At 52.3% G+C, this 57,671-nt stretch carries 48 protein-coding genes and 3 pseudogenes (2 of these 51 cut by a window edge); 11 read left to right on the forward strand and 40 right to left on the reverse strand.

Annotated elements, in window-relative coordinates; translation table 11 throughout:
• The 3 genes in view from R50912_RS33440 to R50912_RS20495 are tightly spaced (at most 48 nt apart) and all read right to left on the reverse strand, a layout consistent with a single transcriptional unit that may run on beyond the window.
• A protein-coding gene (locus R50912_RS33440; protein WP_052416568.1) for an ATP-binding protein crosses the window boundary here: on the reverse strand, window positions 1-2,186 show its 5' portion. Its footprint begins 1,072 nt before the window's first position; the window shows 2,186 of its 3,258 coding nt (coding positions 1-2,186); the start codon lies at window positions 2,184-2,186; the stop codon falls past the left edge of the window.
• Window positions 2,173-2,544 carry a response regulator gene (locus R50912_RS20490; protein WP_042237470.1) on the reverse strand — a complete coding sequence of 124 codons (372 nt, stop codon included), beginning with the start codon at window positions 2,542-2,544 and terminating at the stop codon, window positions 2,173-2,175. The genes R50912_RS33440 and R50912_RS20490 overlap by 14 nt, the downstream gene beginning before the upstream one ends.
• Before the next feature lie 48 nt (window positions 2,545-2,592).
• Window positions 2,593-4,227: a GGDEF domain-containing response regulator gene (locus R50912_RS20495; RefSeq protein ID WP_042237471.1), complete on the reverse strand. Its 1,635-nt coding sequence runs from the start codon at window positions 4,225-4,227 to the stop codon at window positions 2,593-2,595.
• Window positions 4,228-4,474: 247 nt separating this feature from the next.
• On the opposite strand from R50912_RS20495, the gene R50912_RS20500 reads away from it, so the two are divergent.
• Both R50912_RS20500 and R50912_RS20505 read left to right on the forward strand, forming a co-directional pair.
• Window positions 4,475-4,744 carry an ACT domain-containing protein gene (locus R50912_RS20500; RefSeq protein ID WP_042237473.1) on the forward strand — a complete coding sequence of 90 codons (270 nt, stop codon included), beginning with the start codon at window positions 4,475-4,477 and terminating at the stop codon, window positions 4,742-4,744.
• 33 nt (window positions 4,745-4,777) lie between these two features.
• On the forward strand, window positions 4,778-6,133 hold the full coding sequence (locus R50912_RS20505) for a PFL family protein (protein WP_269322117.1): 1,356 nt from the start codon (window positions 4,778-4,780) through the stop codon (window positions 6,131-6,133).
• Window positions 6,134-6,243: 110 nt separating this feature from the next.
• On the opposite strand, the gene R50912_RS20510 is transcribed toward R50912_RS20505, so the two are convergent.
• The 3 genes from R50912_RS20510 to R50912_RS20520 form a co-directional block, all read right to left on the reverse strand.
• Window positions 6,244-7,182: a sigma-70 family RNA polymerase sigma factor gene (locus R50912_RS20510; RefSeq protein ID WP_042242866.1), complete on the reverse strand. Its 939-nt coding sequence runs from the start codon at window positions 7,180-7,182 to the stop codon at window positions 6,244-6,246.
• Window positions 7,183-7,246: 64 nt separating this feature from the next.
• Window positions 7,247-7,693 (reverse strand): carboxymuconolactone decarboxylase family protein, encoded by a 447-nt coding sequence (locus R50912_RS20515; RefSeq protein WP_042237476.1) that lies wholly within the window; start codon window positions 7,691-7,693, stop codon window positions 7,247-7,249.
• Between the two features lie 149 nt (window positions 7,694-7,842).
• The gene (locus R50912_RS20520) at window positions 7,843-9,297 is read right to left on the reverse strand and encodes an MFS transporter (protein ID WP_042237479.1); all 1,455 of its coding nucleotides are present in this window, start codon (window positions 9,295-9,297) and stop codon (window positions 7,843-7,845) included.
• 174 nt (window positions 9,298-9,471) lie between these two features.
• On the opposite strand from R50912_RS20520, the gene R50912_RS20525 reads away from it, so the two are divergent.
• A complete protein-coding gene (locus R50912_RS20525; protein WP_042237481.1) occupies window positions 9,472-9,915 on the forward strand; it encodes a MarR family winged helix-turn-helix transcriptional regulator in 444 nt (147 codons plus the stop codon).
• Between the two features lie 148 nt (window positions 9,916-10,063).
• Here the strand turns inward: R50912_RS20525 and R50912_RS20530 are convergent, their stop codons facing one another.
• A complete protein-coding gene (locus tag R50912_RS20530; RefSeq protein WP_042237483.1) occupies window positions 10,064-10,708 on the reverse strand; it encodes a DUF1796 family putative cysteine peptidase in 645 nt (214 codons plus the stop codon).
• A 155-nt stretch (window positions 10,709-10,863) separates the two neighbouring features.
• Between R50912_RS20530 and R50912_RS20535 the strand changes: the two genes are divergently transcribed.
• Together R50912_RS20535 and R50912_RS20540 are read left to right on the forward strand one after the other, a co-directional pair.
• Window positions 10,864-11,373, forward strand: a complete 510-nt coding sequence (locus R50912_RS20535; RefSeq protein WP_042237485.1) for a YbaK/EbsC family protein — start codon at window positions 10,864-10,866, stop codon at window positions 11,371-11,373.
• 27 nt (window positions 11,374-11,400) lie between these two features.
• Window positions 11,401-11,694: pseudogene (locus tag R50912_RS20540) on the forward strand (MFS transporter); the annotation flags it as partial.
• 192 nt (window positions 11,695-11,886) lie between these two features.
• Here R50912_RS20540 and R50912_RS20545 read toward each other — a convergent pair.
• The 7 genes and pseudogenes from R50912_RS20545 to R50912_RS20575 form a co-directional block, all read right to left on the reverse strand.
• The gene (locus R50912_RS20545) at window positions 11,887-13,593 is read right to left on the reverse strand and encodes a type 2 periplasmic-binding domain-containing protein (protein WP_052416570.1); all 1,707 of its coding nucleotides are present in this window, start codon (window positions 13,591-13,593) and stop codon (window positions 11,887-11,889) included.
• Window positions 13,590-15,002 carry a response regulator transcription factor gene (locus R50912_RS20550; RefSeq protein WP_042237490.1) on the reverse strand — a complete coding sequence of 471 codons (1,413 nt, stop codon included), beginning with the start codon at window positions 15,000-15,002 and terminating at the stop codon, window positions 13,590-13,592. The genes R50912_RS20545 and R50912_RS20550 overlap by 4 nt, the downstream gene beginning before the upstream one ends.
• Window positions 14,995-16,740 carry a sensor histidine kinase gene (locus R50912_RS20555; protein WP_042237492.1) on the reverse strand — a complete coding sequence of 582 codons (1,746 nt, stop codon included), beginning with the start codon at window positions 16,738-16,740 and terminating at the stop codon, window positions 14,995-14,997. The genes R50912_RS20550 and R50912_RS20555 overlap by 8 nt, the downstream gene beginning before the upstream one ends.
• 130 nt (window positions 16,741-16,870) lie before the next feature.
• Window positions 16,871-18,727 carry a type 2 periplasmic-binding domain-containing protein gene (locus R50912_RS20560; RefSeq protein ID WP_042237494.1) on the reverse strand — a complete coding sequence of 619 codons (1,857 nt, stop codon included), beginning with the start codon at window positions 18,725-18,727 and terminating at the stop codon, window positions 16,871-16,873.
• A 30-nt stretch (window positions 18,728-18,757) separates the two neighbouring features.
• Window positions 18,758-19,651, reverse strand: a complete 894-nt coding sequence (locus R50912_RS20565) for a carbohydrate ABC transporter permease (RefSeq protein WP_042237496.1) — start codon at window positions 19,649-19,651, stop codon at window positions 18,758-18,760.
• Between the two features lie 15 nt (window positions 19,652-19,666).
• Entirely contained in the window at window positions 19,667-20,626 is a 960-nt protein-coding gene (locus R50912_RS20570; RefSeq protein ID WP_042237498.1) for an ABC transporter permease, read from the reverse strand.
• A 379-nt stretch (window positions 20,627-21,005) separates the two neighbouring features.
• A pseudogene (locus R50912_RS20575) lies at window positions 21,006-21,441 on the reverse strand (SMP-30/gluconolactonase/LRE family protein).
• A gap of 219 nt (window positions 21,442-21,660) precedes the next feature.
• On the opposite strand from R50912_RS20575, the gene R50912_RS20580 reads away from it, so the two are divergent.
• Window positions 21,661-22,296, forward strand: coding sequence for a GyrI-like domain-containing protein (locus R50912_RS20580; RefSeq protein WP_331281877.1), 636 nt, complete (start codon window positions 21,661-21,663; stop codon window positions 22,294-22,296).
• Here the strand turns inward: R50912_RS20580 and R50912_RS20585 are convergent.
• The 7 genes and pseudogenes from R50912_RS20585 to R50912_RS35190 form a co-directional block, all read right to left on the reverse strand.
• The gene (locus tag R50912_RS20585; protein WP_042237502.1) at window positions 22,293-22,973 is read right to left on the reverse strand and encodes a hypothetical protein; all 681 of its coding nucleotides are present in this window, start codon (window positions 22,971-22,973) and stop codon (window positions 22,293-22,295) included. The genes R50912_RS20580 and R50912_RS20585 overlap by 4 nt on opposite strands.
• Window positions 22,963-23,649, reverse strand: a complete 687-nt coding sequence (locus R50912_RS20590; RefSeq protein WP_042237504.1) for a hypothetical protein — start codon at window positions 23,647-23,649, stop codon at window positions 22,963-22,965. Before R50912_RS20590 ends, R50912_RS20585 begins: the two co-directional genes overlap by 11 nt.
• 14 nt (window positions 23,650-23,663) lie before the next feature.
• Window positions 23,664-24,293 carry a YhbD family protein gene (locus R50912_RS20595; protein ID WP_042237507.1) on the reverse strand — a complete coding sequence of 210 codons (630 nt, stop codon included), beginning with the start codon at window positions 24,291-24,293 and terminating at the stop codon, window positions 23,664-23,666.
• 265 nt (window positions 24,294-24,558) lie between these two features.
• Window positions 24,559-26,397 carry a fibronectin type III domain-containing protein gene (locus R50912_RS36235; RefSeq protein ID WP_156123222.1) on the reverse strand — a complete coding sequence of 613 codons (1,839 nt, stop codon included), beginning with the start codon at window positions 26,395-26,397 and terminating at the stop codon, window positions 24,559-24,561.
• A gap of 306 nt (window positions 26,398-26,703) precedes the next feature.
• Complete coding sequence (locus tag R50912_RS20610) at window positions 26,704-28,041, reverse strand: vWA domain-containing protein (protein WP_042237508.1); 1,338 nt, start codon at window positions 28,039-28,041, stop codon at window positions 26,704-26,706.
• Window positions 28,042-28,236: 195 nt separating this feature from the next.
• The gene (locus R50912_RS20615) at window positions 28,237-28,851 is read right to left on the reverse strand and encodes a 50S ribosomal protein L25 (RefSeq protein WP_052416574.1); all 615 of its coding nucleotides are present in this window, start codon (window positions 28,849-28,851) and stop codon (window positions 28,237-28,239) included.
• A gap of 430 nt (window positions 28,852-29,281) precedes the next feature.
• A pseudogene (locus R50912_RS35190) lies at window positions 29,282-29,418 on the reverse strand (peptide ABC transporter substrate-binding protein); the annotation flags it as partial.
• A gap of 113 nt (window positions 29,419-29,531) precedes the next feature.
• Here R50912_RS35190 and R50912_RS20620 point away from each other — a divergent pair.
• The 3 genes from R50912_RS20620 to R50912_RS20630 all read left to right on the forward strand — a co-directional run bounded on the left by R50912_RS20620 (window position 29,532) and on the right by R50912_RS20630 (window position 31,960).
• Entirely contained in the window at window positions 29,532-29,807 is a 276-nt protein-coding gene (locus R50912_RS20620) for a GNAT family N-acetyltransferase (protein ID WP_039309214.1), read from the forward strand.
• 12 nt (window positions 29,808-29,819) lie between these two features.
• Window positions 29,820-30,671 (forward strand): GNAT family N-acetyltransferase, encoded by an 852-nt coding sequence (locus R50912_RS20625; protein WP_042237511.1) that lies wholly within the window; start codon window positions 29,820-29,822, stop codon window positions 30,669-30,671.
• 218 nt (window positions 30,672-30,889) lie between these two features.
• On the forward strand, window positions 30,890-31,960 hold the full coding sequence (locus tag R50912_RS20630; protein WP_042237512.1) for an SDR family oxidoreductase: 1,071 nt from the start codon (window positions 30,890-30,892) through the stop codon (window positions 31,958-31,960).
• A gap of 44 nt (window positions 31,961-32,004) precedes the next feature.
• On the opposite strand, the gene R50912_RS20635 is transcribed toward R50912_RS20630, so the two are convergent.
• From R50912_RS20635 to R50912_RS20660, 6 genes are all read right to left on the reverse strand, one after another.
• A complete protein-coding gene (locus R50912_RS20635) occupies window positions 32,005-32,373 on the reverse strand; it encodes a winged helix-turn-helix transcriptional regulator (protein WP_042237514.1) in 369 nt (122 codons plus the stop codon).
• Window positions 32,374-32,451: 78 nt separating this feature from the next.
• Window positions 32,452-33,198 carry a hypothetical protein gene (locus R50912_RS20640; RefSeq protein WP_156123226.1) on the reverse strand — a complete coding sequence of 249 codons (747 nt, stop codon included), beginning with the start codon at window positions 33,196-33,198 and terminating at the stop codon, window positions 32,452-32,454.
• 35 nt (window positions 33,199-33,233) lie between these two features.
• Window positions 33,234-33,686: a flavodoxin gene (locus tag R50912_RS20645; RefSeq protein ID WP_042237517.1), complete on the reverse strand. Its 453-nt coding sequence runs from the start codon at window positions 33,684-33,686 to the stop codon at window positions 33,234-33,236.
• A 254-nt stretch (window positions 33,687-33,940) separates the two neighbouring features.
• A complete protein-coding gene (locus R50912_RS20650) occupies window positions 33,941-34,336 on the reverse strand; it encodes a VOC family protein (protein WP_042237519.1) in 396 nt (131 codons plus the stop codon).
• Between the two features lie 3 nt (window positions 34,337-34,339).
• Window positions 34,340-34,714 (reverse strand): VOC family protein, encoded by a 375-nt coding sequence (locus R50912_RS20655; protein WP_042237521.1) that lies wholly within the window; start codon window positions 34,712-34,714, stop codon window positions 34,340-34,342.
• A 110-nt stretch (window positions 34,715-34,824) separates the two neighbouring features.
• Window positions 34,825-35,730 (reverse strand): helix-turn-helix domain-containing protein, encoded by a 906-nt coding sequence (locus R50912_RS20660; RefSeq protein ID WP_042237523.1) that lies wholly within the window; start codon window positions 35,728-35,730, stop codon window positions 34,825-34,827.
• 418 nt (window positions 35,731-36,148) lie between these two features.
• On the opposite strand from R50912_RS20660, the gene R50912_RS20665 reads away from it, so the two are divergent.
• The gene (locus tag R50912_RS20665) at window positions 36,149-37,012 is read left to right on the forward strand and encodes a class I SAM-dependent methyltransferase (RefSeq protein ID WP_042237524.1); all 864 of its coding nucleotides are present in this window, start codon (window positions 36,149-36,151) and stop codon (window positions 37,010-37,012) included.
• Window positions 37,013-37,015: 3 nt separating this feature from the next.
• Window positions 37,016-37,762 (forward strand): RluA family pseudouridine synthase, encoded by a 747-nt coding sequence (locus tag R50912_RS20670; protein WP_042237526.1) that lies wholly within the window; start codon window positions 37,016-37,018, stop codon window positions 37,760-37,762.
• Between the two features lie 55 nt (window positions 37,763-37,817).
• Here the strand turns inward: R50912_RS20670 and R50912_RS20675 are convergent, their stop codons facing one another.
• The 13 genes from R50912_RS20675 to R50912_RS20735 form a co-directional block, all read right to left on the reverse strand.
• On the reverse strand, window positions 37,818-38,249 hold the full coding sequence (locus R50912_RS20675; protein WP_042237528.1) for a MarR family winged helix-turn-helix transcriptional regulator: 432 nt from the start codon (window positions 38,247-38,249) through the stop codon (window positions 37,818-37,820).
• Window positions 38,250-38,643: 394 nt separating this feature from the next.
• A complete protein-coding gene (gene gyrA, locus R50912_RS20680; protein ID WP_042237530.1) occupies window positions 38,644-41,085 on the reverse strand; it encodes a DNA gyrase subunit A in 2,442 nt (813 codons plus the stop codon).
• A 585-nt stretch (window positions 41,086-41,670) separates the two neighbouring features.
• Entirely contained in the window at window positions 41,671-43,653 is a 1,983-nt protein-coding gene (gene parE / locus R50912_RS20685) for a DNA topoisomerase IV subunit B (RefSeq protein ID WP_042237532.1), read from the reverse strand.
• A 70-nt stretch (window positions 43,654-43,723) separates the two neighbouring features.
• Complete coding sequence (locus tag R50912_RS20690) at window positions 43,724-44,713, reverse strand: ABC transporter permease (protein ID WP_042237534.1); 990 nt, start codon at window positions 44,711-44,713, stop codon at window positions 43,724-43,726.
• Entirely contained in the window at window positions 44,706-45,674 is a 969-nt protein-coding gene (locus tag R50912_RS20695; RefSeq protein ID WP_042242878.1) for an ABC transporter ATP-binding protein, read from the reverse strand. The genes R50912_RS20690 and R50912_RS20695 overlap by 8 nt, the downstream gene beginning before the upstream one ends.
• Window positions 45,675-45,765: 91 nt before the next feature.
• Window positions 45,766-46,695: a GDSL-type esterase/lipase family protein gene (locus R50912_RS20700; protein ID WP_052416578.1), complete on the reverse strand. Its 930-nt coding sequence runs from the start codon at window positions 46,693-46,695 to the stop codon at window positions 45,766-45,768.
• A gap of 658 nt (window positions 46,696-47,353) precedes the next feature.
• Window positions 47,354-48,142 (reverse strand): CAP domain-containing protein, encoded by a 789-nt coding sequence (locus R50912_RS20705; RefSeq protein ID WP_042237537.1) that lies wholly within the window; start codon window positions 48,140-48,142, stop codon window positions 47,354-47,356.
• A 344-nt stretch (window positions 48,143-48,486) separates the two neighbouring features.
• Window positions 48,487-50,451: a WG repeat-containing protein gene (locus R50912_RS20710; RefSeq protein WP_042237539.1), complete on the reverse strand. Its 1,965-nt coding sequence runs from the start codon at window positions 50,449-50,451 to the stop codon at window positions 48,487-48,489.
• A 1,149-nt stretch (window positions 50,452-51,600) separates the two neighbouring features.
• Window positions 51,601-52,608 carry a galactose/methyl galactoside ABC transporter permease MglC gene (mglC, locus tag R50912_RS20715; protein WP_042237541.1) on the reverse strand — a complete coding sequence of 336 codons (1,008 nt, stop codon included), beginning with the start codon at window positions 52,606-52,608 and terminating at the stop codon, window positions 51,601-51,603.
• Between the two features lie 52 nt (window positions 52,609-52,660).
• Window positions 52,661-54,172 (reverse strand): sugar ABC transporter ATP-binding protein, encoded by a 1,512-nt coding sequence (locus tag R50912_RS20720; RefSeq protein WP_042237542.1) that lies wholly within the window; start codon window positions 54,170-54,172, stop codon window positions 52,661-52,663.
• 151 nt (window positions 54,173-54,323) lie between these two features.
• The gene (locus R50912_RS20725) at window positions 54,324-55,403 is read right to left on the reverse strand and encodes a galactose ABC transporter substrate-binding protein (protein WP_156123228.1); all 1,080 of its coding nucleotides are present in this window, start codon (window positions 55,401-55,403) and stop codon (window positions 54,324-54,326) included.
• Between the two features lie 147 nt (window positions 55,404-55,550).
• The gene (locus R50912_RS20730) at window positions 55,551-56,573 is read right to left on the reverse strand and encodes a substrate-binding domain-containing protein (protein WP_042237544.1); all 1,023 of its coding nucleotides are present in this window, start codon (window positions 56,571-56,573) and stop codon (window positions 55,551-55,553) included.
• A protein-coding gene (locus tag R50912_RS20735; RefSeq protein WP_081956590.1) for a sensor histidine kinase crosses the window boundary here: on the reverse strand, window positions 56,570-57,671 show its 3' portion. It continues 725 nt past the right edge of the window; the window shows 1,102 of its 1,827 coding nt (coding positions 726-1,827); the start codon falls outside the window, past its right edge; it ends in the stop codon at window positions 56,570-56,572. The genes R50912_RS20730 and R50912_RS20735 overlap by 4 nt, the downstream gene beginning before the upstream one ends.

The following is a 57,671-nucleotide window of genomic DNA, read 5'->3' on the forward strand; positions in this document are numbered from 1 at the left end:
CTGGACAGCGGTGTCCGCAGCTCATGGCTGACCGTACTGACCAGCTCCGACTTCATCAGATCCAGCTCGTATTCCCGGGTGATATCCCGGTGTACAAACAACGTTCCCACCCGCGCTTCACGGCGGAACACCGGAATCGCATAGACGTCGACATGCTTCATCGCTTCCTTGCCCAGGGAATACTTCATCGTGCTGGAATCCACGGAGTGCTCGGACATCGCCTTCTGGTAGAACTGCCCCATCTCTTCCGATTCATTCACGCGAAGGGTGAAGTGATCCATCCATTGCTCTTTGGGGATCAGCATCCCCTCTGCCCACACATCATAGTCGAACAATTGACTGAGCGCCTTGTTGATATGCTGAATGACGCCTTCCGTGTTGACGAACTGGATGCCTTCGTTGACATTGTTGACTATATCCCGGTTCAGCTTGCGGCCATTCTCGATTTCCTCATACATGAACAACCGCTCGATGGCCAGCGCCACCCGGTTCATCATCCCCTGAATTTCGCTGATTTCCTCTTCGGTGAAGGAATGCCCGATTCGTGTACCACAGAAGATCGCCAGGATCTCATCCTCGGCATTGACTACAGTTGTATAGAAATCATAGCAGTAAACTTCTTTGTCGGAGATTCCCTGCTCTCTGGGGACTCCGGTCCGTTTCACAATATAGGACTTCTCCGTGCTCATCCGGTATAACATATCCTTGCTGTTGGCATCGATATAGCGCTCCACATTCTCCTGCGGAACCCCTTTGACCACCGATATCTTATCTTTGACCAGCAGGAAAAGACTGCTGTCGAACGAGTACAGCCGGTTCATGAACTTGATGAATTTCTCGGCAAATTCCTGCTTGTCCAGCGTGTAGGTAATTTCATGATTGAGCTGGTTGTTAAGCTCCAGCATGATGGTGGTCTGCTCCGTGCTTTTCAGCGTCTCGGCCAGCTCCTGCTGGACACTCTTCATGGAGGTAATGTTGTTAGCAATCAGAATGTACTGGTAAATCTGACCCTCATCATTCAGATACGGCATGATCGTCAGCTGGAGCCAGACGGCAGAACCATCTTTTGCCACAATTTGTGACTCATCGCTCCATACACCGCCAGTCGCCAGCTTGCGTATAATCTGTTCCATCTGAATATCCGAAATATTATGCAGTTCAAACAAACGGAAGGTATATCCGATAATCTCAGCGTTCTTGTAGCCGGTGTAGACGCTAATGTTATCATTGGCATAGGTGAATACTCCCTTGCTGGACAGAATGCCGACAGCGGAGGTCTGATTCAGCGCCTTCATCATACTTTCGATTTCACTGAGTGAACGCTCCAGCTTGAACTGCTGATCCTGCAGCTCATCCTGCTGGGCATGCAGCTCTTCATTCTGCATCATCAGCTCTTCTTCTTTATCCTGGATACTCCGGGCCATATTAAGGAAGGCCTCATAGAGGCGGCCGATCTCATCCTGCTTATGCAGCTTGCCGAGCAGCACAGCCTCGCCTGCCGCCAGCGAATTCGTTGCTTCTTCCAGCTTAACAATCGGATCAAGCACCACTCTAAGCATCCGCCAGATCATCAGTGTGAAGAATAACAGCAGTACAGCGCTGAGCCCGAAGGCGATAAATGTGAAGGTGTCCGCCTGCTTGATGGACTGAGAATCCATGGCGTTCAGCTTGCTGTCCGAGCTTGTTTTGAACGCTTTGGTATAGGCCAGAAATTCATTCAGAGCCTGGGTGCTGCCGCCCTGAGAGAGATGGCGGATGCCTGTATAATCATCATTCTCCACCAGCCGGATCGCTTCAGGAAGGGTCTTGGTCTTGTACTGCTCATAGAATAACTTCAGATCATCACGGTATTGCGCTTCTTCAGGCGACAGATTCAGAGCCGAATATTGCTCCAGAATTCTATCAAGGCCCGTGAGTGCAGTGTTCAGCAGCTTAAGCTCACCGTCGCTTTTGAGGGCAACATAACCTCTCGCCCGGAAAAAGACATCATTCAGCGTCGCCGCCAGCTCATTGATGGTCTCTGTCTTATGCTGCAGGACACCGCGGTCATGCTTCAGCTTGTCCTGCTGGTTATTGATGTAGAAGAACAGGCCGATACCAGATAACATAATCACCAGAAACAAGATGAAAATAATCCGGAAATACTTGGTTTTGATGCTCACATCAGCAAGTTTATTGTTTATCACTAAGGATGCCCTCCACGATCTGCAGCAGCTCCATCGGGCTGAACGGTTTAGGCATGAAATAACGTGCTCCGGCTTCCCTTGCCCTGTTCCGGTCCATTTCCTGTGCTTTGGCTGTCAGCATCATAATAGGGGTCTTGTTCTTCAGCTCTTCATTCAGCTCACCGAGCACTTCAATTCCGGTCATTTCCGGCATCATATAGTCCAGAATCACGAGATCATAGCGGTCCGAAGTAAGCCGCGTTAGCGCCTCAACCCCATTCTCGGCGGTATGAATCTCTACATCCTCCAGATCCTCCAGCGTATCTTCAATCAGCATGCGCAGTACATCTTCGTCGTCCACAATCAGTATTTTTTGCATTAACACTCACGCTCACTTTCAGTTTATCCATGGATGGATATATTGCTATTAGAACAAGAATCTGTGGGCCAGGCGCTCAATCCGGGACAGCAGCTCCGGCACATGAAACGGCTTAATCACATAATCGTCCGCCCCCAGCTGCAGGGCATGGATAATATCGCGCTGATTATTGCGGCCTGTCAGCATAATCACCAGGATGTTCACTTCAGGATAGCTGCTGCGGATCTTCTCCAGAACCTCAAGACCGTCGAGGCCGGGCATCACCCCGTCCAGCAGAATAATGTACTTCTCCTCCGGAACATACCAGTCCGATTTCAGAAAAAGCTCGCCGTCGGCATAACTGTTCACTTTCATTCCACCGATATTCCCCGGCTCCCAGGAGGCGAAATTGCCTGTAATAATTCTGCGGATCAGCGGATCATCATCAACAATAATTACATTGAGTACCGTTTCCCTCTGGCCCGTTGACAGTCCTTCGCTGTACAAGGTTGTCTGGTTGCGTCCGCTATACTTACTGGAATACAAGGCCTGGTCTGCCTCGTCAATTAGTTTATCGGTATCCTGCTGCCGTTCGCTTATCTCTGTAATGCCGCAGGAGAAGGTAACATGGAAGCTTTCCCGTTTGGCACAGAATTCCCTGGAGGCGAATTTCCCCTGAATCCGTTCAATGACAAGCAGTGCTGAGTCCGCAGAGGTATTTGGCATGAACAGGGCGAATTCCTCTCCCCCGTAGCGGCACAGTGTATCCTCCGTACGAATTGAATCTCTGACCAGCTCCGAAAAAGTCTGCAGGACCTCGTCCCCCACAAGATGACCATACGTATCGTTGACATGCTTAAAGTAATCCAGATCCAGCAGCGCGAGCGAGAACGTCCGGCCCGTCCGTCTGAAGTCCGATGAGAGCAGCTTCAGGGTCTGATTGAAATATTTCCGGTTAAAAGCACCCGTCAGCTCATCTACAATGATGGATTCCTGCCATTCTTTTTTCAGTTCAAACCGGTTCTTGATCAGCACCAGGAACAGGTCGATATCCACCGGCTTCCGGATGTAATCCATCACACCGAGCGAATAGGCATATTTCTGGACTTCCTTGGAGTGTTCACCGCTGATGATAATGATCGGAATCCGCTCTTTTTTGGCTTTGCCGATAATCTGATTGAGCACATCAATCCCGCTGCGGTCCGGCAGCAGAATATCCAGCAGAATTAAATCCGGCTTGGTCTCATAAAAAATCTTAAGTCCGCGTTCAGCAGATAGGGCAATGCTTACATAGTATGACTGCTTCTCCAGCGACTCGCGCAAAAAAGCCACCAGCTCCACATCATCGTCAATGACCAGAATTTCGTACTGATGGTGGGTGCTCCCATGGGACAACGCAATTCCCGGAATCTGGGGAGGCACTGCACCTGTACTTTCAGGCTCATCAAACAGCTCCAGCAGCGGATATAAATAATCCCCCCACTCGGCTTCCGTCCAGCTTCTATGGTTATCATCCGAGAAATAGAGCAGAGAGTTGCCGGAGAACGCCTCCACCGCGTCAAGGCCCACTGTACCGGAAGTCCCTTTTAAATTATGCAGAAAGCGATAGATATCTCTTTCCTCAACTGCCGGCTCCCGCGACCACTTCTGCAAGGTTTGTCTGGTGCGCTGTTCAACCAGCTCTTTATATTTTCTCGTTGTCATAATAGCTCCTTCAGTTCGTTCCTTCAAATCGATTGGTTCTTCAAAATTTTAATTAATCATATTTTTAAGACGGTGTCAATTTTTATCTATTTTTGTCGAATTGCAAGCTCAAATCTCTAATCAGCCCTACAAAAAAAGCTTTGGTTGATAACCTTCTATTCATTTGACATAATAATTGAAACCGTTCATTCCGTTAAAGCGGCAGTGGGCGGAGAAAACAGAGTAATCTAAAATAGGAGGCTTTCAATTGAAGGGGATTATTACGGTACTGGGAAAAGACAAAGTGGGAATTATTGCCAAAGTATGTACATACCTCGCAGAACACAATCTGAATATTCTGGATATTTCCCAGACGATTGTGCAGGACTATTTCAATATGATGATGATTGTGGACATTTCTGCACCCTCTAAGTCCTTCGAGGAAATCGTAGAGGATCTGCAGCATGTCGGTGAGGACATCGGTGTGGAAATCAAGCTTCAGCATGAAGATATCTTCAATATTATGCACCGGATCTAGCCGGGCGGCAAAGAGAGGAACAACCATACTATGATCTCAATTGGAGAAGTGCAGGAAACCAATAAAATGATCCGGGAAATGAACCTGGACGTGCGCACGATTACCATGGGCATCAGTCTGATGGACTGCGCGCATACGGATATGAAGATCTTTAACCGCAATGTATATGACAAAATTACCCGCTCCGCCGAGAAGCTCGTGAAGACCGGTGAGGATCTGGAGCGTCAATTCGGCGTGCCGATTGTGAACAAGCGTATTTCCGTAACTCCGATCTCAATCGCTGCCGGCGCTGTACATACCGATACTTATGTTCCTGTAGCACAGATTCTCGACAAGGCGGCCAAGGAGGTTGGCGTCAACTTTATCGGCGGTTATTCCGCACTGGTTCAGAAAGGCTGCACCAAAGGTGACCGGATTCTGATCGACAGCATCCCGGAAGCGCTGGCGGTGACGGAACGCGTCTGCTCCTCCGTGAATGTCGGCTCCTCGCGCAGCGGCATCAACATGGACGCCGTGAAGCTGATGGGCGATATTATCATCCAGACTGCACAGCGCACCAAAGACCGCGATTCCATCGGCTGCGCCAAGCTGGTCGTCTTCTGCAACGCCGTTGAAGATAATCCGTTCATGGCTGGAGCCTTCCACGGTGTCGGCGAACGGGAATGTGTCATTAATGTTGGCGTCAGCGGTCCCGGCGTAATCAAGCGGGCGCTGGAAGAAGTGAAGGGACAGGACTTCGAAACGCTGTGCGAGACCATTAAGCGTACCGCCTTCAAGGTTACCCGCGTCGGGCAGCTCGTTGCCCAGGAAGCCTCCAAGCGGCTGAATGTGCCCTTCGGCATCATCGATCTGTCGCTGGCGCCTACACCTGAAATTGGCGACTCCATTGCCGAGATCTTCCAGGTCATGGGTCTTGAAGAAGCAGGAGCTCCCGGCACCACGGCTGCGCTGGCTATTCTTAACGATAATGTCAAAAAAGGCGGGGTCATGGCCTCCTCCTATGTCGGCGGCTTAAGCGGCGCGTTCATCCCGGTCAGCGAAGACCACGGCATGATCCAGGCTGTTCAGCGCGGTGCACTGACGCTGGAGAAGCTCGAAGCAATGACTTGCGTGTGCTCCGTCGGCCTCGACATGATTGCCATTCCGGGCAGCACCAGCAAGGAGACCATCTCAGGTATCATCGCCGATGAAGCGGCGATCGGCATGGTCAACAACAAGACAACCGCAGTCCGCGTCATTCCGGTTATCGGCAAGGACGTCGGCGAAATGGTTGAGTTCGGCGGCCTGCTGGGTTATGCACCGGTCATGGCGGTCAACCCGTTCAATTGTGCAGGCTTCGTTAACCGCGGCGGACGTATTCCGGCGCCGATCCACAGCTTCAAGAACTAGGACACCCTGATAGCGACAGGACGGCTGGTTGAGGACCGCCCTTAAGAACATAAAGACCCGTTACTCTCCCGGCAGGGATTTGTAACGGGTCTTTGGGTTCTGCTCCGAGATTAACTCCGCGGCGTCACCGGATGAACTGTAATATGGCTCATTTTGGCCGGGTCCATCATTAGGTAGATGTTCTGGATCTGCTCGCCGCTCCGGTCGGGAATCAGACAGATCACTCCTTTGATCTCACCCTGATGGGTGAAGATCAGGCCAGGCTCGCCATTGACTATTCCATAGTGCTGCTCCCATTCCCGGAGATAATGCATCACCCTGCGTGAGGTCAGCAGCGCCAGCACGCCTTTGCGGCCGGTCATCGGCCGGAGAATCGTATGCACTTCCTGTCCGCCACCGTCAGCAACCAGCACAGGATGTTCCCCCAGCAGCTTCAGCATGCTGCCGACATCATAAGAGGTGAACGCGGCAGTGAAGCTCCGCAGCAGATTCTCTTTGACGGCTCCGTAACCGGGAGAAGGGGAAGGCGATGTAGCCGCACGCTCCGCCTGCAGTGTGCGCTTCGCCCGGCTGAAGATTTGCCGGCAGTTGCTCTCCGTCTTGCCAACCATCCCGGCAATTTCCTCGTAGTCGTACTGGAATGCCTCACGCAGTACAAATACGGCCCGCTCCGTTGGCGCCAGACGTTCCAGCAGCACCAGAAAAGCATACGATAGGCTATCCTTCCGCTCTGCCTCCGCTTCCGGACCATCATACCCTGTGCTGACCGGCTCCGGCAGCCACTCTCCGATATAGGTCTCTCTCCGGCTGCGCGCAGAATTCAGCATATTCAGGCAACGGTTGGTGACGCCTTTGGCCACATAGGCTTTGATATTCTGAATTCCGCTCCGGTCCCGGCGCTGAAGCTCTGCGAATGTATCCTGAACAGCATCCTCCGCATCCGCAACCACACCTAACATCCGGTAGGCAATGGAGAATGCATAGCCTTTATAGTGCTGATACAGCTCCTCCATACCTAAACTCTCCGCAGACGGACTCTCAACCTTCATGCCTTCATTATCCCGGATCTCCACGCGCTGCCCCTCCTTACCCTTAAGACTATCTATTTCAAACTCAGCTGATACATCCGGGGAACATCCCCGTGGTAATTGCAATCCGGTTCCAGCTATTGATCGTATTGATCGCCATAATCCAGTCAACCATTTCCTCTTCGCTGAAATGCTCCAGTACCTTGAGATACAGCTCCTGCGGAACACCTGCCTGGCTAATCAGGGTTACATGCTCGGCGAATTCCAGCAGCACCCGTTCTTTATCAGTGAATATCGGCGCTTCACGCCAGACACTCAGCAGCAGAATATGATCAGCATAGTTGCCCAGCTTCATCAGATCCTTGGCATGCATATCCAGACAGAACGCACAGCCGTTGATTTGGGAGACACGTATTTTGACCAGCTCATACAGTACCTTATCCTTGCTGCGGCTTCCTGCATGCTGCTCCAGTGTCATCATTGCCCGGAAAGCCGGCGCGTTAACCTCACGATAATTCATTCTCAGACTCATGTCCAATCGCCTCCATTCGTGTTCTACATTACTGTAGACAAGATGGGGCTGTGGTTTGTGACAGGATATAGACAAATTTATTAACTCGGATTTCTAAACACCTCTCCGCTGTTTAAGCGGGAAAATTCCATAAAGTGATTTAGTTCGTTTTAAGCGTTCAATCTCTTAGCCCTGCGGGACGAGAACAGCCGCCAGCCGGTCAGCAGCGCCGATAACAGGCAAATGCTGGACGAGGTCATGAAGACCACATGCATCCCTGAGAGGAAAATGTCCGGGCGTCCTTCGATTAGTCCGGTCACCCGGTAGCCTGCCCTGCTGCTCATCACGTTGAATAGTATGGACGTAGCAACAGTGATTCCCACGACCATCCCTACATTGCGGACCAGTGAATTCACACTGCCTGCGGAGCCAAGCTGGGTGCGCGGCACGGTCGACATCACCAGTGAATTATTCGGCGAGCCGAATAAACCGCTGCCGATTCCGAGCATGGCAATCCATACGCCGACCAGCAGTACCGGACTGCCTTCATGCAGCCTGGCCAGCCCGAACTGGGCAATGACCATAACAATCAGCCCGGCAAAGGTCAGCAGCTCTGAACCAATCTTATCGGACAACGCCCCGCTAAGCGGCGCGACAATGACCATGGATATCGGAAAGAGCATCAGCAGGAAGCCGGCACTGAAGGGCGACATATTCAGCATATTCTGTGCATAGAACGGCGCGATAATGTTGAAACAGAAGTTGGAGACAAACACCAGAAAAGCACAGAAAATACTCAGCGAGAACAGCGGATTCTTAAACAGCGACAGCTGAAGCAGCGGCTGCTTGCGGCGCAGCTCCACCATCAGAAATGCTATAAGGGTTATAGCAGCCGCTATCAGGGAGGCTAGAATCCGGTTATCCCTATATCCAAGCTGCTGGCCAAGCAGCAGACCGGCGAATAAAGTAACAATAAAGACAGCAAACAGCAGGCTGCCGGGAAGATCGATTCTGGACTTCACCCGGACTAGATCCTTCGGCAGCACCTTCCACCCGAGCACAATCGCAATCAGTCCAATCGGAACATTTACCCAGAAAATATATTCCCAGCCCATAGTGGAAACTATGATTCCCCCGAGACTTGGTCCGGCTATACTGCCCAGTGACACGAAGGTCCCGATCAGTCCCAATGCCTTGCCGCGTTCGGTGGACGGGAAAATATCCGTAACAATCCCCTGGCTGTTCGCCATAGTCATCGAAGCGCCGATCGCCTGAACCACACGCGCCGCAATCAGCAGCGGCAGACTGTGGCTTAGACCGCAGAGCAGGGAGCCGGCGGTGAATATAATCATGCCTAACTTAAAAATCCTGATCTTCCCGGCAATATCGCCAAGCTTCCCGAAGAATAGGATGACAGTGCAGATGACCATCAAATATCCGGTAGTCACCCATTCTACTTGAGCAACCGGCAGCTGCAGTTCCTTCACCAGCACCGGCAGCGCAATATTCACAATACTTCCGTCCAGCGTAGACATAAATGTAAATAAATTCAGGACGATCAGAATAATCCAGCGTTTCTTCTGAATCACTGCATCCTCCTGGTATGTAGCACTTATACTGCTCATTTGCAAACACCTCTTGCGTCATATTGAACAACTAGTTGCATGCGCAACAAAACAGCCAATCCCAGTGTACTGCAAATTAGTTGCACACGCAACCATATTGTTGTAGTATTTGAGGCAGACGGTATTCAGAGGTATCCAGAACGCCGTCATTATCCCCTGAAGAGGTGTCCGTCAGTGACTTCAAACAAAGAACCGATCGGCAAGCTGATCTCCCATCTGCACCGCCAGAATCAAAAAATTCTGGCCAAAGAGCTGTTGCCCTATGGTATCGGCAGCGGTGGGCAGCATAGCTTCCTTAAGCTGATTCTGAGCCACCCGGGGATCACACAGGATCAGATGACCAGTGAAATAAAATGTGATAAAGCCACCACCGCCCGCTCCGTGAAACATCTGGAGGCCTCGGGATATATCGAACGCCGGACTGATCCCAAGGACCGCCGCTCCTCCCTGCTGTACCCGACGGCCAAAGCGCTCGAATTCGCCCCGGTATTCCAGTCGCTGTTAGATGATTTCAACCGCAAGCTGTCTGCAGATCTAACCGGGGAAGAAATCGACACTCTGATTACTTTGCTCCATAAGGTCACGCGGAATTCAGACCTGCTGAACGGGCAGAATTGACAGCAGCTTCTCCAGCGGCTGTGCAAGTTATCCAGCTCAGGTTATATAGGATGTTATAATCCGTGAAACACAGCAGAGCAGCGGTTCTCCCGTCTTCCAGGGAGCCGCTGCTCTGCTGTTCGCTTATATTATAGTCTGCTTATAATCCCTACAGCAGATATATACCGTCCAGAATATGATCCCAGCTCTCCGCATCCCCCGCACGGTTCGGAATTGCCAGAGACGCAATACCGGGCAGCGGCCAGTCACGGTCGAGCACGGACTCCAGTCCATCGACACCGTTTACAATCAGAATATGGAAATCCCCGCCGGTTAAGGTGCGCAGCACGGTCTGAAGCTCACAGGCTTCCTCATACGTACTGCCCCAGCGGATGAACAGCGCCTTCCGGCTCATCTGCAGGGTGTCCAGCAGGCGCTGGGATCGCATATTGATTTTTTGCTTGAAATCCGGGTAGACGTGGCTCCACTCCAGCCCCTCCAGCACCGGAAAGTCATGCACTGAAATTACATTATAATGAAAGTCCTTCACGAAATAGGATTTGACCGGCTGGACGACTTCATTGTCCACAAACACATCATTGCCATCGATCACACCCATATTCGGGAGCTCCATATCCCCCGAGAAACGCTGGCCCAGCAGCCGGTTCACATCCGTAAGCGATAACGACACCACCCAGTCCAGCGGCGATGAAAATACCCGGAGGCCTCTGTGGCGCAAATGGGCTGCAGGCTCGCATGAGCTTCCCAGACTGACAATGCAATCATATCCTCCCCTGATTTCCTCAAATTTCATCCGCGCTCACCTCTCACCCTTATTTCTATATTAAATGCCGCCGGTGATTGAAATGTTTGGATCATAGATGAGGAATGTTTTGCAGAGTCTGGTGAAACAGGTTAGAATGTAACCCAATATGAAAACCATGTAATTTCAGAAAGGATGTCAAGATCATGTCGATTGCCAATGTTAAAGAACATTTCCGTAAGTTCTCCCGCGAGCAGGATGTACAGGAGTTTGCTGCCTCCAGCGCTACTGTAGAGATGGCAGCCGCTGTGATTGGCGTCATTCCGGCCAGAATTGCCAAAACCCTCTCCTTCCGCGGTGCACAAGAAGATGCCATACTCATCGTTGCGGCTGGAGATGCCAAGATTGACAACAAGAAGTTCCGCGAGACCTTCGGGTTCAAGGCACGGATGCTAAGTCCGGATGAGGTCTTGGAACAGACCGGACACGAGATCGGCGGGGTTTGTCCCTTCGGGCTGGCCCGTCCGCTGGATGTATATCTGGATGAGTCCATGAAGCGGTTCAGCACGCTTTTCCCGGCCTGCGGCAGCACCAATTCCGCCATTGAACTAACCTGCGGTGAACTTGCCGAATACTCCGGAAGCCGGGCATGGGTCGATGTCTGCAAAGGCTGGAAGGAAGAACCTACAACATCTCAGATCGGAGACAACATCTGATTATGAAATACGCTACAACCAAATCTGACGCTGCATCATCCGCTCCTGGCCGTTGCCAACGTCTTTCTCTGGGGGATCGCCGCCTTCGGGATTATGACCGGCATTCAGCTGCGGATCATGAATCTGGCACATAAAGCACCGCTGCTAGCCACCACATCCAGCCATTCGGCGCTGAATCTGGGCAATGCCGCCGGTGCTTATCTCGGCGGGGTGACTATCAACACACTGGGAATCGCCTCGATTCCGTGGCTGGCCTCGGGACTTGCCGTTCTGGCCCTGTGTGGAGCCATGGGTCAGCTATCGCTCCACCCGCAACGATAAGGCAGAACATAGACTTGCAGCCGAAATCGGTAAAACCGCCTGAGGAAGCCGCCTATTCCTTGATATAGTCTGCCTGAACATTGCCAATAGGCCGGAGTCCTGTGAAGGGCTCCGGCCTATTGGCAATGTTCAGGCTGCATCTTTTGCGGATATGCTGATCCCTGTTCACCGTTTCCTGTTTACGATTCTTGTTCACCGGCTACTGCTGTTAGCCTGCTTACCCTCGGCATCCCGGAGGTTCACAATTTGCGTGACCTCCCGCGTGATTAGTCCGCCGCCCATGCTCATCCATTTCACGGTGAATTCGTCAAAAGAGCTTAGCGGCGCATCGCCGACGATAATGTTCAGAAACGTCTCACTCTCCAGCTTCTGCAGCGCCGGCCATTTCGCTGCCATATGCAGCGTACTTCCGTAATACACGCTGCGCACTCCCTCAACGGCTGTTGTGGACAATACGGCAACCCCGTATTTGTAGGCATTGGCCACCTTCCAGCCTTCCAGATTCTTCTTCGGCTGTTCTTCCTCCGCCAGCCAGCGTTCATAGATCAGCCGGGTATCGGGGTCGAGTGCATCCGGGTCAATCTTGCCGTGCAGCGCCTGCTGAATATCTGCATAATGCTGTTCGATGGCATCGCTATAGTCAATCAGCAGATCGAACGGGTAATACGCCCGCGGCTGAATACCGGTCTGCGCCGCGAAATCATCCAGCTTGCTGACCTCCTCCACGTTAGGATCGCGTCTTCTTTCCAGCCGGGTGAACACATTCAGCAGCTTCACTACAGCCTCGGGATGTCCGTATCCTTTGCGGACAACCAGATACCGGTCCGTGACCGGGGCTATATGGGCCACGAATTTGCCGGACTCATCCAGCGGTGCGGCGTAGGCCCGCCATTCGGCTTTGGTATCCTGGGCAACCGCTTCCGACAAAGGATAGAAGGGCATCCACCAGGGCCCGAAGAAAATTCCGGCTTTGCCGGCAATAATCGGCTCCTGGGTTTCTTTGTACAGCGCAAACTCAGGATCAATTAATCCCTGTTTGTACCATGCGGCGAGCTGGCCCAGCGCTTGGCGTGTCTCCGGGGTAACCGAGCCATAGACTACGTTACCGCCGCTGTCCTTAATCCAGTTGGTCGGGAAGGAATGAAAGGCGCTGAACACTGCGTCCAGACCGTTCACATACGGCTTGGTCCCGTACACAATATTCCTGTAGGCGCTAATGCCCACGGTATCACGCTTACCGTTGCCGTCCGGGTCCTTGTCGATAAAAGCTCTGGCGATTGCCTCAATATCCCCAAGCGTTCGCGGAGCCGGCAGCTCCAGCCGGTCCAGCCAGTCCTGGCGGACCCACAGCAGGGAGGTCGAATCGGCATGAATGGCTACATTGGGCAGTCCGTACAATCTTCCGCCCCGCTGCGCGTCGGCTAGGGCTTCGCCATGAGTCGAATCGTACATATCCTTGATCAGTTCGGAGCCGTACTGCTCATACGTATCGGTCAGTTCCTCAATCATATCGCTTGATATCAGCTTGCTGAGCTGATCCCGGTCCACCACCATTGCATCCGGCAGATCATTGCTGTCTATGGCCAGCTGCGCCTTTTGTGTAAACGGCTCTTCGCCTTTCGCCTCCCAGGAATGAATGACTCTGATGTTCGTAAGGCTCTCCAGATAGCGGGAGATCGGATTATTATCATTGCTGTCGCCTGTAGTCAGCCGGGAATCCGGCACCTTGAATCCGATCCGCATCACAACCGGCTCCTCATACCGGCCGTAAGCAGCGGCATCGGCAGCATTCGGGGCTGGCACTGCCCGTTGCGCAGGCCCCCCTGCACCACTGCTGCGGCAGGCGGACAGACTGAGCAGCAGCAATAGAGGCAGGGAATATCTCATGACCCGGTTCACCGCTCCCCCATCCCTTCTGCACGGTATTCACTGGGCAGCTTGCCTACATGCTCACGGAACAGCCTGCTGAAATAGCGGTCATCCTCAAAGCCGGACCGGCAGGCAATTTCGCAGACCGGCGCATGGGTATCGCGCAGCAGGGATTTGGCCAGCTCCAGCCGCATGCTCCGCAGGCTGTCTCCGAAGGTCTCCCCGGCAAAGCGGGCAAAGCACTGGCTGAAATAGCCGCGGCTCATATTAATGGCGGCGGCTACATCGCCCTGATTGATTTTATCCCCGGCATGGCTCTTCATATAGTTCACAGCGCTAATCAGGCAGAACATCACTTCTTTGCTCATGCCCAGCTCAATCATCCGCTGCTGAACCTGACCGGAGAACTGGCGCAGCCAGCTTTTCCACTGGCACCAGTTCCGGTTGCGGTGTGCCGATAGTGCAAGCTCTGCCGCCTCCTCCGGCTTCATCAGCAGCCCGCTCCAACTCTGCAGCAGTTCCTTTCCAAACCCCGCGACCTCTTTCTGGCGCGGCTGCCGGGACAGAACGGCTGTAGTGAAACTTTCCCAGGCTCCCCGATCAAGCGTCCACCGGAGATTCATTGCAATCGCCAGCGGCTCCCCATTCTCTGCAGCATCAGCGGGAAGGCCCCCTCCGGCCAGCGCCTTCAGTTCAGCAAAGTTCAGCCTCGGGAGCTCATCGCTTCCGGAATAGTAGAACAGCGCCTGTGGAACCGCCCGTTCCAGAACATCCTCCAGCTCCTTCAGCGGCTGATCACGCACGCCTTCCACAAGTACAGCTGCCCAGCCTGCTCCAAGCACAGCCTCCAGCTCACGGCGGATTTCCTCCACGGCCACACGGCAGGGAAGCGGGGTCATCCACAGGTTCTGGAATGAGATCAGCGGATGGTTCTTGACCAGTGACAGTTCAAACAGCTCCGCTTCCTTCCCTTCAGGCTCCAGGGGCAGATAGAGTAGAGCCTTGTCCGCAGACATAACCTTCAGTTCGCCGGATACCAGGGCACCCCGGTTGCCGTCCTCCCACCTGATCCGCTCCACCAGCCTGCGGATGGTTTCGTCGGCATTCTCCACCTCCAGCAGCGTTTTCACAATATAATCGACTGCTCCCAGCCGCAGTGCCTCCTGCACATAATCGAATTCATGGTGGCAGGTTAGCACCACACAGCGGACAGCCGGAAACCGCAGCCTGACCTGGCGGATCAGCTCGAACCCGGTCATGCCCGGCATTGTAAGATCCACGAACAGCAGATCCGTCTCCTGCTGGCGGAGCAGCTCCAGTGCAGCATTGCCGTCCCCGGCTTCACCAGTAATCACCACCCCGAAGGACGGCCAGTCAATCAGCGAGATGAAGCCTTTGCGTACCAGCCGCTCGTCATCCACGACCACAGCTTTAATCATTGAAGTCCTCCTTGCTCATTATGGGTATGATGATGGATACCGTTGTCCCGCCGCTCTCCCCGCTGAGAATTTCCAGGCTCATCTGCTCCCCGTAATACATGCGCAGCATCCGCATCACATAAGCGAAGCCGATGCCAAGTCCCCGTCTCCGCACGGCCTCCTCCGCAAGCAGCTCCTCAATCTTTGCCTGATCCATTCCCGCACCGTTGTCCTTCACCATGAGCTTCACTTCATCCGTACCCTGCGCGGTAATGATTACATCGACCTTACCGTTGTCACTCAGTCCGTGATAGATGGAATTCTCGACCAGCGGCTGCAGCAGGAACCGGGGAACCGCAGCGGACAGCACCTCCGGATCGGCCTCTACATTGAACTCGAATTCATAATCGTAACGGATGCGCTGCAGCTCCATGTAATTACGGATCGCTTCAATCTCCTCCCCGATGGTGACGATGATGCTCTGCTTGCCGAGATTATAATGCAGCACCTTCACCAGCAGGGTTACCAGCTTGTCAATCTCCTTCTGTCCGTTCAGCCGGGCGAGCCACTGCACCGTATTGAGCGTATTATGGAGGAAATGCGGATTGATCTGGCTGAGCAGCTTCTCAATCTCGAACTGGCTTTTCTGCTTCTCATTGCGGGCCACAGCCAGAATCAGCTCATTCACCTGATCCTTCATCTGCTGGAAGTTGTTCAGGACAGAATCGAATTCCTCCACGTTCGTGAATGCTACCGGCGTGGTGACATTCTCCGCCATGCGGATAATTTCGAGATTGACCTTGCGCAGCGGACCATAGACCCTTCTCCAGATCAGCCAGGCCAGGAATCCTGCGAACAGGAGGGTGAGCAGCGCCAGCAGAATCATTTTGTAGATCCAGGTGTAAATCTCACTGTTGAACACCGACCGTTTGACCACGGCTACAAGCTTCCAGCCCTGCGGACTCTCATAGCGGAACAAATGATAGCCATTTAGCACCTCATGGGCGGAACCCCCGTTTTGGCCGGCCTGCTTGACGATCCTTTCCGGCAATTCACCGTCAATGACATGAGTAAGGGTGCCGCTCTGATTCACCAGGAGATGATTGACCTTCATCCCGTAGGCTTCCTGATTGAAAATTTTGCGCAGCAGACTGTAATTGGTCTCCAGATAGATATAAAGCTCATGCTGCCCGCTTACCCGTACGATCCGCCGCTCCGAGAAGACGACATTATCGCCGACAGCATACATCGTGCCATGCGGACCATAATAATCAGCCCCGTTATAGCGCATGAATGAAGGCAGGCTGCTGAGATCGAAGCCCCTTCGCGTACTCATGTTGGTGAACAGCACCGGATCTTCACTTCCAGGCATGATATAGGCGGTCAGGCCGATATAGGGATTGGTGAAATTGACCAGGTTGATCTTCTGATTGATCGAATTCATCATTTGCGACTTGCGGTAGATCTGCTTCTCCTGCAGAAAAGAAGACATCTCCTCCACAATCTGTCCGTCCAGCGCAAACTGCTTGGAGGCGAAATCCAGATTGTCGATCGCATTCTCCAGGCTCAGTGCTTCCTGGCGCAGACTGGCACTGATGCCGCTGCCGATTTTGCCGGAGAGAATGGAATAGATGGAAGTGTAGGATATGAAGCCGACAATCAGCAGCGGCAGCAGCGTACCGATCAGCAAATAAATCACCAAAGTAGTCCGCAGGGACTTCCCCTTCGGCGGATGGCCTGCTTGCTTCTTTCCAGGCATGGGGCAGGACCTCATCTCTTAATGAAAGCGTTTCAATATATAGACTCAGAATACCAGATTTTTCTTGTTCTGAAAATAAGAAGGCAGAACAGCCCGGTCGCTGCCCTGCCTATTCCCTATCCGCTTCCGCTTACTTTACACTTTTGCGGGCTTCAAACAGCTCTTCCGCTTTCTTCACTGAGAAGTTCATCACGTCCTGATAGCCGAGACCGTTAACTTTGTCATGCATCTCTTTGTTCAGCTTATCGAATTCCGCCTGATTTTTGGCGAAGACCATCTTCCAGGAGATTTGCTGGATCACGGTACCGATCTGCTTGTTCTTCTGCTCCAGCGTTTTGTCCATCGTCAGCGGCTCTTTGCCGGTGAAGCCCTGCGGCGCTACGGCGAGCAGATTATTTTTCTCAAAATATTCCTTGGCCGTAAGCACGCCCATCTTCGCTCTCCAGTCACTGTCGAGCTTCGACGGATTGCGCTTCAGTGTGGTCTGCCACAGATTGTGGTCATACGGCTCATTCGTAGCCGGATTCACCATCGCCGGAACCACGAAGGAGAAGTTCATCTGATTCGAGCCGTAATAGTAGTCACCGCCGCCGTATTCTTCGGGAACCTGCGTGTTCTGCTGATCGGCATAAGCCTTCCAGCCGAAGTCAGTCACGACCGGCTTGCCGCTGCTGTCAATATCCCAGGCCAGACCCTGCGGTCCATTGGAGACTGCGGTTCCGCTGCCTGCCGAGATCATCGCGCCTTCCGGTGTGTACATCCAGTTGATGAACTCCATGATGCGGGCCGGCTCTTTGGCCTTGGCGCCGATGGCGATAATTCCGTTGCCGCCGTATACGTTGAAGCCTGTGGAGTACATCAGCTCATCCTTGAACGGTACAAGCGCGAACCCTTTGCCTTCTGCGGTTCTCTCCGGTGTATTGTAGTTGGCTGCGCCCAGCCACGGGAACCAGGAGAAGAGCAGGCGGCCGTCCTTGTATTTCGCTACCACATCATCGAATTTCTGGGTAAGCGAGTCCGGGTCAAGCAGGCCCATCTGATTCGCTTCGAAGTAGAGCTTGAGCGATTTCATATACCAGCTGTCCTCGGAAAGGAAATCATAGTACTTCTCTTCATCCGCCTTGACATACAACGCTGTATCGGCAATTTCATCATAGCCCATCATGTTGGCGAACTGCTTCGCCAGCGTCATTTTATAGTTCCCGTCCCAGTCGGACCATAAGGAGAACGCATAGGTTTTCTTCCCCTGCTCATTCTTTGGCTCCAGCTCCTGCATCTGCTTTAGCACCGGGAGATAATCCTCAATCTTGCTGATTTCAGGCGCACCGAGCTGCTGATACAGGTCCCAGCGCAGGTCGGGTCCCCAGGTCATATCCTTGCCCTCAGAAGGTCCTGAAGGGTTGGTTGCCACGTTATTGCCGATACCGAAGACGGAGCTTCCGCCGCCAAAGGCCACTTTAGCCTTCTCTATCGCTTTGGGGAACTGCTTCACAATATCCGCGCCGTATTTGTCCAGCAGGCCGTCCTGCGTCCAGTCCAGCAGCAGCTTGCCTTTGATCGCGTTCGGATAATGGTTCTTATCATCCCCGAAGATGATGACATCGCCGAGGTCGCCGGAGGCCATCATGGCTGAGATTTTGGTATCCCCGCCGGTCAGGTTGGAGGCGACAATATCCAGCTCAATGTTGAATTTGTCTTTGATGACTTTGGCGAACCAGCCGATTTGCGGGCCGGCGTAATTGGCCGTTGTCGAGAATACGGTCAGCTTGAGCGGCTTGGTGTGGTCCAGTGCCCCGTCTGCCGGAGCCGCCGTGGCCTCTGTGCCGGCGGCTGGCGTGGCTTCGGCCGCCGGCTTATCCGTGCTGGCCGCCGTACCCGAATTGCCTGAATTGCCTGAATTTCCGTTTCCCCCGCCGCAGGCTGCCAGCACCAGCACCATTATCATGCTTAGCAGAAATAGCGATACTTGTCTGAATCTGAATCTCATTGCTTCATACCCCCTGATATATTAGTTCGGTCAGCCTTTGACGGCGCCGATCATGATGCCTTTGACGAAGAAACGCTGAAAGAACGGATACACAATCAGAATCGGCATGACCACGATCATCGTTACCGTCATCCGCACCGATGTCGGTGTCTGCATATTCTGGATGCCGGCTGCCATATCCGGTGAATTGCGGATCAGCGCGGCGAGCGAGCTGGACTCGTTCAAATACCGCCAGAGCAGGAACTGCAGCGTGTAATATTTCGTGTCAGTCATCAGGAACGCCGTATCAATGAAGGAGTTCCACTGGTTCACCGCCGAGAAAATCGTAATCGTCGCCAGAATCGGCGTGGTCAGCGGCACAATGATGCTCCAGAATACCCGCAGGTATCCAGCACCGTCCATCGCTGCCGATTCCTCCAGGGAAGGCGGGATCGCCTCCACGAAGGTTTTGACCAGTATAATGTTGAACGGGGTAATAATCGTCGGCAGAATATAGGCCAGATAATTGTTGGTCAGATGCAGATTGTGCATCGTGATGTACCAGGGGATCAGTCCCGCGCTGAAATACATCGTTACCACAATGCTGCGGTACCAGATCTGCCGGCCCCACATTTCTTTCTTGGTAAACAGATAGCCGAGAAAAGCCGATGCCCCAACCGTCAGGAACGTGCCGACTACTGTTCTGTAGACCGAGACCAGTGCCGCGTGGCTTAGCCCGCTGATCCGCAGGACCTTGAAGTAGTTGTCGAAATGAATCTGCCGCGGATAGAATTTGATATACCCTCCGGCGCTTAGATCATTGGAGCTAATCGTGTTAATGAACAGATAATAGAACGGATAAATACAGCTCAGGGTGAATAATCCGAAGAGCAGATAGATGATTCCCTGAAAGAGGGCATTGCCCGGTTTACGCTTGTTCCGCATGTGGAATCACCGCCCTTAAATAATGGATTCGTCACGCACAATCTTCGAGAGTGTATTGGCCGCGAACAGCAGGATAACGCTGACCACCGACTTCAGCATGCTGACCGCCGTAGCGAACGGGAAGTTGTTGGCAAAAGCGATATTGTACACGTAGAGGTCCAGCACCTCAATCGTGTCCTTGTTCATCGCATTCTGGAAGGCAAAATACTGCTCCATTCCGTTATTGACAAAATTGCCGATGGAGAGCAGCAGCAGGACGAAGAAGGTGGGAATGATGCCGGGAACCGTGATATGCCAGATCTTGCGGAACCGGCTCGCTCCATCCACTTCCGCCGCTTCATACAGCTCCTGGTCAATTCCGGCAATGGCCGCAAGGTACAGGATCGCTCCCCAGCCCAGCGACTTCCACCAGTACCAGGCGATCATCGTGATCCAGACATGAGAGCTGGAGGCCAGGAAGTTGAAGCCATCATCCGCGAAGCCGAACTGGACCAGCAGGTGATTCACCACGCCGCTGTCTACGGAGAACAGCGAGAAGGCCAGCGCATAGACGAGAATCCAGCTGATGAAATTCGGAATCGTGGTCAGCGTCTGCACCAGCTTGCGGTACCAGCCTGACCGGACTTCGGTCAGCAGTATTGCAAAGATTACGGGAAACACCGAGGTCACCAGCCCGAGTGAGCTCATCGCGACCGTATTCTTCAGCACCCGCAGCACTTCAGCCGTCTGCGTGGGATTCGCAACAATGGTCTTGAACCACTTCAGGCCGACAAAAGGCGTGTCCGACAGGGGAATGCCGGGAATGAAATCATAGAAGGCATAAATCCAGCCGCTGACCGGCAAATAATAGAAAATAAAAGTTACCGCCAGAAACGGAAGCGCCATGTAAAACAGCTTGTATTTGTTCTGCAGCTTCCTGCGGGGCGGTGGGGCCGGATCCACACTATGCAGCAGTTCACCAGAGGGTACTCCCATATCGCAATCTCCTATATCCAGATTTTGTTCGCGCTTTCAGTCTAGCAGAAAGCACCGCGCTAACAGGAGAGAGGAACGGCTCCCGGCGCGTGACAGCGGTAGGAGGCTGTCAGACCATTTTCACAGCGCAGCGGACCATTTTCACAAACCAGCAGCAAAAAAAGATGTTGTCCATCAGCAGCACTCCTGCCAAATAGACAACACCTGACCTTACCTGAATTGAACGGAGATATTCATGATAACCATATACAACTAGCACAACATCAGAACCAGAGATGTGAGCTGATGTTGATTCAATATCACAGCATGTGATAGTTGTAAAATGTGCAATTAAAACAGCGAAAAGCTTGCTGGCGTCTAATAACTATATTCTGTACAACTAAATCTCCCGAATGGGTGAGAACCGCTCTACATATGGCCGTTTAAGTAAATCTGATGTTATACTATCCGCATTAACTGCACAGCGGTTCCCCGCTACGCCCTTCACACCTGGCTTGATCTTGAATAATCCGCCGGCCAGCGGCCAGCGCTCCAGCTCCTCCGGGCTCATTCCGCCGCGTGCCGTGGTGATATACAGCTCATCCAGATGTTCACCGCCGAAGGTACAGGAGGTCACATAAGGAACCGGAACTTCAATCTTCCGGAGCTGCTCCCCGGTCTGCGGATCCCAGCGGGACACAGCTCCCGCGCCAGTGGGCAATCCAGAGCATGCCATCACTGTCAATCGTCATCCCGTCCGGCCTGCCTTCCCCTTCAGCGAAACGGATCACCGGTCTGCGACCGCTTACGGAGCCGTCATGCAGTGAATATTCCATCGCATCCACCGTGAAGGTCAGCGATTTGTCCGGTCAACGGAAGCCCTCCCAAGCTCATCATGAATTTAATATGAATCTGCATGAATACACTGCCTGATTATTCTACTTCCCAGCTCTTGCCTCCGCAAGACTATTTGTACTACCGTCTGCCTGCCAACATGACATACACCTGTCCAGTTCAGCATGGTATCCTTCATATAGCAGAATAATAATGACGAGGTGATCCGGTTGAAAGTTGAATGGAGAAAACAAGACAAGTCTCTTTACCTGCCCCCTGCCGAACCCGCGCTGATTCAAGTGCCCGCCTATAATTATTTCATACTGCGGGGTGAAGGCAATCCGAATGCTGCGCCTTTCGCTGAAGCCGTCGGCGTACTGTACTCCCTCTCTTATGCCATTAAGATGCTGCCCAAAAAAGGGCCCGAACCGGATGGGTATTACGACTATACGGTCTTCCCGCTGGAAGGCGTGTGGGATCTCAGCGAAGCCGGCCGTAAGAAAGCGGTCCTTGATAAAGACGAATTGGTGTACACCCTGATGATCCGGCAGCCGGACTTTGTAACCCCGGAGCTTGCCGCTGAAGTTCTGGAGAAGGTCAAGCACAGCAAGCCGCATCCGCTGCTGCACAAAGCCGCCTTCGATAGCTTCGAAGACGGCCTCAGTGTACAAATGCTTCATACCGGACCTTATGATGATGAGCCGCACAGCTTCGCAAGGATGGAGCAATATTGTGCAGACCGGGAGCTGCAGCGGATTTCTCATCTTCACCGGGAAATCTATATTTCGGATGCCCGCCGGGTCCAGCCGGAGAAGCTGAGAACGGTACTGAGGTTCAAGGTATCACGCCAGAATTAACGCAGTAATTTCACCGGATTCCGTACCGTTGCGCTCTTATGAATCTCTAGGGTATCACGGTATTCCACAGTATCGATCTCGCAGCCTGTGCCGATAATAACCCTTCCGCCCCGCACAGTCTGCGCCTGCGTACTCTGCAGCTCAATCTGATCCCCTTCAATCAGCCGGGCCTGAAAGCTCATTTTCTTGCCTTGTCCGGGCCTCAGCAAGGCCCCGGTCCGGCTGCGTTTGATAGAAATGCTGCTGCCGCCGACCGCATCCGCTCTGCAAGGGCCAAACAATCCCAGCTCGAGCTTCCCTGCATTAAGCAGTCCGCTTACCTCAATGATTCCGGTGAGCAGCAGCTCCTCTGCCTCGCAATCTCCGGTAACCATAATCCCGCCGGTTAGTTTGATATCTTCTATCCGCAGGCCTGCGCCTGCCGTAAGCTGACCTTGTCCGCGCAGACTGGCTCCGTTGATCAACCCCTTAACCTCACACTCTCCGGTAATCTTCATATGCTGCAGCCGCAGATTGCCGTCCACTTTGATCTCTCCGGTCTGGCTGAACTTCAGGCAATCCACATCCCCGGTGAATTTACATTCTCCGGTCACTTTGACATCCTTGAAATACCCGCCAACAGAACTGGATGTCCCCAATATCTTCAGATCATTGCGCGTTACGGAATCATGCACCATTCTTCTCCTCCTTCTCCACACGGGCTCCGGGATGTACTGTCAGTCCCGTTCTATATTCGACCCGCCCGATGCTGCAGCCTTCCCCGATAATGACGGTGCCGCCCCGGACCACATCTGCTGCCGTATATTCCAGATCAATATAATCCCCTTCAATGAGCTTGGCCCGCAGCTCCAGTTTGAACTTGGGAATGATTCCTCCGAACAGCCTGCCCCAGGCTGCGGAGCCGGTTTTGCGGATAATCAGGCTCTCCACCCCAATTTCGCCGGCCTCTGCCAAACCATGAAGCCCGAATTCTATCCGCCCTGCACTGAGCAGCCCGCCTATAGTAAATACCCCTTCACCCATCAGCTCCTCAACCTCACAATTGCCTTTCAGCTTCAGCATGCCGTCCAGCTCACAGCGCTCGCCCCGCAGACTGCCGTCTCCGGTCAGCACACCGTTCAGCTTCATTACACCAGCCTGGAGGTTGCCCTTCAGTCTAAAATTACCGTTAATCTCCATCTCTTCCGCGGCAAGATCACCGTTCATCTTCATTACGCCGTCACATTTATAGGTATGCGCACTCAGCGCTCCGTTAATCTTGCTTACGCCATTAATATTCACCTTGTTATACTTGCCTCCGGCGGCGGTATTGACCCCATCCATCTGCAAATCCGGCAGCTCCTTCTTCTCCATTGCCAGTCCTCCCATTAGCTTAATCTTATTTTCAATTGTTCTGTCAGATCGGTAAGACTAAGCCTGCTGACTACCCGGACGCCTTCATCGAAGGCCAGCTCTGCCCCGGACAGCGCCATCAGATAGAAACTGACCCCCATCTTCCGTACAAAAAACAGCTCCCAGTTCTTTCCCGCAAATCCCGGGGTATGCACTCCAAGTGTCAGATAGAGCCGGTCTGCTTCCTCCAGATTCAGCTCACCCTTGCTCAGCAGCAGATCTACAGTGAATAGATTCAGAATCTGCTCAAAGGTTAGCTGCATCCCTTCACTGTTCGGCCTGCCGAACCGCTCCAGGCTACTGTTCGAAACAATGTTACGTTCCCTTAGCTGCGCTACTGTTAATATGACCTGATGCTGAGACAAAGGCTCTGACAGCTTTCCGGCTAGTTCATCGAGAGAAAGATCATCTTTCTTCTGCAAAATATGCTGCACCCGTCCCAGTATTCGTTCCCGCGGGAAAAAAGTCTCTTGTCCGGTAAACGTGGACTTGCGGATGAACCATTCCTCAGGAATCAATTGTTTCCTCTTCCAGCGGTATAACTGGCCGTATGAGATGCCGGTTTCATCCAGCAGCTCCTTCTTGGAGATTAAATCCTCTTCCATACGATCACTCCTTGCGGCCATCGTAACATAACACTGTTACGTAGTAAATAAACAAGCTGCGATTACTCTTTATATACTTTCTTGAATTCATACTGAGGTTATCAGTAGAATTCAGCAGACAAAACCTGACACCCCTCTCCTTCAGTTCCATAATTCTCTAGACGTTTTCTTAATCATCACCAAAAAACCAGGCAACCAATTGGCTGCCTGGCTACTCCTGCTTACTTCATGACAATAGCTCTATTCCGCAACCAGCTAACGCTGTTTACTGTACATAAGTGTAATGCGGCGAGTCGTACTGCGGGCCGGATTTCTCGTAGGTGAACCAGTATTCAATACTGCTGCCTGTGCTGAGGCCGCTTACCGTCTGGCGCCAGGTTCCTGAAGTAAGCGTCATGCGGTAATTCAGCTGTGCGCCGCCGTTCACCTTATAGTGGACATCCACATACAGAGCGGAGGTTACCGGTGTGATGAAGATGCTGGCCTCAGCAGCCGATACCTTGGTTACGCCTGCCGTATAATCCGCTGTCACGTGATTCCCGCTGCCGCCGGAAGCGTTCGTGGTTAAGGTCACGGCATTACTTGCAGCGGAGAGGTTGCCTGCGGCATCGGCCGCTTTTACCGTGAAGGTGTAGGCCGTTGAAGCCGTTAGGCCGCTGACGGTTGCTGCAGTTCCGGTAACGGAAGCCGCCTGGGTACCGCCGCGGTACACGTAATAGCCGGTTACTCCCGTGTTATCGGTGGATGGCGACCAGCTTAGGCTGACTGTCGTGTCTGTTTTACCTGTAGAGGCTAGATTCCCTGGTACCGTAGGTGCCGTAGTATCTCCAGGATTGCTGCCCCCGGTCAGATACTGGCCGGTGAACGGGTTGAAACGGTGCAGCGAGAGGATCAGCCACCCGGTGCTTGATACACAGTTCTGCTGGGCCATCACCCAGTAGCTGTTGCTTGTACCCTTGAGGGAATAAGGGATTCCGCCGAGCGACGGGCCGCTGGTTCCCTGTTTTTTGATAATCTCCGTGTTGATGGCATTTGCCTTCGTTGTATTTCCCTGCATGTAGTAGGCAAGCGACATAAAAGCCGTTCCCTCCAGCCATACATCCGCCCCCGTATTGCCAATCTGATTGCCGTTGTCGTCATAAGCCGGGAGCACTTCATCCGTCCAGTCGAAATCATACCCGGAAAGTGTATTTCCGGCATCGTTATAGGTCAGGTTCTGCTTATAGCGCGGATTAGCGAGTGTTCCCGGTGTACCGGCCGCATTCTCCACGTAGGTCAGGCTTGCCCCGTAGTTGCGCGTTCCGTTCAGCCCGAGGGCGAGCACTCCCCAGGGATTTACATCCAGCGGGATTTTGGGATCGATCAGGTTCGTATCATTCTTCCAGCCGCCCTTGAAGCGCTTAGCCGCATCATCCCAGACCACATTGTCCAGGAAGCTCTTCACACCCGTTGCCGCAGCTGTATAGGATGCCGTCTTGCTGGAATCTACAGATGCATAGTACTGCAGCACGCGGTACAGATCGATATTATGCTCCGTCGAGCTCCAGGGCTCATCCGAATTGCTCCATGCGCTCCAGCCACCGGCGATGCCGCCGTTTGCTTTGGAGTAGGTCAGGCACCAGTCCAGCGCCTTAATCGCCATCGGACGATAGCGGGTATCATTATACTGCTTCTCATATGCCATAGCCGCCATGGCCATCCAGGATACAGGTCCGACATGCTTACGGATTTCTTCGCCATAGCCGTTATTGTACCAGTAGGAGTTCAGCCAATAGCCGGACGGGTCCTGAATGTCACGCATTTTGTTCAGCACCTTCTCAGCCCGGGTCCGTTCCCCTTTGACGATGAAAGCGATGGCTGCGACGGCCTGATCGTACGTGTAGACGATTTGCTTTGGATTGTCCGGACCCCAGAAATCCTCGAAGCTGTCAACCAATCCGTCAAAAGCATATCCGGCCGTTGCATCCTGCTGCACCTGCAGCCAGGTCAGCGCCCGGTTTGAAGCATCACTTGCCGCATCCGCGCGGGCAATACCGGCAGCGGGCAGCGCAGCACCCAGAATCAGCACTGCGGTCATCAGGAAGAGAATAAGCTTTCTTTTCATCCATATTCCTCCTTGGTCGAATCTATCACTAAAGCGTTTTCAAAGGGCGAAAAAGCGGGTCAAGCTATGCCATACCATGGTATTTATCCTCATTCTCAGCTCTGATAGCGCTTTCGTCAATCTAAAACTGGGACATTTTTACTAAATGAGGCGAAACGCCTGTTCGCCCCTTTTTTCGACAAAGCGAAAGTCCTGAATAGGTTTCTGCAGAATTCGTTAATATGCATTTTTTGACAGCAAAGCATGCCAAAAAGCTCCGGAATGCTGATTAACGCTCCGGAGCTTTACTCTCATTTCAATTGCTTTCTATGAGCGCAGGACACCCTTCTCCCGGGCTTCATGTAGCCACTTAGGATACTCATTGAACAGGCGGTCATACAAATCCTCATCACTGACCTCATCCAGATCGTCCAGCGCAAAGAAATCGGCATTATCAACATAACGGCCCTGCAGATCATCGAGCTCACGCAGCACACCATAGTCCGCGTTGCCCAGCCCGACAAATTGCCAGAAGAGGTTATGCTTCGAGCTTTGGATCAGCAGCTTCGAGATCTTCGGTGTCTCATAAATCCCGCCGTCACTGAAGAACACAATGTAAACGGGCAGAGCGCCCGGCTCTTCCTTCGTGTACTTTTTGATGATATCAGCCATAACCACCGGCTCATTATTGCCGATGCCCAGCCCGCCGAACATCTTCGGCCCCGGGTATGTTCTCTTCACATAATCCTCGTACCCGTGCTCATCTACACTCGGCATCCGCTTGCTCTTGGTCGCGAAGAACCATACATCCAGCCTGCCGTCGTCATCCATGCTGGCTGCCACAGCCAGAATCCGCTCAAATGCCCGCTGAACAACGCCCTTCGCATACAGCCCGGACATGGAACCCGATGCATCGAACACAACAGCCACCCTTGCCTTCTCCTGCTCCAGATTCTTCTTGCTCAGCGAGATCCCGACCTTCTGCTTCAGCAGGTCAATCTTCGTTAAGTTCAGCGGAGGCCGGGAAGCCGTCTCCTGCGCCACACTTCCCTCGGTTCCGCTATATGTAGCAGCAGCTTCCGGGTGACCCTGCATCACTTCTGACGCTGCCTGGCTGCTGTTTCTGTTCTCCGGCTCTTCGTCCTCCACCTCGACTCCGTGCGCTTCAGCCAGCGGCTTCAGGCCGCCGTGAAACCCCCGGCCGACAGCTCTAAGCTTGAAGCCTTCGCCATGACGGTATAACTCTGCCAGCACCAGCGAGGTCTCGGCATTACTCTCATTTACTTCATACACCAGCTCCGTGTTGGCCGCAGCCGCACTGATTCTGCAGCCCCTGACATCGGCAAAAGTCCCCGGCCCGTCCAGCGTGGCTGCGAAAACGCATTTGGCAACCTCAGATTGCCGCAGCGCATGCAGGTCAATGGCAAACTCGCCGCTGTACTTGTCGATGGCATTGAACTCTACGATCCGCTTGGGATCGGCGGGCTGGTTGTAGAAGATGAAATAATCATCGGACGTAACCTTGCCGTTCTCCCCGACCATGAAACAGCTGATATCCAGCTCCGCCGGTGAGCTGCTGCAGGAGATCTTCACCGTCGCCTGCGGCGAGGCTTCATCCAGCTTGGCATTGGAGCCGGTGACCAGCTTAACGATATTCAGATTCATGAATGCACTCTCCCTTAATTTCACAATGTATATTAGATGATTGCAGGATTCAGCTTTTAGCAAAAAAGAGCAGACAACTCCCTGATGAGGATATGTCTGCTCCCGGTTGATCAAGCTTATGATCCGCATATCAGCCAGACTAAACGGGCTGTGGTGCGGCTTGTCCAATGAACTGGACTATAAATATATAATAAGTTACTCTTCTGTCTTACCTTCGTCAGCTGCTTCTGCCGCTACTGGTTCAGCAGCAGCTGTATCCGCAGGCTCTTCAAGGACAAGTGGAGGTGAGATCCGCACGATCAGCGTATCCTCAGGGGTAAGGATCTCCCAGCCTTCATGCTTCGGCAGATCGGAGACCAGCAACTGATCACCGATGTCCAGTCCGCTGATATCCACCTCGAAGGAAGCGGTCAGCTTGTCCGGCAAGGTACGGATATCCAGCTCGTAGAGCTCTACCTGCTGGACACCGCCGCTCTTGACACCGACAGGATCGCAGGTGAAGTGGAACGCAACCTTGGTGTCGAGTTCTGCCTTCATATCAATCTGCTGCAAGTCTACATGGAGCAAGGAACGTGACAGCGGCTGGCGCTGTACTTCCTGAATGACCGCATTTTTGGAGCCTGAACCGGGGAATTCCACTTTCAGGATGGCCCGCGGGTTTTTGCCGAGAATCTCATTGAGTGTTTTGGCTTCTGCTGTAAAGGACTGGGTATCTGAACCTGCACCGTAGACGACGACCGGTACAAGGCCTTTGCTGCGCTGGGAAGAGGTAGAGCCGGATCTTTCTGTCAAGCGTACTGTGGTATTCATGATATTCCTCCTAAAGGTTTTTTAGCGGTACACACTTTCAGGGGCAGCTTCTGATGCTGAACAAAGCTGGCCCTGCAAGCATCCGCCAAGTGGTGTCAGCATAGCTGCAAGTAATGATTCTTCGTACAATACTGGCTTATTGCTTAGGTAATAAAAAACAAGACCAATTAGATGTCTTAAGTCTAATCAGTCTCTTATTAACCATATTTGCCTGCTGTGGAATCAGTATAGCACTGGGAAGTAGGCAAGTCAAAATAGGTGGATATTCAATTTAAATCCATATTTAATATATTTTATACTAAAATACAGGCTGCAAAATGGCCATCGCCCGCGTCCCGGAACAGTGGAATCTCCAACTACAGACCACTACGGCGAAAGGGCAGCGCATATGGAATTTACAGCAGGACGGCGGATTCGCCGGGCTCGGAATATCCGTCAGCCGCAGCACTGGCCGTCCCACAGTGCTTTTGCAGTGCAGGATTCGATGACAAGGCCGAACGTCTCGCCCGGACGAAGCTTACTACTGATGTCGTCCACTGCTTTGACATGTTCCGCTGTGCGGTCCAGCTGTTTATGGAATACGCATGTCTTATTGCTGGCATTCCTGCCATGCCTTTTCTCGCTTTTTGCCGGGCAGGGTAGTAAAATATAGGCAATACACCGGAATGGAGTGAAGAAACATGGAACAGATTGCTAAGGGAGAAGGACGTTTCTATATAGCTGGTGACGGTAAGGACCTTGCCGAGATTACATACAGAACGGAAGAGGCTACAGGTAACCTCGTGATTGATCATACCTATGTCTCCGAAGAGCTGCGCGGTCAGGGTGCCGGGGAGAAGCTTGTGCGGGCGGTCGTTGACCTGGCCCGGGAAGAGAAAGTTAAAATAGTGCCTGAGTGCCCGTATGCGGCCCATCAATTCGAGAAGCACACGGAGTACCGGGATCTGCTGACATAGGGGGAAGTTAGATTGACTACGGCTGATACACTGAAAGAAATAGAAGAACTGCAGCAGCGCTGCGAGCAATACGAAGGCATCACACTCAAACTGAATTGGGACATGCTGCGGCTACCGGCCGGAACAGGCGGAGTGGAATGGCTGGTGACCTATGAAGAGGAGCTGCTGGTCGGCTTCATCGGGTTATACAATATCGGCGGTGATATGGAGGTCTGCGGTATGGTACGGCCGGGATACCGCCGCCGGGGCATCTTCAGCTCACTCTGGCAACGGGCGCAGACCCTCATCTCACGCAGTAAGATTAAGACGCTGCTGTTGAATACGCCCGCGGCCTCTGCCTCAGGTACTGCTTATCTGAAGACACTGCCGCTGGAATTCAGTCACGCGGAATTTCAGATGAAATGGGATGACGCAGCCAAGAATCGCGGGGCCTCTGAAGCAAGTTCAGCCGCCGGTAACGTTATGCTACGGCCTGCACGTGCCGATGAGATTCCGGTATTAATCGCCTTCGACTGCGACGGATTCAACATGACCGAGGAAGACGCCACCGAAACGTACGCGCAGCTTGAGCTCGAAGGCTCACAGGAGCATATTATCATCGAAATGAACGGCCGGCCGGCCGGCAAAATGCGGCTGTGGTCCGAAGACAACGAGACCTGGATTTTCGGCCTTACCGTAGACAAGAACCTGCGGGGCCTCGGCATCGGCCGGAGCGCCCTGATGCAGACCATTGAGCGGGAACGGCGGAATTACAACAACGTGAATCTTGAGGTGGCCCTGGATAATCCGAATGCGCTGAAGCTCTATGAGAGCTGCGGGTTCGTCATTCTGAACCAGCAGGATTACTACCGTTCTGCGCTCTGAACCTTAAGCATCATTGTAAGCACATTTAACAACTGTTCAGAATTATAGTTACCGACAGTCAAGCATTCTTTCCTCCGGGCCGGATCAGCCCTCAGGAAAGGATGCTTTTTGTTGTCCTTATGTTACCTCAAGGTTCCTATATGACCTTAAAGTGCGTACTGTTCAGTATTCCTGCGGCAATACATAATGATGGAATACTTAGTGAAGGAGAACTGCACATGAACCCTTTAGATTCAGACTTACGTAAAACAGCACTTGTAATCGGCGCGAACGGCGTCATCGGACGTAACCTGATTAATCATCTGGCTGCGCTTCCTGATTGGGATATCATCGGCGTGTCGCGCCGGGGAGGTCAGGACACCAGCCGTGTGCGTTATATAGCTGCTGATTTACTGGACCCATCGGAGAGCCGGCAGAAGCTTGGCGGCTTGGCGGAAGTGACGCATATATTCTATGCCGCGTATCAGGACCGGCCTACCTGGGCAGAGCTGGTCGCGCCTAATCTGGCTATGCTTGTTCACGCGGTTGAGGCGGTTGAACCTGCGGCGCACAAGCTCCGGCACATCAGCCTCATGCAGGGATATAAGGTATATGGCGCGCATCTCGGCCCGTTCAAAACACCGGCACGCGAAACCGATGCCAATCATATGCCGCCGGAATTCAATATTGCGCAGCAGGATTATCTGGAAGAGAAGCAGTCTGGCAAAAGCTGGACCTGGTCGGCCCTGCGGCCTTCCGTCGTCTGCGGATACGCTCTCGGTAATCCCATGAACCTGGCGATGGTAATCGCCATTTATGCCTCCATGTCGAAGGAGCTGGGAATTCCGCTGCGCTTCCCCGGCAAGCCGGGCGCTTATCACAGCCTGCTTGAGATGACAGATGCCGGTCTGCTTGCCAGAGCAACAGTGTGGGCAGCAACAGAACCGCGCTGTGCCAATCAGGCCTTCAATATCACCAACGGCGATCTATTCCGCTGGAACGAGCTGTGGCCTAAGATTGCCTCCAGCTTCAATCTGGACACGGCGCCCCCGCTCCCGATGTCCCTATCGATGGTTATGCAGGACAAAGAGCCGCTCTGGAACCGTATGGTCGAGAAATACGGGCTGGAGCAGAACAGCTATGCAAGTGTCTCCTCGTGGGCCTTCGGTGATTTTGTATTCTCCTGGGACTATGATTTCTTTGCCGACAGCACCAAATCACGCCGGGCAGGGTTCCTTGAGTTTATGGATACGGAAGCCATGTTTATGGACATCTTTGCGGATCTCCGCCACCGCCGGATCATTCCCTGATCCGCGCAGAACAGCCGGTCTCTGAAATTCAGAGACCGGCTGTTCTATTCTTCCTTCTGCGTTTGGGAGAGCACAACTGCCGTATCCCCGTAAACCCTTTCGACATGGGCATCGCCCCATCTGCACATCAGATGCAGAATCTCCTTGAGGCTCCAGCCATAGTCGGTCAGCTCATACTCCACTCTGGGAGGCACCACATTATACGAGGTTCTTGTGATCACCCCGTCCGCTTCCAGTTCCCGCAATTGCTGCGTAAGCACCTTCTGTGTAATGAACGGCATTTGGCTGATGAACTCCCCGTTGCGCTTCTTCCCAAAGGTGAGCAAGAACAAAATGACCGGTTTCCACTTGCCCCCAATCACTTCGAGTGTCGCTTCCACTCCGGTGTTGTAGGTTCTAATTCCTTCAGACATAGGCCAAGGACACCTCCTGTGGCTTAACCATATCTTCTTTGAACGCCCCCTGCAAGGATTACGCCGAAGTTCTCCTGCCTACATCAGCCCGTATCCGCGAAAGATAGGCTCATCCCGGTCGTTCCGGCGGCTGCCGTATTTCATGCAGCCTTCCACATGCTCTTCCCGTTCCAGGAACACAGACAGCAGACGCACATAGTCGAGCGACTCCTGCAGTGGGATACCCGCTCCGTCAAAGATATGCCGGCGTCCATCCAGAAGCGAATAGATTCCGATCGTTTCTGCCGGTTTCCCGTAGGCCTGATGGCAGAAGACACTGGCCATATGCAGAAAACCGGTGATTACATCCTCATTCCCGTTTACCATAAATTTCTGGATGTTCAGACAACGCCCCTCCTGCCCTGAGTTCCAGGCAAGCTGGAAAATCATCGCCAGCTCGATCGCCAGCTCCGGTACAGGAACATGCCACTGCTCATACAGCATTACCGGAATCTCACCGGTATGATTGCCGGCAACAATCCGCGTCAGCTCATCGGCAACCGTTTGCTTGATATCCCAATAATGCATCAGGGAAGGAAAAGCATGACCCTTCGGCGGCCAGCGGCGCTCCAGCAGAAATTGCACAGGCGTCTCCCGGCGCACCTCAGGCTGCAGACTGTAGAAGTCATTAAGCGTATGTCCGACCGCGTACTGGACCTGCTGTCTCCAGCGGGGAATTCCCGTGGCCGGAGCTCCGCTGCCGTTCATCTCTGCTCCGCCCAGCATGATATGCTCCATCCGGAAATCATTCAGCCGGCTGTAGCGGACAGTCCCTGCATCCTGCATCTTTCCTGCGAAGCATCCTGCCCCGGCGCCCATCCTTAAGAAACCGCCGCGCAGGTCTCGATGAACTGGCGTCCGAAGCTGCGGCAAGCCTCTTTCTCTGCTGCGTTCGGCCCGTACTCAATCTTCAGACTGGCTTGTACGATCTCGGCACCGTGTTCCTTCAGCTTCTCTTCAATCTGATCAACCGCTCCGCAGTAGATTTCATAACCGGTATCTCCGCTTCCGAAGGCGGCAGCCTTGCAGGAGCTGAGGTCGAGCTCATCCAGCTCTTCATAGAAGTCAAGGAATTCATCCGGCAGCTCGCCGTCCCCCCAGGTATACGCACCCAGCAGCACAGCCTCATAAGCCTTTATCTCATCCGCATTGCAGTCAGTGACCGATTTCAGCACGGCCTCTCCGCCTGCCTGGCGTATCCCTTCCACAATCAGTTCAGCGATTTCCTCCGTATTGCCTGTCAGGCTGGCATATGCCACTAGCACCTTAGCCATCACTCTGTCCTCCCAAGGTAAATATGAAATGTATTCTGTATAGTCCATCTCAAAAGGCAACCATGTTTTGCTAATCCCATTCTATTTGATAATGATTATCATTGTCAATATTTTAAAAGCTAGCCGCTCCGGAATTTAGGCACTTTTGTCCCCGATAACAGAACCAGCGGCAATGCCGGACTTGAACTGCTGTCCGGCATTGCCGCTGGTATATATCCATATTTTCAGATGAAATGCAGTGAAGAAGGCCTAACCTATTCTCCTTTGCCGTCCGAACAAATCTCGATCAGATTCCCTTCCGGATCAGCGACGTAACAGATTCGCAGTCCGTATGGTTCAGTTGTAGGCGGGTACACCGGTTGGACACCGGCCTCTATCAGCCTGTCATATTCCAGATCGACATCTGTAAAGTGTGGCACACCAAAAGTGATTTCCATCGTACCGTTCAACCCGCCGGGATAGTCAAACTTCCTCGATAACTGGCTCTCGAACAGTGCACGCTCACACAAATTGAAATAGATGCCTCCTGCTGTCCTGACTCCTGTAAACCCGCCGCCGTCATAGTCCAGTTCCATCCTCATTAAATCTCTGTAGAACCGGACCATCTTCTCCATATCATCCACGCACAGGGCGATTGCTCCCAGCTTCATGCGCTAAACCTCCAAATATCCGCCTTCAAGCAGGGTAATGCCGTTGCCGTCCGGATCTCGGAAATTCATTTCTTTCCCGCCGTATTCCATCGTCACCGGAGGCTGACAATCCAGCCCTTTCCCCTTAAGCTGCTCATAGGTTTCATCCAGGCTGCTGCAGGAGAATACCAGATTAACGACTCCTGTCGTGTGCTTGCCCCATTTGCTCTCGTCCCAGATAATCAGCCCCGGCTGTCTGCGGTCGAAACCAATCTTCGCGCCGTCATACTGTCCAAAGCCTTCAAACGGAATCGGGACTCCCAGCACCTCGGAATAGAATGCCGCGAGCGCCGCCGGGTCCTTGCTGTACAGATTGATGCCGTCAAAACTTGTTATCATAAGTTAAATCTCCTTCCGTTCTGTAGCTGTATTATGATCCGGCCGTGATTAGCCTGTCTGAACTCATTGTACTTCTGCCCTGCCGGGCCTGTATTGCAAAAAAACGACATTCAGCTCCGCGCATAGCTCAGGGCATCCAGCGGCGTTCTGCCGGCGAATTTGCGGAAATTGTTGATGAAATGCGACTGGTGGCTGTAGCCGTAAGCAAATACAATATCCTGCAGCCCGCCTCTGTGCAGCGGAGTCCGGTACAGCTCCAGCCAGGCATTCTGGAAGCGGACAAGATCTGCCACCTTTTTGGGAGGAAGTCCGATATGCCGGCGGAACAGGCGTTCAAGCTGGCGGCTGCTAAGGCCAGAGCTAAGCTCCAGCTCCCCTGCACTCACCACCCCGCGGGATTTAAGCATCCTGTGGACAGCATTCATCATCCCGTCACTGCTGCGGCCGGCATAATCCAGTCTCCGCAGGAGGAATACCTCTGCGATGGCGATGCGTTCAGACATCGTGTGAGTCCCCCGCAGCTTGTCTCCCAGCTCCATACGGAAGGAACGGAAGTATTGCTCCACCGGAGCATGAACATTCAGCACATCCTGCAGCTGCTCATCTGCAAACAGATGAACCGCCCAGAAATGAAACCGGATGGCGAAACGCTGTTTCCCCGCAGGCTGGCGGGCTTGTCCCACTTCAAACGGGGCATCGTTAATGCCGCAAAAAATCCCGCCAGACTCCCCTGTACGCTCGTCCCATTCCCATATGATGTCCATACAACTATCCGGTATGATCGTTTCCGGCCGGTTACTGAAAACACTTTTACTTTCACTTTCAGTTTCACTTATATCTGCTCCGTTATTCCCTTCTGTAATTCCAACGGACTGTGCATCCAGCGGTTCCGCCGTTGGTGATACAGAACCCCAGAAACAACGGATGTACGGCTGCAGCAGCCTGCCGGGCCGGTACTCGCCGCCTCCGGCCGGGTTCGCTGTAATCGGATGGTACAACTCCGAGAGGTTGAACATAACATCCGGCCTCACCTTCGTTATGCTCAGGCTGCAAGGGACGGAGTTAGCCGTTCATCTGCGCCTAAGCTGATATATTTTAATAGCCTGTAGTAAATTCACTATTGGGTTTGATCTTGTCACGAAGCCTGATATCTTCCGGGAACTGTTTACTAATTCCGTCGGTCCACGTGTAATCTGATCATACACAATCCGTGCAGGAAGTGCCAGCAGCACTACCTGCACGGTCATCCGGGACTTTGTCTTCGAAACTGCCACGGTTCAGCCTGCTCTCCTATACTTTTATGGCAATATCATACACCGGTGATCTCTTGGCTAAAATGAGAAGAGTCGCAGCTTTGCAACCAATTTGTTTGTAGCAGCAGGCTTAAATGTTGTACAATAAAGGCTAAATGACTTTTTGAAGGATGGATTAATAATGTATATAGCAAGTGACTGGAAGGACTATGAAGTGATTGATACCGGTGGCGGAGAAAAGCTGGAACGCTGGGGCGATATTATCCTGCGCCGCCCGGATCCGCAAATCATCTGGCCGCTGGCCAGCGAGAGTGCCAAATGGCGTGATGTGCACGGACACTATCACCGCAGTTCCGCCGGGGGCGGGCAATGGGAAATGAAGAAAAGCATTCCGGATGACTGGAAAATCAGCTACGGCAAGCTGAAGTTCCATCTCCGTCCGACGAACTTTAAGCACACGGGTCTCTTCCCTGAGCAGGCGGCCAACTGGCGCTGGATGATGGACAAGATCGCTGCGGCTAACCGCCCAATTTCCGTGCTTAACCTGTTCGCATATACCGGCGGAGCAACCGTTGCAGCGGCAAGTGCCGGAGCCTCCGTAGTTCATGTCGATGCAGCTAAGGGTATGGTTCAGTGGGCCAAGGAGAATGTAGCCTTATCCGGGCTTGCCGACAAGCCGGTCCGCTACATTACAGATGATGTATTCAAGTTCGTGCAGCGTGAACAGCGCCGCGGCAGCAAATATGATGCGATTATCATGGACCCGCCTTCCTACGGAAGAGGCCCGGGCGGCGAAATGTGGAAGCTCGAAGCCAGTCTCTATCCGTTCCTGGAGAGCTGCATGGAGATTATGAGCGATCGGCCCCTGTTCATGCTGATTAACTCCTACACTACCGGCATTTCACCTACCGTACTGCGCAACATGCTGTCGATGACGATGGGCAAGCGCTACGGCGGTAAGCTTACCTCCGGTGAGATCGGACTGCCGATCACCTCCTCAGGCATGAATCTGCCTTGCGGAATTCTGGGCCGCTGGGAGGCGTAAGCCATGACCGCGCAGAACAACGGAACATCCGGGGTGTCCGGCAGCGGACAATCCCGGTTTGAAATTCTGTATGAGGACAACCATCTGCTCGGCATCGTGAAGCCCGTTAATATTCCGGTGCAGGAGGATGCTACAGGCGATGCGGATCTGCTGACCCTGCTGAAGGAAGATGTGAAGGAACGTTTCGCCAAGCCGGGGAATGTCTTCATGGGCCTCGTTCACCGGCTGGACCGGCCTGTAGGCGGCGCGATGATCTTCGCCAAGACTTCGAAGGCAGCCTCACGGCTGTCTGAGAGTGTTCGCACACACGCCTTCCACAAGGTGTACCTGACCGTCGTTCATGGCAAGCCCCCTGCCTCCCAGGGCCGGCTGATTAATACGCTGCTGAAGGATGAGCGGAGCAACACGGTCAGTATTGTCCGCACAGGAACACCGGGAGGCAAGGAAGCGATTCTCGATTATACGGTGCTCGGCAGCGCTGAGGGCTACACCCTACTCAAGATCGATCTGCTTACCGGACGCTCCCACCAGATCCGCGTACAGCTGAGCGGCATCGGCTGCCCGCTGTACGGAGATCAGAAGTATGGGGCCGCAGTGAACAGACCCGGCCAGCAGATTGCGCTGTGGTCAGCACTTGTCGGGTTCCCGCATCCGGTGACCAAAGAGGAAGTTGAATTGATCTCCCTGCCTCCACAGACCTATCCCTGGAATCTGTGGACCCCGCAGAACCAAAAGCAGGCTATCCGGTAACGGACAGCCTGCTTTTGTGTGTATGCATCTATATGAGGTCAACACTGGACATCTATTAAGGAGTCGAACCTTCCGGAGCCGGAGCTACCGCCATCTTCCCCATCAGATAGAGCAGCAGCTGCTGGTTATGTGATGAAATGGGATCGAGCGCTTCGGCAAAAAAATCGCTGCGGATCTTCAGTCCGCGAGAGGTCTCGTTCTTGCCAGTCTCGGTGATGCTTACCCAGACGATCCGCCTGTCGGAGGCATCGCGTTCACGGATAATCAGATTATGTTTCTCCATCCGGTCAAGCAGCATAGTTACAGCCGCCGGGCTGGTGGCCAGATGCGGAGCCAAATCAGAAGGTTTCATCGCGTCACGTTCCTGCAGCAATTCCAGTACGGTAAGCTGGGCATCGGTCAGTGTAGGGGCAAGCTTGCTATCCATATGTAGCTTATAGTCCTTTAATATCTTATGCCAGATTTTACTGAATTCAGTGGAGTGCACACTTATTCCTTCCTTTCCCTGCGGATCTCTATCCGGTATACCTAAACATTTTCGCGAAATAAATTCCATTTCCTGCAAAAGAAAAAAATAAAATCACGGCCGCTAGTGAATTTAAGGTACGCACTTACAGATTTCTCAATGAACCCGCTGTTTGTGGTGGTGATGGAGTGACTGCTGATTATACCTTGGAATCCATGAATCTAAGTTGTAATACCTGCAAAAGTAATCATTCTATACACTGTTTGACGTGTCTCGGAGCGAACCGTGTAATTCTCCGTTGCCTGATCAAACTTGTAAATCCCAGGTTAATACAAATAGACGGCGTTCGGAGCTCTTTAAAATTGAGCAGCCGGACGCCGTTTAAATTAATTAATATTATAAGCTTCTGCCCCGGCTATTTGACTGCCGGGTACAGGCTGATGATCTCATCCTTCTTCTCGACAGCAACCAGCTGCTTGCCGATGGAACGGCGCTCACCAATCGGTGCCGATTCGGAGGAGAAGGTATGAACCGCACCGCTCTGGGTGATAGCGGTCAGCTCCACCGGCTCTTTGCAGTAGAAGGCCCCCACAAGTCTGCTGCCGTTCGGGCGAACCCGTTTGCCTTCTTTGAACTCGAATGTCGGCATCCCTTTGCCTCCGCGGCTCTGTGAAGGGTAATCCAGCAATAGAGAGCGTTTGGCATAGCCAATCTCGGTAACCGCAAGAATCTCCCCTTCGTCCTCACTGACCCAGAAGCTGGAGACGACCTCGTCGCCTTCTCGCAACTGAATCCCTCTTACCCCTGTGGCCACACGGCCCATAGGGTTAACTTCACTCTCCCGGAAGCGGATACTCATCCCTTCACGGGTCACAAGCACGATGTCCTTGTCTCCGCTGCTCAGCGCCACTGTAATGATCTCATCACCGTCAGCTACCTTACAGGCGGCTACGGCTCCGGAACGGCTTGTAGAGTACTCCTTGAGCTCTGTACGCTTCACCTGCCCCTTACGGGTGACGAAGACCAGACTTGCCAGCGGGTCCTCCAGGTTGCCGACCGGCAGCACACTGACAATGCCATCACCCTTGGCGAGACCGATCACGTTCACAATCGCCGTACCAGGCTCCTTCCATTTGAATTCCGGTATCTGATGAACCGGAAGCAGGAAGTATTGGCCCTTGCGGGTGAACACAAGCAGGCTGTCCCGGGTATTCAGGTCCAACAGCCTGACGATATGGTCGCCGTCCTTGACACCCGATGCGTGGCGCTCTCCGCCTGAACGGGTGAAGGATGGCATGCCTGTCCGCTTGATATAGCCACCCTCAGAAATGGCGACCAGCACATCCTCGGCATTCACGAGAACCTCCATGCTGACCTTCAATTCCTCCACTTCACCCTGAATCAGTGAACGGCGGTCGATCCCGTATTTATCACGGATCTCGAGCAGTTCTTTGCGGATGACGGCCACCAGCTTCTTGTCACTGTCCAGAATGCCCTGCAGGACAGCAATCTTGGCATGCATCTCATCAAGCTCCTTCTGGAGCGAATGAATCTCCAGATTGGTTAACCGGTATAACTGCAAGGTAAGGATCGAATCGGCCTGGCGTTCGCTGAAGCCGAACATCCACACGAGATTATTCTGGGCATCCTGGCGATTCTTCGATGCCTTGATTGCGGCGATGACTTCATCCAGAATGTTCAGAGCTTTAACCAGCCCTTCCAGGACATGGGCCCGGTCCTCTGCACGCTCCAGATCAAACTGGGTGCGGTGGGTAACCACTTCACGCTGATGGGCGATATAGGCTTCAAGGATCGACTTCAGGCCGAGCTGCTGCGGAGCCTTGTTAACGATGGCCACCATGTTGAAGTTATAGGTGATCTGCAGATCGGTTTTTTTGAGCAGGTAGGCCAGAATACCATTCGCATCGGCTTCCTTCTTCAGCTCAACCACAATCCGCAGACCCTCACGGCCACTCTCGTCGCGGACTTCGGCAATGCCTTCGATCTTCTTCTCCAGGCGGATGTTCTCCATGGAGGTCACGAGCCGTGACTTCACAATCTGGAAAGGCACTTCGGTAATAACAATCTGCTGCTTGCCGCCGCGCAGGTTCTCAATCTCCGTCTTCGAACGCAGGTAGATGCGGCCTTTACCAGTACGGTACGCATCCATAATGCCATCGCCGCCCATAATCGTTCCGCCCGTAGGGAAGTCTGGACCTTTGATGAAGGTCATGATGTCCTCCAGCGCGATGTCCGGCTTCTGCATGACAGCGATACAGGCATCGATGACTTCACGCAGGTTATGCGGCGGAATTTCCGTGGCGAACCCGGCAGAGATCCCGCTCGTCCCGTTGACAAGCAGATTCGGATACCGGGATGGAACCACGACCGGCTCCTTTGCCGTATTATCGAAATTGTCTTTGAAAAGCACGGTGCGTTTTTCAATATCACGCATCATCTCCAAAGCGATTGGAGACAGGCGCGCTTCTGTATAACGCATAGCTGCTGCAGGGTCATCATCCATTGAACCCCAGTTGCCGTGTCCGTCGACAAGCACATGTCCCATCTTCCAGGGCTGAGCCATCCGGACCATCCCGTCGTAGATCGAGGAATCTCCATGGGGATGGTAGTTACCCATGACGTCACCGACTGTTTTGGCCGACTTGCGGTATGGCTTATCCGGCGTGTTGCCCGAATCGTACATCGCGTACAGAATCCGGCGCTGCACGGGCTTCAGCCCGTCGCGGACGTCCGGAATCGCCCGGTCCTGAATGATATATTTGGAATACCGGCCAAATCGGTCACCAACGACCTCTTCCAGAAAAGCCGGCAAAAATTGCTCTGATAAACTGCTCATTCCCTATTCACCTTCTGTTCCTCAATCTGTCCACGTCTTTAAATATTGATGATCTGACCGCTGCGCTCTTGCGTTATTAAATTCAAAAACCAAACAAAATTTTGATAACAGGTAAGTCGTAACTGCGGTGAGTTTGGACTTTCGGCCGCTGTTATATTTAGATTCTAGTCATACGCTTAATAGATTGAACTTAAAATGAATCCAATGAGATGTTGTTCATAACTGCGGTGAATGTTTGGACTTCCGGCCGCTGTTGTCTCCGGATTTCTTGATTCTTACCGCTTATAGCGATTGAAATCCGGTGACAAAGGCGGACGCTGTCGCTCCTACAGTTCCAAAATTCCCCTCCGTTATTCTCATCTGTTATTGTCTTCTTCAGTTCAAGCTATATAGCGGATGAAATCTAAATACAAAGGCGGACGCTAACGCTCCTACAGTTCCAAAATCCCCTCCGTTACTTTCCCTTGTATCAGTTTATCAAGACATAGTTCACCATCCATTGAATTCAAGAACCAACCGCTGCGCGTAAACCGATCATCAAAAAATTAAAAACAGCGGAAGTAATCGTTACTTCCCCACTAACCCCTACTCTACTATCTCTGTAAAGTCGACGTTCTCGACGATCCAGCGCTTACGCGGATCAACCTTGTCGCCCATCAGTGTGGAGACGCGGCGTTCCGCCTTGGCGGCATCCTCGATCTGCACCTGCAGCAGCGTGCGGGAATCCGGATTCATCGTTGTTTCCCACAGCTGGTCCGGGTTCATCTCACCGAGTCCCTTGTACCGCTGCAGCTCGAAATTCTTGCCGAATTCCTTCAGGTAATTCTGCAGCTCCTCATCACTCCAGGCGTAGCGGACGGTTTCCAGCTTACCCGATTTACGCGTCAGCTTATACAGCGGAGGCTGGGCAATGAAGACCTTGCCGGCATCGATCAGAGGCTTCATGTAGCGGTAGAAGAAGGTCAGCAGCAGCACCTGAATATGCGCACCGTCCGTATCGGCATCGGTCATAATGATAATTTTGGAATAATTGCTGTCTTCCACGGCAAAATCAGGACCTATGCCCGCACCAATCGCCGATATAATCGCCTTGTATTCATCGTTCTTCAAGATATCCAGCAGCTTGGCCTTCTCCGGATTCATCGGCTTCCCCTTCAGAGGAAGAATGGCCTGAATCTTCGAATCACGGCCCTGCTTGGCTGAGCCTCCGGCGGAGTCGCCTTCTACGATGAAGATTTCGGTACGCGTAACATCCTTGGATTGTGCAGGCGACAGCTTGCCGCCAAGATTCGAGCTCTCGCTGCGTTTCTTGCCGCTGCGGATTTCATCGCGGGCTTTGCGGGCCGCTTCGCGCGCCTTGGAAGCCTGGATCGATTTCTTGAGCAGGCTCTGCGCGACCTGGGGATTCTCCTCGAGGAAGCGCGCCATTTTCTCCGAGACAATAAAGTCCACGGCACTGCGGGCAGAAGCACTTCCCAGCTGATCCTTCGTCTGTCCGACAAATTCCACATCCGACATCTTAATGCTGATGACCGCCATCATTCCCTCGCGGAGATCATTGCCCTCCAGATTCTTATCCTTCTCCTTAAGCAGCTGCGTCCGCCGGGCATAGTCGTTCAGCACACGTGTATAGGCTGTCTTGAAGCCGGTCTCATGCGTCCCGCCGCTGCGCGTAGGAATCGAGTTGACGAAAGAAGCAATGGTCTCCGTGTACCCCGCATTGTATTGCAGCGCAATTTCCACTTCAATCTCATCCTTCTCGGAGCTGAAATGAACCACATCATGCAAGACATCCTTACCCTCATTGAGGAACTGTACAAACTGGCTCGCGCCGCCCTCATAAAAGAACTCATCCTGCCGCCCGCTCCGCTCATCGCTGAGGTTGATCCGCAGGCCCGAGTTCAGGAAGGCGATCTCCTGCACCCGTTCCGCAAGTGTATCGTAATTCAGTGAAATGCCAGTCGGGAAGACGCGAATATCCGGCTTGAAGGTGATCTTCGAACCGGTCTTATTCGTATTTCCCAGTACCTCAAGGCCAGTCACAGGCTCGCCGACATGTTCTTTCCCGTTTTTGTCGACCCAATATTCGAAGCGTTGCCGGTGGATCTTGCCTTCACGGTAAATCTCCACTTCCAGCCACTCGGACAAAGCATTGGTTACTGATGCCCCTACGCCGTGCAGACCGCCCGATTTCTTATAGCCGGAGCCTCCGAATTTACCACCCGCATGCAGAATGGTGAAAACAACCTGCGGAGTCGGCACTCCCGTCTTGTGCATTCCGGTCGGAATTCCCCGTCCGTTGTCAATTACGGTGACCGATCCGTCCTTGCGGAGTGTGATATCAATCTTCGAGCAAAACTTGGCCAAATGCTCATCTACGGCATTGTCCACTATTTCCCATACTAAATGGTGCAGTCCCGAGGAACTCGTACTGCCAATATACATGCCGGGCCGTTTGCGGACCGCAACCAGACCTTCGAGCACCTGAATGTCGTCAGCATCGTATCCAGTCCGGCCAACTTCGGCGTTCTTAGAGACTTTTGCAAACATATCGATCTGTTCGAGCATTCATGCTCCTCCTTCTTGTGTCACTATCTCTATAAAATGCAAACAAACGTTTTCGTTCACTTTGTACATTCTAATTCAAAATATCCCGTTTCGTAAAGACGGCGAATGAAATGATTACTGCAGCCAGTCCCCAAATCGCCAATACCGCCATCGAAAATGCCAGTGTCATGCCCTCAATCGGTGCGGGAGTACCTGCTAAATACCCGGTAAGCCCCATATTAACCATAAATAAATATTTGGCCGCAGTCCAGGCTGAAGCCATATTCGTCAGGATCGTGCCTGCAATCAGCGCCGCCATCATCACCACGATACTGGCTGCCGTACTGCGTACCAGAACCGACACCATGAAGGCCAGCAGAGCAACAACTACGCTGACGAACCAGATCAGACCGCCCTGCATCAGCAGGTATTTCCATTGCGGCACGGCGTGAACCGTGGTCATATCGACCGTATCCCCGCTTAGCTGAAAGCCAGTGAACACCGGAACATCGAATCCTTTATATCCAAAAGCCAGCCCTGACACCAGGTAGCTGATGATAAAAGCAGACAGGACGATTAAGGAGACAAACATCATGAGGGCCGTCATTTTACTGAACAGCACCTTCCAGCGTTTGACCGGACGCGTCAGCAGCATCTTGATCGTTCCTGTTGTTCTCTCTCCTGAGACCAGATCCGAGGCCACCGCCATAATCAGCAGAGGAATGAACAGGGATACGGAATTGTCCAGAAACTCACGGGTAAAGGTAACGCCGCTTGGCTCGTTCGGGTTCACATCGTGATCCAGATAATACTGCAGCTGCTGAACAAAAATCCTCCGGTATGACTTCCATTCTTCCGGAATCCGGTCGCTGCCGAGGGAGTTCTGGTTATCGGTAATCTGCTGCTGGACCTCCAGCCTCCAGTCAGAGTTAAACTTATCCCGGCTCCGTTCTGCTATCCGCATCTGTGCATAGGTAAACATAGGCACAAGCACAAGCAGAATCAGCAGGATGACATAAAACCGTTTCTTTTTTATGATTTTGAGGCACTCATTGCGGATGAGCGGCAGCAGGTTAGTCAATAGTTTCACCTTCCGTTAGCTTCAAGAATAGCTGTTCCAGTGTTGGGTTGATTTTATGCACAGCCCGGACCTCCACCTCATCTGTAACCAGTACGGCGACAATTTCCGGGATTAGCTCCTCTTCCATAACCGTGATCAGGGAATTCTCTCCCATGCCTGCGATAATGGAGTCGTCCAGTGTTACCTCATCCAGCTCCAGCAGACGGATATCCGGCCGGCTGTTTAATAGTTCTCTTGCCTGCTTCAGCGGCTCCAGCTCCCACAGGACGTATGGAGAATTGCGGGCAACGAGCTCGTCCACACCGCCCACGGCGAGTACCCGCCCTTTACTGATGATCGCCACACGGTCGCACAGCAGCTGAATCTCGCTCAGCAGATGGCTGGAGACGAACACGGCCAGCCCTTCATCCGCCAGCTTGCGGATGAATTCGCGCAGCTCCTTGATGCCCTTCGGGTCCAGGCCGTTCGTCGGCTCATCGAGAATCAGCAGCCGTGGCCGGCCCAAGAGTGCCTGGGCAATGCCCAGCCGCTGGCGCATCCCCAGTGAATACGTGCTCACCTTGTCATGAATTCGCTGATCCAGCCGTACAATATCCACAACCTCGGCAATCCTCGCCTTGTCCACACCGGGCTGCATGCGGGCGAAATGCTGCAGGTTCTCCCAGCCTGTCAGATAGGTATATACCTCGGGATTTTCGACGATGGAGCCTACGTATTGCAATGCTTTTTCCGGGTCACGGTTTACATTGTAGCCGCAGACGGTAATTGTTCCTTCACTTGGCCGGATCAGGTCAACCAGCATACGAATTGTCGTTGTTTTGCCGGCACCATTGGGACCCAGGAAACCGAATATCTCGCCTTTCCGGACGTCAAACGTAACATCATCTATGATCCATTTACGGCCTATTTTTTTGCGGACCCCTTGTACGGACAGGACTACCTCCCCTGAGGCTTCTTGCATTGGTTTAGCCATCGATATCCAACTCCTTGCTGCACTCATTTCTGTTCACAATGCTCCTGTTCTGGCTCCATTCCAATCCCTGTGTTCCTTACTAGTGCACAGCTTGTACAATCCGTTCACTTATCCGCTGATAACCGTCCCCGTTGGGGTGGAAATGATCATTCGAGAGATACTTGTTCAGATGCCGGTTGAACAAATCGAAGGTCGGAACGAGTGTCATATTGCTATGGGTGTTGATGATATCCATCGCTGCATTGTTCCAGGCAGTTACAGCCTGATTGCCCGGAACCAGCAGGTCCGCAATATCTCCGAAGGGATTATACAATCCCACGTAATAAATCTGTGCCTGCGGATTAATCCCGGCAATGGTGTCAAGAATACTGCCCAGCCGCCCCGATGCATCAGGCAGAGCCGAGAGCAGAGACTCGGGAGTCAATTCGTCGGTGGAGGCTGTAGGCACGGGTGCTGAACCTTCTACCGTGTTATTCGCAGCGGATTCAGTCCCGAGCGGTGCTATTCCGTTCGTAGGATTCTCCGTATCTGCTGACGATGCTGCCTCTCCGCTACTGCTGCCTGATCCCATAATATCCGAGCCTCGGAACAGGTCATTGCCGCCTATAGAGATCAGGATTACATTCGCCTGGCGCAGCGCGTACTGTACACCCTCCTCCTGAAGCTTGCTCTGCAGTCCGGCTGTGGTTAAGCCGTTAATGCCCATGTTGCCGAGCAGCTCCGCCTTGCCTCCGTCCGCCGATAACGCCTCCAGCGTACGCTTCACAAACCCCTGTCCGGAATTGTCGCCGGTCCCTTTGGCCAGAGAATCCCCCAGCGCCAGTATGTTCAATTCATCCGTTGCCGCTGCTGTCGGTGCAGCTGTTTCCTGCGGGAGGGAAGACAGGAGTGTCTCCCCTTTGGGGTTGATAATATCGCTTACCGCGTACACAAACCCTATAATTAAAAGTAAAGTTGCCAGGATGGATACCAGGCCCACTGCCCTCCAGGTCCATTTGGAATCGTTCAATGCTATCCCTCCGTATGCCGATCTATTCTCCATTGTTCCACATTTTACAAACTTCTTAACTATGTAGATAAACATAATTCTTCTTTGCTTAATTTGCAAATAAAGCGGGGGGTTTAGGTGATGGGCGCGGCTGCGGTGATTTTGGGCTTCCGGCCGCTGTTGTCCGCTCCTACAGTTCCAAAATCCCCTCCGCCGCTTCCACCTAAACGGTGTGGAGCAGGCAGGGCGGCACTATAGCGCTGCGCTGATCGTGCGAAACCGCAAAGCTCCATCCACTCTCACAAGTGGAAAAATGTATCTAAAATTCGTCAATTTCTGAGCAGTGGACGGAAGCAAGTGGATAAACAACATCTAATAATGTAAGTTTTCGCTACTTTGGGTGAAAGGACATAATTTAAGTGTTGTTTTTCCAACTATGGTTTTAACGCGGTCCATTGCTTCTTCAGCAGATGGACAAAATCCAACTAATTTCATTTCCCAGCAAAGCCCGGGCCTATCGAGTTCATTCTTCAAGTGTCATTCCCGCTCCACTATTATCCACCATAGACGATTGTGATATTTCCTAAACCTCAAAAAAAGTCCCCCGGCAAGCCGGAGGACGAGTGAAGCCTTACAAATGAAGCATAAGAGGTTAGTTGATTTACGTTGAGTTGTTATATTATTTACCGATGAATTCTTGAACCCAGTAATTATTGTCAAAGCCTACGCCGATGTAGTTGAAATTCGTACTCAGAATGTTAGCCTTATGGCCCGGGCTGTTCATCCAGGCAGTCATAACTTCCTGCGGCGTTTTCTGGCCCATTGCGATATTCTCTCCGGCTGCCTGATAAGTAATACCGAACGCGGACATCATATCAAAAGGCGATCCATAGGTCGGGGAAGTATGGGAGAAATAGTTGTTCGTACGCATATCCGTAGCCTTGGCCGCTGCCACTTTGTTCAGGCTGTCCAGTGCGGAGACAGGAGCCAGTCCTGCAGCAGCGCGTTCTTTGTTCACCAGGGCTACAACCTGCTGAATGTAGCTTGAAGCGCTGTCTGCGACAGCTGGAGCTGGTGTAGCTACTGGCTTAGCTGTGGCCACAGGGGCAGCCGTCGGTGCTGGTGTAACAGCAGGCTTAGCCGTTGCTACTGGCGCAGCTGTGGCTACTGGTCTAGCTGTCGCTACTGGTACAGCGGTAGCCACTGGCTTAGCTGTTGCTGCCGGGGCTGTCGCTACCGGATTCTTATAAATAACGGTTTGGGATACGGTGAACGTATTCCCGTCAAATACAAATGCCTTCGAATTGTACTGTGTGAAATATTCCATGAATTTTGCGAAATTCGTATCTGAAGCGGTTGCCGTAGTGGCTCCAGCTGCTGCGCTTGCCTGTAATGGAAGTGAAATGCTAAGTGCCATAACAGCGGCTACACTTCCACCTATCATTGCTCTTAAAGTCTTGCTTTTCATTCTGCCATCTCCTTATTCTTGTTGTAGAATTACCTGGCTGCCGAGAGTTGCGGACATCAATTGTTACAAAGTTGTAATTTGTTCCTCAGTCATTGTAACATAAAAGTTCCCGCTGTGCGCTTCTAAATTATGACATTTCCCTTCAGGCCTGAGGCTTGTCCGTTCCTCTACAAAAAAGTGGAAACGGCTTGCCGTTCCATAATAAGGACGGTACCGTTTCAGCGAGAAATAGTAGGATAATCTATAGAGCGTGAAGCATATACATTCTTATATTTCAAGAAACCGTCCTCTTCAGAACGGTCGCATGTTCTTATAGTTAATATCGGCATTTCACCGGCCGCCGCTTAATGAAAGGACTGCCAGAATTCCCCTTCTGTCGAGATCAGGCCCATAATTTCGGCATACGGAATCCGGAATGTTGGAAAGCCCGCAGCATACGGAGCAATTTCATAAGGGGCAAAATAGAGATACAGCGCTTCGCCATCTACATAAAAAGGCTGGTCAGCCGTAATGCCTTTGTACGTATCCGGAAAAACATAGGAATACTGCGGATCATTCGCAATCTGTTTTCCGACAATATCACTGAGTTTCTGCACATATCTGCTGCCAGGCTTGAACAGATCACTCAGCGTGTAAAATTTGCCGTTGCGCAAATTGATATGCTCATAGAGCATTGTCGGCATCCCATGTGCCGCCCCAAATGGAAAGCGGTATCCGCTGAGTTCCAGTACCAGCAGATTCTTGCGGAAGAAGGATACGGCAAAATCTCCCGTATAGCTGAAATCCTGCCCCGCTCCCCCAGTTCCCGCACCTTCTGCGAGTGAGAGACTGCGCAGCTTGTCATTGACGGCTCTGGACACTTCGGAGATGGCAATACCTTCCACGACCGGATAGTAGACCAGGTAATCCCTGTTCGGTTTATATTTCTTCTCCAGCACGGAATACGGCGGTCTGAGCGGAATGACCCCATTTTGCCGCCAAACCTGCTTGCCTCTGCGGTCATAGTAGGCAGTACGCTGGTCTACATCCGCACGGATCAGGTTGCCGCTGAAGGATAGCGATCCTGAGCCGGCAATGACCGGCGGCTGGGCAGCTTTTTTACCGCTTTTATCGATAAAATACGTATCCTTGGCATCATACACCGACGCTAGCCCGTTCTGATAATTGTTCACCCCGAGCAGCGGATGGGTACTGAGAATTCTTCCTGTAAGCGCATCTGCGATCACATAGCGTGAGCCCCGGTACGGCTGATCGGCATAAAGTGGAGTTCCCAGCGCAACCCGGTTCTCACCAAGCTGCTGGACTTCATAGTAAGTTGCCGGAATAATGGCTTTGCCCTGCTTGTCGATCAGGCCATAAGCATTACCGTAATTCTCTGCTGTGTTGATTACCGCACGCCCTTCGGAGAAAGGCAAGGCTGCTGTAAACTGCGGCTGGATGGCAATGCTGCCGTCTGTGTGGAGGTAACCGTATTTCCCGTTCTCTGTAGCCTGAAAAGCCAGCAGACCCTCCCCCGGATACCCCACGAATGGATATTTGTACGTATGCAGCACCGTTCCCTGGGGATCAATCAGCGCGTACTCACCCTCAGCGACTTTGACCAGAGCCGTTCCGTCATTGAAATCCCCGGCATCCAGATACACCGCTGGCAGCACCTCTTTGCCTTGGGCATCCAGATATCCGTAGTATGAGTTCCCCCCGGTTGTATTCTGCTTGGAGAACAGCGCGCGGCCTTCATGCAGCGAATTCAGATAGTCATACCGCGCGGACGTGACCTCTTTGCCTTTTTCATCAATAAAAGTGTAGCCCTTAGCATCCGAAACCACAGCCCGCCCTTCGGCAAACGGAGCAATAAAGGAATATAGCGGTTTGACCTTCTCCCGCCCGGAGCTGTCAATCAGGCCGCTGTAATTCTTGCGCTGCACTACCGCCAGGCCATTCTCCTGGAAATCCTCCGCATAGTCGTATCTGGGCTCGATCACAGTTCGTCCGTCGTTATTAATGTAGCCCCACAGGGTTCCCTCTTTAAGCTTAAAAGGAGCCGGGTGCAGCAGCTCCGCCCGCAGCCCGCTGGCATCTACCTCCGGAAGGATGATAAGCGCCTCCAGCGGCTTTTTGGAGTAGTCTACGCGGTATAATCCCGCTTCTGCCGGGATCGTCACGAACAGCTCATCATCCGCTCGGATGAAATCCTCCTCCTGCTGCGAAATAGCCTCATTCCAGCCGATCCCGTCCCACCGCCATACCTCCGCCATAATCAGACCATTGTCATTCTCTTTTCCCAGCTCGTTCAGCTTAATCCTCAGCATTCTGTCGCTCTCCCTTACAAAGGCATTTGCCTATAGAATATGAGAGTGAGGGGGAAAGGGTGTTTATGTGCCTGGGGCTGCCGAGACGCTTGAGTATGAGCGTCAACGTGAGCGTGGAATACGTTAAGAGCGTCGAATGCATTAAGAGCGTGAGGGCATACATGCGTTAAAAGATTAGGAAAGGTGCGGCCGTAACTGCGGTGAATGTTTGGACTTCCGGCCGCTGTTAGGTTTGGATTTCCTGATTTTGACCGCGTTCGCGGTAGAAATCCAAACCTAAAGGCGGACGCTATCGCTCCTACAGTTCCAAACTTCCCCTCCGTTACTCTCCACCTTTCTGCAGCAAAACCAAGGTCACTGGCACAAACTACATCAAAGCATAAACTGCAACCCTAAGAGCAGCACAAAAACACCCTTTCAGAGGGTGTTAGCCGGATGTTCAAGGGCTGCTTCGCCTGCCCTTTCACTTGTTATTGGGGTTCTGCAGCTACGTGCGCTGGCATTGGAGAGAAAAAAGAGCAACTTCACTATCACTACTTCCTCTTCAATATAAAATCCTGCACCAAATACAACATTTATACACCTGGTTACTTTTCGGGTGTGCTGCACACTTAAGTGTGCAGATATTTGGCATGGTTGTGGAGCAACGTTGCGACAAAATCAACAATCTCAAAGCAAAAGGCGTTTGCGAAATACCGCAAACGCTTAAGATGCTCCCTCCCACCCCGGTGAGGTGATGGGAGTAACGAAGGTAAAGTTTGGAACTGGAGGTACGGCAGCACCATTCTTGCATTCAATCGAAATGTGAGATGGACTATGAACTGTTAACCTATATAAGGTAAGAGTAACGGAGGAGATTTTGGAACTGTAGGAGCGATAGCGTCCGCCTGAAAGCTTTCCAAAGGAAAGCTCACTTCGGAAGCATACTCTTGTTTGGATTTCTACCGCAAACAGCGGAATAAAATCAGGAAATCCAAACCTAACAGGGGCCGGAAGTCCAAAACTCACCGCAGTTACGATCATACCTGATATTTAAGATTTCCAGTTCATTTTACATCTTACATGGACATTGAATGCAAGAAATCCGGGTGCACCAGCACCCGGAAGTCCAAACATTCACCGCAGCTACGGCTAATCACCGAACCACAATTATTTCTTCGAAGAATATTTACGCATATCGAACGAGACAGCTGCGATGATGATGAGGCCTTTGATGATCAGCTGGTAGTAAGGGCTGATGCCGATAAAGGTCAGACCGTAGTTGATCAGGGTGAAGATGATAACACCGACCAGGACACCCGGCACAGTACCGATACCGCCTGTTGTGGATACGCCGCCGACTACGCAAGCCGCGATGGCATCAAGCTCGTACATGTTACCATAGTTGTTGGTAGCGCCGCCTGTTCTTGCAGCTTCAAGCACACCGGCCAGACCGTAAAGGGCACCAGCGATAGCGTAGATGTAGATCAGGTTCTTGGAAACGTTGATACCGGAAACCTTAGCAGCCTGCATGTTGCCGCCGATAGCGTACATGTTCTTACCCAGTTTGGTTTTGTTGAACAGCACCCAGACCACGGCCGCGACCGCCAGGGCTATGAGAACGATGTAAGGTATTGAATATTGGCCGCTGCCGATAAAGCCGGAGCCGATTTTGGTGAAGTCAGGACGCAGACCACCGATTGGCTGCGATTGGTTAGGGTCCATATCGAAGTACAGGGAGTTAAGTCCGTACACGATGAGCATGGTACCCAGGGTAGCGATAAATGGCGGTACATTCAGCTTGGAGACAATGATACCATTGACGAGACCGCAGAGCAGACCGGCAACAATGGCAATCAGGATGGGAAGCCATACTTGGACCTGCGGCATATCAGGGAAGAACCGGCGTGAGTAATCCGGTATCTGGAGCATGGAGGCGGAAATAACCGCCGTGAAACCAACTACCCGGCCTGCTGACAAGTCGGTACCCGCTGTGATGAGGATAAAGGCTACCCCCAGCGCGATAATTACGCGTGTTGACGACTGAATCAGTACGTCACGCAGGGTGTTGATGGACATGAAGCTTGGTTCATATATGATGATCCCCATAATCAGCAGTATCAGCACGATGTAAATTGCGTTTTGAGTCACAAAGGACTGAGCTTTTTTAACGTTCATTAGTAGTGATCCCCCTTAAAATTACGCGAGCATATTCTCCTATCCGTACTCCTTAATGCTGTGCAGCGAGACGCATAACTTCGGTTTCCGTAGCTTGCTCGCCTTCTAATATTCCTGTAAGCCGTCCTTCCGACATCACCATTACACGGTCAGACATGCCCAGCAGCTCAGGCATTTCCGAAGAAATCATGATAATGCTCTTACCCTGCTTCGCCAGATCAGCAATAATCGTATAGATTTCAAATTTGGCACCAACGTCGATACCTCGGGTCGGCTCATCCAGCAGCAGGACTTCAGGCTCTGTAAGCAGCCATCTAGCCAGCAGCACCTTTTGCTGATTTCCGCCGGAAAGATTCATAATTTGTGTTTTGGTTGTTGGTGTTTTGGTACGCAGCTTCTCGATCATTTTATCGACTTCTTCTTTCTTCTTTTTGCCGTTAAGCAGGAAGTAAGGCGTCTTATAATGGTCAAGGTTGGCGATTGCCCCGTTTTCATGCACGGACAATACCGGGAAGATACCGGTTACACGGCGTTCCTCTGTCAACAGGGCCAGGCCATGCTTCTTGGCATCCTGCGGCGAATTGATCTTCACCTTCTTGCCTTCAATGGAGATGGAGCCGGATTTAATGGCGCGGAGACCGAATAAGGCTTCGATAACCTCTGTTCTCTGCGCACCCACGAGACCGCCAACACCGAGAATTTCACCACGTCTCAGCTCAAAGGATACATCTTTGAATGATCTTGGCTCCGGTGAGGTCAATCCTTCCACCTTCATGTAGACTTCGCCCGGAACATTTGTGCGTTCAGGGAATCGGTTAGTAAGGTCACGGCCGACCATTTTGGAGATAATCAGATCTGTGGTAAGCTCGGCCGAAGGCCAGGTGCCGATCTTTTTACCGTCACGCATGATGGTTACTTCATCAGAAATCTCCAGAATTTCTTCCATCTTGTGAGATATATAGATAATAGCTACGCCTCTTTTTTGCAGATCCCGGATAATCCGGAACAAATGCTCAACTTCTACACTAGTTAAGGAAGAGGTTGGTTCATCCATGACAATGACGCGTGAATGAAAAGAGACAGCCTTCGCGATTTCAATGGATTGGACCTTGGATACGGACAGCTTGCCCACCAAAGTTTCGGGATTCAGATCGATATCCAGATCTTTAAATAAATTTTCCGTGTCCGTGAACATTTTTTTGTGGTCAATGAACTGAATCGGCCCGATGCCCTTGGTCGGAAAACGTCCTAGCCAGATGTTCTCCATGACGCTGCGGAAAGGTACCGGGTGCAGCTCCTGGTGAATCATCGAAATTCCGTGCTTAAGTGCATCGTTGGAGTTAGAGATGGTGGCCTTTTGGCCATCCAGGAAGATCTCACCGGCATCCGGTGAATAGATTCCAAAGAGACATTTCATCAGTGTCGATTTGCCTGCACCGTTCTCGCCCATAAGTGCATGAACCGAACCCGGTCTTACCTTTATGCTGACTCCGTCCAGCGCCTTAACGCCGGGAAATTCTTTAGTAATGCCGTTCATTTCCAGCAAAAACTCAGCATTTGCCATGTTGTTACGCCCCCTACGCTTTTTTTCTTTTTCCATGAGAGGCACAGCGGTTCCATCCTGTTCCCTACCCGAAAGGAATTCCGGAGAGCGGGTGACCACTCTCCGGGATTTTTGTTTATGAAGCTTATCTGTATCTGGAGCAATCTAACGATTATTGAGCGTCAGCTACATTGTCTTTAGTGATCTTTTTGTAGGAGATCCATACGTATTGGTTGTCAGTGATGTCGAAGCCTACGGTTTCTTTGGTAGGTGTTTCGCCTTTAGCCAGCAGGGACGCCAGGACGATTGCCGCTTTACCCTGATTGTTAGCGTCGTTCAGTACAGTACCGAGCATAGTGCCGTCTTGCAGCGCTTGAACCGCTGGAGCAGTTGCATCAACGCCTACTACCGGCATGTATTTGTCGCCAGTGAAGTATCCTTGAGCTTTCAGAGCTTCAATTGCACCGAGAGCCATGTCATCGTTGTTGGCAAGAACGGCTTCAATCTTGTCGCCGTGGGAGCCGAGGAAGGCTGCCATTTTTTCCTGTCCTTTTACGCGATCCCACATTGCAGTATCTTCAGCCAATTTCTCAACCTTGATGCCGGCATCTTCGATAGCCTGGATGGAGTAGGTGGTACGCAGCTCAGCATCCTGGTGTCCCGGTTCGCCTTTGAGCATTACGTATTGCAGCACGCCGTCGCCGTTCTTGTCAGCTTCAGGGTGAGCCTTCCAGTAGTCAACAATCAGCTGGCCGGACATCGTACCGGACTCTTCTGCTTTTGCGCCTACATAATAAACTTTATCCCATTTCTTCATATCTTCAGGAAGCGGTTCGCGGTTCAGGAATACAACCGGAATGTCAGCTGTTTTTGCTTTGTCGATGATAACACCTGCAGCTGTGCGGTCAACCGGGTTGATCAGCATGCCGTCATATTTTTTGGTGACGAACAAATCCACCTTGTCATTTTGTGTAGGCTGGGAGTTCTGGCTGTCTACAATATCTACAGTGGCGATGCCTTTGGCAGCAGTATCAATGGCGTTTCGGACACCCGTCATGAAAGTATCATCAAATTTGTAGATCGCTACGCCAACCTTTGGAGTTTCAGCAGCTGAACCAGAGTTTGCAGTTGCAGGAGCGTTGCCTGTGTTAGCTTTGTTACCAGTGTCAGCAGCGTTATTGTTGCCGCCGCAGCCTGCAAGAGCAGCACCCAGCAAAGCACTAGCAAGTAAAACGGAAGTGATTTTTTTCATAATCAATTGACCTCCTGAGGATATTTCTTTTTTGTTATCCCGGTGTGTCCCGGGTACATCCTTATTATGCCCTACATGAAAACGGTTGCGAATATAAAATACTACTCATTTTCATGAAAATTCTAATGTCTAAAATCTGATTTACTCCTATCTGACAAAAGGGAACAGCAGCTTCTGGTTCTCGGGCCATAGCATATTCTCCAGATCAATCAGCTTGGTACCAGTGTCCACCCGCTCTGGAATAGTCACACCTTCAAGCGCTTCTACGGCGTATTTTACGGCTAAATACCCGTTGCTGAAAGGGTTCTGGATCACGGTCGCCTGCACCGTGCCATCTTGCAGCGATTCCATCATGGAAGGGGAACTGTCAAACGCAACCATCTTTATGTTGCCCATTTTTAAGCTTTGTATGACTTTGGCTGCTCCCTGGGATGCTATTTCATTCAAGGTGGCAATCCCGCGCAGATTCGGATGCTTCTCCAGCATTTCCCGGGTCAGGGTCTCGGCCTCCATCGTGCTTGAGGAAGTGTAGGAGATCTGCACCACTTTGACATTCGGATAACGGGCTGCGTAATTGAGGAATCCTTTCTCGCGCTCATCCGCATCTCTGGCCCCGTAATCAATGCTGCCTGTAGACCCCGGGCCCGCATTCAAAGAGGAGTTGGTGAAATTGATAATTCCGACTTCGCCATATCCCTGCAAAAGCTGGATCAGCCTCTCCGCAGATTTCTGTCCCGCTTCATAACCGTTCGACCCTACATAGGCCTGTACCCTGGCTGATCCGACTTCCGCATCAACTGAAATCACAGGGATTCTGTAATATGCTGCCTGGTCTACGACCTGAGCCAGTCCCATATAGCTGCTGGCAGCGAGAATAATCACATCCGCCTTCTCTTTAATGGATTCCTCCACCATAACCACCTGCTCATCGATATCACTCTCCGAATCCGGCGCTTTGAACGTCAGCTTGACATTGAATTCCTTCGCTGCAGCTTCCGCTCCCAGCTTCACCGTATTCCAGTAATCCCCTTTATTCATCTTGACGATCAAATGAATATTGCGCGTCTTGTTCGTACTGATGTAAGCAGGTGACGAATTAAAGCAAGACGACACGGAGATCCAGAGCACCCCGCACAGCAGCAGAGTCAGCCAAAAACGTATGCTTCTCACCGGTTTGTCTCCTCCTTCTCCTCTTCCAGTCCTTCACCGGCCAGGCGGGCCGGGAATGTGATGGTGACGATTGTGCCTTCCTCAATTTCGCTCTGAAAAGCAAGCCCATATTCGCGGCCATAATATAAGCCGATCCGTTCATGAACATTCCGTACGCCGACTCCAGACCCGCTTCCGCTTTTAACGCCTCCGCTCAGAATCACGTTCATCGTTTCCATGGACATCCCGAGGCCGTTGTCACTGACCCTGATGATAATGAGTCCATCCTGAAGCTCAGCGCTGATCGAGATCAGCCCTTCATCCGGCATCATTTCGATCCCATGGTAAAGTGCATTCTCAACGATTGGCTGCAGGATCAGCTTAATCGTCTGGTACTGTAATACTTCATCCTGTGCCGTTATTTCGTAACGGAACTTATTTTTGAAACGGAAGCTCTGAATCACCAGGTAATGGCGGATATGATCCAGCTCCTCCTGGATGGTAATTATATTCTTGCCCTTGCTCAGACTGATCCGGAAAAATTTCGAAAGGGACTGAATCATCGTGACGACCTCATCCGTTTTGCCGCGCTCTGCCAGCCGGATGACCGAATTCAGTGTGTTGTATAAAAAATGAGGGTTGATCTGCGACTGCAGGACTTCAAGCTCGCCTTTGCGTTTGGTCTCCTGCTCATAGATGATCTGATCCATCAGCTGCCGGATACGCTGGAGCATCATATTGAAGCGTTTGGACAGCTGCTCCACCTCGTAGGCGCCGCTGACATTGATCGGGGTATTGAGATCTCCCTCGCCCACCTGCTTGACCGTACGCTCCAGCTTGCGGATCGGACTTGCAATCAGCCAGGACAGGAACACAGATACGGCGGTTACACACACCAGGACAACTGCGAGGAACCAGGACAGAAATTGGTTCAGATCGCGTTTGGTCGTTACAATCTCATCATAGTAAGCGACACCGACGATCTTCCAGCCGGTCTGAGCCAGCGTGCGCACGGTAATAAACCGCTTCTCTCCGGTGGACTCATCCAGATAGCTGCGGAAGGCATATTCCAGCACCGGCTCTACATTCTCATATTTGAGGCCGGCATAGATCAGCTGC

The organism is Paenibacillus sp. FSL R5-0912 (genome assembly GCF_000758605.1).
Classification (GTDB): Bacteria; Bacillota; Bacilli; order Paenibacillales; family Paenibacillaceae; genus Paenibacillus_AQ.

Coding starts and splice junctions, on each gene's coding strand:
- R50912_RS20490 (WP_042237470.1), bottom strand. CDS start 2,544: ATGCAAAAAATACTGATTGTGGACGACGAAGATGTACTGCGCATGCTG.
- R50912_RS20495 (WP_042237471.1), bottom strand. CDS start 4,227: ATGACAACGAGAAAATATAAAGAGCTGGTTGAACAGCGCACCAGACAA.
- R50912_RS20510 (WP_042242866.1), bottom strand. CDS start 7,182: ATGAAGGTTGAGAGTCCGTCTGCGGAGAGTTTAGGTATGGAGGAGCTG.
- R50912_RS20515 (WP_042237476.1), bottom strand. CDS start 7,693: ATGAGTCTGAGAATGAATTATCGTGAGGTTAACGCGCCGGCTTTCCGG.
- R50912_RS20520 (WP_042237479.1), bottom strand. CDS start 9,297: ATGAGCAGTATAAGTGCTACATACCAGGAGGATGCAGTGATTCAGAAG.
- R50912_RS20530 (WP_042237483.1), bottom strand. CDS start 10,708: ATGAAATTTGAGGAAATCAGGGGAGGATATGATTGCATTGTCAGTCTG.
- R50912_RS20535 (WP_042237485.1), top strand. CDS start 10,864: ATGTCGATTGCCAATGTTAAAGAACATTTCCGTAAGTTCTCCCGCGAG.
- R50912_RS20550 (WP_042237490.1), bottom strand. CDS start 15,002: ATGATTAAAGCTGTGGTCGTGGATGACGAGCGGCTGGTACGCAAAGGC.
- R50912_RS20555 (WP_042237492.1), bottom strand. CDS start 16,740: ATGCCTGGAAAGAAGCAAGCAGGCCATCCGCCGAAGGGGAAGTCCCTG.
- R50912_RS20560 (WP_042237494.1), bottom strand. CDS start 18,727: ATGAGATTCAGATTCAGACAAGTATCGCTATTTCTGCTAAGCATGATA.
- R50912_RS20565 (WP_042237496.1), bottom strand. CDS start 19,651: ATGCGGAACAAGCGTAAACCGGGCAATGCCCTCTTTCAGGGAATCATC.
- R50912_RS20570 (WP_042237498.1), bottom strand. CDS start 20,626: ATGGGAGTACCCTCTGGTGAACTGCTGCATAGTGTGGATCCGGCCCCA.
- R50912_RS20585 (WP_042237502.1), bottom strand. CDS start 22,973: ATGGTGCATGATTCCGTAACGCGCAATGATCTGAAGATATTGGGGACA.
- R50912_RS20590 (WP_042237504.1), bottom strand. CDS start 23,649: ATGGAGAAGAAGGAGCTGCCGGATTTGCAGATGGATGGGGTCAATACC.
- R50912_RS20595 (WP_042237507.1), bottom strand. CDS start 24,293: ATGGAAGAGGATTTAATCTCCAAGAAGGAGCTGCTGGATGAAACCGGC.
- R50912_RS36235 (WP_156123222.1), bottom strand. CDS start 26,397: ATGAAAAGAAAGCTTATTCTCTTCCTGATGACCGCAGTGCTGATTCTG.
- R50912_RS20610 (WP_042237508.1), bottom strand. CDS start 28,041: ATGAATCTGAATATCGTTAAGCTGGTCACCGGCTCCAATGCCAAGCTG.
- R50912_RS20615 (WP_052416574.1), bottom strand. CDS start 28,851: ATGAATACCACAGTACGCTTGACAGAAAGATCCGGCTCTACCTCTTCC.
- R50912_RS20620 (WP_039309214.1), top strand. CDS start 29,532: ATGGAACAGATTGCTAAGGGAGAAGGACGTTTCTATATAGCTGGTGAC.
- R50912_RS20630 (WP_042237512.1), top strand. CDS start 30,890: ATGAACCCTTTAGATTCAGACTTACGTAAAACAGCACTTGTAATCGGC.
- R50912_RS20635 (WP_042237514.1), bottom strand. CDS start 32,373: ATGTCTGAAGGAATTAGAACCTACAACACCGGAGTGGAAGCGACACTC.
- R50912_RS20640 (WP_156123226.1), bottom strand. CDS start 33,198: ATGCAGGATGCAGGGACTGTCCGCTACAGCCGGCTGAATGATTTCCGG.
- R50912_RS20645 (WP_042237517.1), bottom strand. CDS start 33,686: ATGGCTAAGGTGCTAGTGGCATATGCCAGCCTGACAGGCAATACGGAG.
- R50912_RS20650 (WP_042237519.1), bottom strand. CDS start 34,336: ATGAAGCTGGGAGCAATCGCCCTGTGCGTGGATGATATGGAGAAGATG.
- R50912_RS20655 (WP_042237521.1), bottom strand. CDS start 34,714: ATGATAACAAGTTTTGACGGCATCAATCTGTACAGCAAGGACCCGGCG.
- R50912_RS20660 (WP_042237523.1), bottom strand. CDS start 35,730: ATGTTCAACCTCTCGGAGTTGTACCATCCGATTACAGCGAACCCGGCC.
- R50912_RS20665 (WP_042237524.1), top strand. CDS start 36,149: ATGTATATAGCAAGTGACTGGAAGGACTATGAAGTGATTGATACCGGT.
- R50912_RS20670 (WP_042237526.1), top strand. CDS start 37,016: ATGACCGCGCAGAACAACGGAACATCCGGGGTGTCCGGCAGCGGACAA.
- gyrA (WP_042237530.1), bottom strand. CDS start 41,085: ATGAGCAGTTTATCAGAGCAATTTTTGCCGGCTTTTCTGGAAGAGGTC.
- parE (WP_042237532.1), bottom strand. CDS start 43,653: ATGCTCGAACAGATCGATATGTTTGCAAAAGTCTCTAAGAACGCCGAA.
- R50912_RS20695 (WP_042242878.1), bottom strand. CDS start 45,674: ATGCAAGAAGCCTCAGGGGAGGTAGTCCTGTCCGTACAAGGGGTCCGC.
- R50912_RS20705 (WP_042237537.1), bottom strand. CDS start 48,142: ATGAAAAGCAAGACTTTAAGAGCAATGATAGGTGGAAGTGTAGCCGCT.
- R50912_RS20710 (WP_042237539.1), bottom strand. CDS start 50,451: ATGCTGAGGATTAAGCTGAACGAGCTGGGAAAAGAGAATGACAATGGT.
- mglC (WP_042237541.1), bottom strand. CDS start 52,608: ATGAACGTTAAAAAAGCTCAGTCCTTTGTGACTCAAAACGCAATTTAC.
- R50912_RS20720 (WP_042237542.1), bottom strand. CDS start 54,172: ATGGCAAATGCTGAGTTTTTGCTGGAAATGAACGGCATTACTAAAGAA.
- R50912_RS20725 (WP_156123228.1), bottom strand. CDS start 55,403: ATGAAAAAAATCACTTCCGTTTTACTTGCTAGTGCTTTGCTGGGTGCT.